Source organism: Pectobacterium carotovorum (assembly GCF_033898505.1).
In the GTDB taxonomy this organism is placed as follows: Bacteria; Pseudomonadota; Gammaproteobacteria; order Enterobacterales; family Enterobacteriaceae; genus Pectobacterium; species Pectobacterium carotovorum_J.
The window spans coordinates 518,578-576,248 of record NZ_JAXAFK010000002.1; the positions used below are offsets into that span (position 1 = coordinate 518,578).

General features: G+C 50.3%; 54 protein-coding genes and 1 other RNA gene (1 of these 55 running past the window's edge). 23 read left to right on the top strand and 32 right to left on the bottom strand.

Annotation, left to right across the window (positions count from 1 at the left end):
- The first annotated feature begins 119 nt into the window (after window positions 1–119).
- Complete coding sequence (locus R9X49_RS14325) at window positions 120–1,400, top strand: O-acetylhomoserine aminocarboxypropyltransferase/cysteine synthase family protein (RefSeq protein ID WP_319849039.1); 1,281 nt, start codon at window positions 120–122, stop codon at window positions 1,398–1,400.
- Between the two features lie 62 nt (window positions 1,401–1,462).
- On the opposite strand, the gene R9X49_RS14330 is transcribed toward R9X49_RS14325, so the two are convergent.
- From R9X49_RS14330 to nifJ, 4 genes are all read right to left on the bottom strand, one after another.
- Window positions 1,463–2,533 carry a L,D-transpeptidase family protein gene (locus R9X49_RS14330; protein ID WP_319849040.1) on the bottom strand — a complete coding sequence of 357 codons (1,071 nt, stop codon included), beginning with the start codon at window positions 2,531–2,533 and terminating at the stop codon, window positions 1,463–1,465.
- 184 nt (window positions 2,534–2,717) lie between these two features.
- Window positions 2,718–3,515 (bottom strand): deaminated glutathione amidase, encoded by a 798-nt coding sequence (locus tag R9X49_RS14335; protein WP_319849041.1) that lies wholly within the window; start codon window positions 3,513–3,515, stop codon window positions 2,718–2,720.
- A 21-nt stretch (window positions 3,516–3,536) separates the two neighbouring features.
- Window positions 3,537–4,073 (bottom strand): cytochrome b561, encoded by a 537-nt coding sequence (gene cybB / locus R9X49_RS14340; protein WP_319849042.1) that lies wholly within the window; start codon window positions 4,071–4,073, stop codon window positions 3,537–3,539.
- A 321-nt stretch (window positions 4,074–4,394) separates the two neighbouring features.
- A complete protein-coding gene (nifJ, locus tag R9X49_RS14345; RefSeq protein ID WP_319849043.1) occupies window positions 4,395–7,928 on the bottom strand; it encodes a pyruvate:ferredoxin (flavodoxin) oxidoreductase in 3,534 nt (1,177 codons plus the stop codon).
- Between the two features lie 390 nt (window positions 7,929–8,318).
- On the opposite strand from nifJ, the gene R9X49_RS14350 reads away from it, so the two are divergent.
- Window positions 8,319–8,744 (top strand): hypothetical protein, encoded by a 426-nt coding sequence (locus R9X49_RS14350; protein WP_319849044.1) that lies wholly within the window; start codon window positions 8,319–8,321, stop codon window positions 8,742–8,744.
- 94 nt (window positions 8,745–8,838) lie between these two features.
- Here the strand turns inward: R9X49_RS14350 and R9X49_RS14355 are convergent, their stop codons facing one another.
- The 3 genes from R9X49_RS14355 to R9X49_RS14365 form a co-directional block, all read right to left on the bottom strand.
- On the bottom strand, window positions 8,839–10,407 hold the full coding sequence (locus R9X49_RS14355) for a glycoside hydrolase 43 family protein (protein ID WP_319849045.1): 1,569 nt from the start codon (window positions 10,405–10,407) through the stop codon (window positions 8,839–8,841).
- A 52-nt stretch (window positions 10,408–10,459) separates the two neighbouring features.
- On the bottom strand, window positions 10,460–11,896 hold the full coding sequence (locus tag R9X49_RS14360; protein WP_319849047.1) for a glycoside-pentoside-hexuronide (GPH):cation symporter: 1,437 nt from the start codon (window positions 11,894–11,896) through the stop codon (window positions 10,460–10,462).
- Between the two features lie 357 nt (window positions 11,897–12,253).
- Window positions 12,254–13,186: a LysR substrate-binding domain-containing protein gene (locus R9X49_RS14365; protein WP_319849048.1), complete on the bottom strand. Its 933-nt coding sequence runs from the start codon at window positions 13,184–13,186 to the stop codon at window positions 12,254–12,256.
- A gap of 105 nt (window positions 13,187–13,291) precedes the next feature.
- On the opposite strand from R9X49_RS14365, the gene R9X49_RS14370 reads away from it, so the two are divergent.
- Window positions 13,292–13,774, top strand: coding sequence for a GNAT family N-acetyltransferase (locus tag R9X49_RS14370; RefSeq protein WP_319849049.1), 483 nt, complete (start codon window positions 13,292–13,294; stop codon window positions 13,772–13,774).
- Window positions 13,775–13,817: 43 nt separating this feature from the next.
- On the opposite strand, the gene R9X49_RS14375 is transcribed toward R9X49_RS14370, so the two are convergent.
- The 6 genes from R9X49_RS14375 to R9X49_RS14400 all read right to left on the bottom strand — a co-directional run bounded on the left by R9X49_RS14375 (window position 13,818) and on the right by R9X49_RS14400 (window position 19,736).
- A complete protein-coding gene (locus R9X49_RS14375) occupies window positions 13,818–14,444 on the bottom strand; it encodes a LysE family translocator (RefSeq protein WP_240584568.1) in 627 nt (208 codons plus the stop codon).
- 258 nt (window positions 14,445–14,702) lie between these two features.
- A complete protein-coding gene (locus tag R9X49_RS14380; RefSeq protein WP_319849052.1) occupies window positions 14,703–15,485 on the bottom strand; it encodes a transporter substrate-binding domain-containing protein in 783 nt (260 codons plus the stop codon).
- 348 nt (window positions 15,486–15,833) lie between these two features.
- Window positions 15,834–16,412 (bottom strand): hypothetical protein, encoded by a 579-nt coding sequence (locus R9X49_RS14385; RefSeq protein ID WP_319849053.1) that lies wholly within the window; start codon window positions 16,410–16,412, stop codon window positions 15,834–15,836.
- A 151-nt stretch (window positions 16,413–16,563) separates the two neighbouring features.
- Window positions 16,564–17,571 carry an NADP-dependent oxidoreductase gene (locus R9X49_RS14390; RefSeq protein ID WP_319849054.1) on the bottom strand — a complete coding sequence of 336 codons (1,008 nt, stop codon included), beginning with the start codon at window positions 17,569–17,571 and terminating at the stop codon, window positions 16,564–16,566.
- A 195-nt stretch (window positions 17,572–17,766) separates the two neighbouring features.
- Window positions 17,767–18,873 carry an NADH:flavin oxidoreductase gene (locus R9X49_RS14395; protein ID WP_319849055.1) on the bottom strand — a complete coding sequence of 369 codons (1,107 nt, stop codon included), beginning with the start codon at window positions 18,871–18,873 and terminating at the stop codon, window positions 17,767–17,769.
- A gap of 71 nt (window positions 18,874–18,944) precedes the next feature.
- On the bottom strand, window positions 18,945–19,736 hold the full coding sequence (locus tag R9X49_RS14400) for an SDR family oxidoreductase (protein WP_319849056.1): 792 nt from the start codon (window positions 19,734–19,736) through the stop codon (window positions 18,945–18,947).
- A gap of 113 nt (window positions 19,737–19,849) precedes the next feature.
- On the opposite strand from R9X49_RS14400, the gene R9X49_RS14405 reads away from it, so the two are divergent.
- Both R9X49_RS14405 and R9X49_RS14410 read left to right on the top strand, forming a co-directional pair.
- Window positions 19,850–20,896 carry an aldo/keto reductase gene (locus tag R9X49_RS14405; protein ID WP_319849057.1) on the top strand — a complete coding sequence of 349 codons (1,047 nt, stop codon included), beginning with the start codon at window positions 19,850–19,852 and terminating at the stop codon, window positions 20,894–20,896.
- A 66-nt stretch (window positions 20,897–20,962) separates the two neighbouring features.
- The gene (locus R9X49_RS14410; RefSeq protein WP_319849058.1) at window positions 20,963–21,535 is read left to right on the top strand and encodes a TetR/AcrR family transcriptional regulator; all 573 of its coding nucleotides are present in this window, start codon (window positions 20,963–20,965) and stop codon (window positions 21,533–21,535) included.
- Window positions 21,536–21,924: 389 nt separating this feature from the next.
- Here the strand turns inward: R9X49_RS14410 and ssrA are convergent.
- Window positions 21,925–22,287: a transfer-messenger RNA gene (gene ssrA, locus R9X49_RS14415) on the bottom strand.
- Between the two features lie 50 nt (window positions 22,288–22,337).
- Entirely contained in the window at window positions 22,338–22,820 is a 483-nt protein-coding gene (gene smpB, locus R9X49_RS14420; RefSeq protein ID WP_129702949.1) for an SsrA-binding protein SmpB, read from the bottom strand.
- Window positions 22,821–22,975: 155 nt separating this feature from the next.
- On the opposite strand from smpB, the gene R9X49_RS14425 reads away from it, so the two are divergent.
- A complete protein-coding gene (locus R9X49_RS14425) occupies window positions 22,976–23,422 on the top strand; it encodes a type II toxin-antitoxin system RatA family toxin (RefSeq protein ID WP_039485083.1) in 447 nt (148 codons plus the stop codon).
- Complete coding sequence (locus R9X49_RS14430; RefSeq protein WP_010282431.1) at window positions 23,412–23,693, top strand: RnfH family protein; 282 nt, start codon at window positions 23,412–23,414, stop codon at window positions 23,691–23,693. Before R9X49_RS14425 ends, R9X49_RS14430 begins: the two co-directional genes overlap by 11 nt.
- Window positions 23,694–23,931: 238 nt before the next feature.
- Here R9X49_RS14430 and bamE read toward each other — a convergent pair whose 3' ends face one another.
- The 3 genes from bamE to nadK form a co-directional block, all read right to left on the bottom strand.
- Window positions 23,932–24,267 carry an outer membrane protein assembly factor BamE gene (bamE, locus tag R9X49_RS14435; protein WP_010282437.1) on the bottom strand — a complete coding sequence of 112 codons (336 nt, stop codon included), beginning with the start codon at window positions 24,265–24,267 and terminating at the stop codon, window positions 23,932–23,934.
- A 153-nt stretch (window positions 24,268–24,420) separates the two neighbouring features.
- Window positions 24,421–26,082, bottom strand: a complete 1,662-nt coding sequence (recN, locus tag R9X49_RS14440) for a DNA repair protein RecN (RefSeq protein ID WP_319849059.1) — start codon at window positions 26,080–26,082, stop codon at window positions 24,421–24,423.
- Window positions 26,083–26,163: 81 nt separating this feature from the next.
- Complete coding sequence (gene nadK, locus R9X49_RS14445) at window positions 26,164–27,042, bottom strand: NAD(+) kinase (protein ID WP_263059654.1); 879 nt, start codon at window positions 27,040–27,042, stop codon at window positions 26,164–26,166.
- Window positions 27,043–27,191: 149 nt separating this feature from the next.
- Here nadK and grpE point away from each other — a divergent pair, with 149 nt between their 5' ends.
- Both grpE and R9X49_RS14455 read left to right on the top strand, forming a co-directional pair.
- Window positions 27,192–27,779, top strand: coding sequence for a nucleotide exchange factor GrpE (gene grpE, locus R9X49_RS14450; RefSeq protein ID WP_319849060.1), 588 nt, complete (start codon window positions 27,192–27,194; stop codon window positions 27,777–27,779).
- Window positions 27,780–28,037: 258 nt separating this feature from the next.
- On the top strand, window positions 28,038–29,276 hold the full coding sequence (locus R9X49_RS14455; protein WP_319849061.1) for an Nramp family divalent metal transporter: 1,239 nt from the start codon (window positions 28,038–28,040) through the stop codon (window positions 29,274–29,276).
- 38 nt (window positions 29,277–29,314) lie between these two features.
- Here the strand turns inward: R9X49_RS14455 and R9X49_RS14460 are convergent, their stop codons facing one another.
- The 5 genes from R9X49_RS14460 to R9X49_RS14480 form a co-directional block, all read right to left on the bottom strand.
- Window positions 29,315–29,479, bottom strand: a complete 165-nt coding sequence (locus R9X49_RS14460) for a hypothetical protein (protein WP_319849062.1) — start codon at window positions 29,477–29,479, stop codon at window positions 29,315–29,317.
- Window positions 29,480–29,597: 118 nt separating this feature from the next.
- A complete protein-coding gene (locus tag R9X49_RS14465; RefSeq protein ID WP_319849064.1) occupies window positions 29,598–29,894 on the bottom strand; it encodes an immunity 53 family protein in 297 nt (98 codons plus the stop codon).
- A gap of 21 nt (window positions 29,895–29,915) precedes the next feature.
- Window positions 29,916–30,581, bottom strand: a complete 666-nt coding sequence (locus tag R9X49_RS14470; protein ID WP_319849066.1) for a hypothetical protein — start codon at window positions 30,579–30,581, stop codon at window positions 29,916–29,918.
- Between the two features lie 104 nt (window positions 30,582–30,685).
- Entirely contained in the window at window positions 30,686–30,916 is a 231-nt protein-coding gene (locus R9X49_RS14475) for a 4-oxalocrotonate tautomerase family protein (RefSeq protein WP_319849068.1), read from the bottom strand.
- Between the two features lie 13 nt (window positions 30,917–30,929).
- On the bottom strand, window positions 30,930–32,108 hold the full coding sequence (locus tag R9X49_RS14480; protein WP_319849069.1) for an MFS transporter: 1,179 nt from the start codon (window positions 32,106–32,108) through the stop codon (window positions 30,930–30,932).
- Between the two features lie 779 nt (window positions 32,109–32,887).
- Here R9X49_RS14480 and R9X49_RS14485 point away from each other — a divergent pair.
- The 14 genes from R9X49_RS14485 to R9X49_RS14550 all read left to right on the top strand — a co-directional run bounded on the left by R9X49_RS14485 (window position 32,888) and on the right by R9X49_RS14550 (window position 47,308).
- Window positions 32,888–35,194 carry a PEP-utilizing enzyme gene (locus R9X49_RS14485; protein WP_225087012.1) on the top strand — a complete coding sequence of 769 codons (2,307 nt, stop codon included), beginning with the start codon at window positions 32,888–32,890 and terminating at the stop codon, window positions 35,192–35,194.
- Entirely contained in the window at window positions 35,191–35,805 is a 615-nt protein-coding gene (locus R9X49_RS14490) for a gamma-glutamyl-gamma-aminobutyrate hydrolase family protein (RefSeq protein ID WP_319849071.1), read from the top strand. The genes R9X49_RS14485 and R9X49_RS14490 overlap by 4 nt, the downstream gene beginning before the upstream one ends.
- The gene (locus tag R9X49_RS14495; RefSeq protein WP_319849072.1) at window positions 35,793–36,590 is read left to right on the top strand and encodes a phosphocholine cytidylyltransferase family protein; all 798 of its coding nucleotides are present in this window, start codon (window positions 35,793–35,795) and stop codon (window positions 36,588–36,590) included. The genes R9X49_RS14490 and R9X49_RS14495 overlap by 13 nt, the downstream gene beginning before the upstream one ends.
- A 114-nt stretch (window positions 36,591–36,704) precedes the next feature.
- Entirely contained in the window at window positions 36,705–37,451 is a 747-nt protein-coding gene (locus R9X49_RS14500; protein ID WP_225087015.1) for a hypothetical protein, read from the top strand.
- The gene (locus tag R9X49_RS14505; protein ID WP_319849073.1) at window positions 37,451–37,930 is read left to right on the top strand and encodes a CYTH domain-containing protein; all 480 of its coding nucleotides are present in this window, start codon (window positions 37,451–37,453) and stop codon (window positions 37,928–37,930) included. Before R9X49_RS14500 ends, R9X49_RS14505 begins: the two co-directional genes overlap by 1 nt.
- On the top strand, window positions 37,930–38,511 hold the full coding sequence (locus tag R9X49_RS14510; protein ID WP_319849074.1) for a hypothetical protein: 582 nt from the start codon (window positions 37,930–37,932) through the stop codon (window positions 38,509–38,511). Before R9X49_RS14505 ends, R9X49_RS14510 begins: the two co-directional genes overlap by 1 nt.
- On the top strand, window positions 38,512–39,315 hold the full coding sequence (locus R9X49_RS14515; RefSeq protein ID WP_319849075.1) for a sulfite exporter TauE/SafE family protein: 804 nt from the start codon (window positions 38,512–38,514) through the stop codon (window positions 39,313–39,315). It abuts the gene before it with no gap.
- Between the two features lie 38 nt (window positions 39,316–39,353).
- Entirely contained in the window at window positions 39,354–40,238 is an 885-nt protein-coding gene (locus R9X49_RS14520) for a hypothetical protein (RefSeq protein WP_319849076.1), read from the top strand.
- A gap of 220 nt (window positions 40,239–40,458) precedes the next feature.
- A complete protein-coding gene (nudK, locus tag R9X49_RS14525) occupies window positions 40,459–41,040 on the top strand; it encodes a GDP-mannose pyrophosphatase NudK (RefSeq protein WP_319849077.1) in 582 nt (193 codons plus the stop codon).
- Between the two features lie 382 nt (window positions 41,041–41,422).
- On the top strand, window positions 41,423–42,688 hold the full coding sequence (locus R9X49_RS14530; RefSeq protein ID WP_319849078.1) for an ABC transporter substrate-binding protein: 1,266 nt from the start codon (window positions 41,423–41,425) through the stop codon (window positions 42,686–42,688).
- 63 nt (window positions 42,689–42,751) lie between these two features.
- Window positions 42,752–43,633, top strand: a complete 882-nt coding sequence (locus R9X49_RS14535) for a carbohydrate ABC transporter permease (protein WP_012773434.1) — start codon at window positions 42,752–42,754, stop codon at window positions 43,631–43,633.
- Between the two features lies 1 nt (window position 43,634).
- The gene (locus R9X49_RS14540; RefSeq protein ID WP_319849079.1) at window positions 43,635–44,447 is read left to right on the top strand and encodes a carbohydrate ABC transporter permease; all 813 of its coding nucleotides are present in this window, start codon (window positions 43,635–43,637) and stop codon (window positions 44,445–44,447) included.
- 36 nt (window positions 44,448–44,483) lie between these two features.
- Complete coding sequence (locus R9X49_RS14545; protein ID WP_319849080.1) at window positions 44,484–45,569, top strand: sn-glycerol-3-phosphate ABC transporter ATP-binding protein UgpC; 1,086 nt, start codon at window positions 44,484–44,486, stop codon at window positions 45,567–45,569.
- 215 nt (window positions 45,570–45,784) lie between these two features.
- Complete coding sequence (locus tag R9X49_RS14550; RefSeq protein ID WP_319849081.1) at window positions 45,785–47,308, top strand: glycosyl hydrolase 53 family protein; 1,524 nt, start codon at window positions 45,785–45,787, stop codon at window positions 47,306–47,308.
- A gap of 79 nt (window positions 47,309–47,387) precedes the next feature.
- Here R9X49_RS14550 and R9X49_RS14555 read toward each other — a convergent pair whose 3' ends face one another.
- From R9X49_RS14555 to R9X49_RS14595, 9 genes are all read right to left on the bottom strand, one after another.
- Entirely contained in the window at window positions 47,388–48,419 is a 1,032-nt protein-coding gene (locus R9X49_RS14555; protein ID WP_319849082.1) for a LacI family DNA-binding transcriptional regulator, read from the bottom strand.
- 260 nt (window positions 48,420–48,679) lie between these two features.
- Window positions 48,680–49,528: a BglG family transcription antiterminator LicT gene (gene licT / locus R9X49_RS14560; protein WP_319849083.1), complete on the bottom strand. Its 849-nt coding sequence runs from the start codon at window positions 49,526–49,528 to the stop codon at window positions 48,680–48,682.
- A 150-nt stretch (window positions 49,529–49,678) separates the two neighbouring features.
- Window positions 49,679–51,106, bottom strand: coding sequence for a glycoside hydrolase family 1 protein (locus R9X49_RS14565; protein WP_319849084.1), 1,428 nt, complete (start codon window positions 51,104–51,106; stop codon window positions 49,679–49,681).
- Between the two features lie 58 nt (window positions 51,107–51,164).
- Window positions 51,165–53,069, bottom strand: a complete 1,905-nt coding sequence (locus R9X49_RS14570; RefSeq protein ID WP_319849105.1) for a beta-glucoside-specific PTS transporter subunit IIABC — start codon at window positions 53,067–53,069, stop codon at window positions 51,165–51,167.
- A 305-nt stretch (window positions 53,070–53,374) separates the two neighbouring features.
- Window positions 53,375–55,369, bottom strand: a complete 1,995-nt coding sequence (gene tkt, locus R9X49_RS14575; protein ID WP_319849085.1) for a transketolase — start codon at window positions 55,367–55,369, stop codon at window positions 53,375–53,377.
- A 15-nt stretch (window positions 55,370–55,384) separates the two neighbouring features.
- Window positions 55,385–56,335: a transaldolase gene (tal, locus tag R9X49_RS14580; RefSeq protein WP_319849086.1), complete on the bottom strand. Its 951-nt coding sequence runs from the start codon at window positions 56,333–56,335 to the stop codon at window positions 55,385–55,387.
- A 180-nt stretch (window positions 56,336–56,515) separates the two neighbouring features.
- Window positions 56,516–56,974, bottom strand: coding sequence for an RpiB/LacA/LacB family sugar-phosphate isomerase (locus R9X49_RS14585; protein ID WP_319849087.1), 459 nt, complete (start codon window positions 56,972–56,974; stop codon window positions 56,516–56,518).
- Between the two features lie 101 nt (window positions 56,975–57,075).
- Window positions 57,076–57,447: a PTS glucitol/sorbitol transporter subunit IIA gene (locus R9X49_RS14590; RefSeq protein WP_319849088.1), complete on the bottom strand. Its 372-nt coding sequence runs from the start codon at window positions 57,445–57,447 to the stop codon at window positions 57,076–57,078.
- A gap of 11 nt (window positions 57,448–57,458) precedes the next feature.
- On the bottom strand, window positions 57,459–57,671 hold the final stretch of the coding sequence (locus R9X49_RS14595; protein ID WP_319849089.1) for a 2-keto-3-deoxygluconate permease. Its footprint extends 813 nt past the window's final position; the window shows 213 of its 1,026 coding nt (coding positions 814–1,026); its start codon lies off the right edge, out of view; its stop codon occupies window positions 57,459–57,461.

Below are 57,671 nucleotides of genomic sequence, written 5' to 3' on the forward strand. Positions count from 1 at the left end.
CTTGTTTTTACTAACTTATCTCCATTTCTTCTACATCATCAAGTGCTTTTCCCGAGCGCAGTCTGCTATTTTGTGTCGATATTTTCCTCACTCCAACGAATAACAAAAAGGCCCGTAAGATGAAACTTGAATCCCTCGCGCTACATCATGGTTATGAATCTGAAGCGACAACGAAGTCCGCAGCCGTGCCGATTTACCAGACGACGTCTTACACATTTGACGACACGCAACACGGTGCCGATCTGTTTGATCTGAAAGTGGCAGGCAATATCTATAGCCGTATCATGAACCCGACGAATGCGGTGTTGGAGCAGCGGCTGGCGGCCATTGAGGGCGGCATTGGCGCGCTGGTGCTTTCATCCGGCATGGCAGCGATTACCTATTCGCTCCAGGCGCTCACGCAGGTTGGGGACAATATCGTCAGCACCAGCCAGCTGTACGGCGGTACCTATAACCTGTTTGCTCATACGTTGCCGCGTCAGGGCGTTGAAGTGCGGATGGCTTCTTTCGATGATTTTACGACGCTGGAGTCGCTGATTGACGAGCGCACCCGTGCCGTTTTTTGTGAATCTATCGGGAATCCGGCGGGAAATATCGTGGACATTGCCAAAATTGCGGAGATCGCCCATCGCCACGGCGTCCCAGTAATTGTTGATAATACCGTGGCGACGCCCGTGCTATGCCGACCTTTTGAGCACGGTGCAGATGTTGTCGTCCATTCGCTGACCAAGTATATCGGCGGTCACGGCACCACGATTGGCGGTGTGATTATCGATTCCGGCAAGTTTGACTGGGTCGCGAACAAAGCGCGTTTCCCGTTACTGAACGAGCCCGATCCCTCTTATCACGGCGTGGTGTATACCGACGCTTTCGGTCCGGCGGCCTATATTGGACGCTGCCGAGTAGTGCCGCTGCGTAATACTGGCGCGGCGCTTTCTCCGCACAGCACGTTCTTGCTGTTACAGGGGCTGGAAACCCTCAGCCTGCGTATCGAACGCCATTGCAGCAATGCGGAAGCGTTGGCTGGCTACCTAAATCAGCACCCGCTGGTGACCTGGGTGAACTATGGTGCGTTGCCAGATAGCCCCTATAAAGCAAACTGCGACAAAATTACCTCGGGCAAAGCCTCTGGGATTATCAGTTTTGGCATTAAAGGTGGGAAAGCGGCAGGCGGCCACTTTATTGATGCGCTGAAGATGATCTTACGGCTGGTTAATATTGGCGATGCCAAATCGCTTGCGTGCCATCCGGCAAGTACCACGCACCGCCAGTTGAATGCGGAAGAGCTAGCGAAAGCAGGCGTGAGTGAGGATTTGGTCCGAATTTCGGTCGGCATTGAGCACATTGACGACATCATCGCTGATGTGGCGCAGGCGCTGGAAGCTTCACAGAAACAGTAAACGGTAGGGGAATGAAAGAAACGCGTTGGAAACCTGAATGAGTTTCCAACGCGTCATTGCGATTACGAACGGCTAGCGTCGGTCGCTGCAGCAGTCGGCTGTGACTCCGCCGGTGCGGCATTTTGCTCCGTATTAAGGCTATCTTGCGGCTGTGCTTCTGGTGCAACAGGTGCCGCAGCAGATTCAACCGGAATGGCCGGGGTAGCTTGTTCGATCAGACCATTGATTTTGGTCGGCATACCAGAACGTCTCTGGATTGCCTGATCGACTTCGCTGGTGTTCACGCTGGCATCAGCCAGAACTTTGCTCACTTTTGGCGTCATGCTGATCGGTGCAGGAGAATCAGAATGGAATTCTTCTACCGTGCGAGACAGCGGATTGTGAACTTCAACATAGCGTGAACCATCTGGCTCAACGGTGGCTTTCACTGGCTCATTGATGAACTGAACGCGAGTACCGACCGGAACGTTGTTGAACAGATACTTGATATCATCGGCACGCAGACGAACGCAGCCGTGGCTTACGCGCAGGCCAATACCGAAGTTGGCGTTGGTGCCGTGGATCGCGTACAGGTTGCCGATGTACAGCGCGTACAGACCCATCGGGTTATCCGGGCCTGCTGGGAAAACTTTTTGCAGTGTCTCGCCGCGTGCTGCGTATTCTGCATGCATCTTCGCGGTTGGCGTCCAGGTTGGGCCCGCTTTCTTACGTTGAACGGAAGTCGTCCAATTGATCGGCGTATCTTTACCTAACTCACCAATCCCGATTGGCAGCACGACCACGGTTTTGGAGCCTTTCGGGTAGTAGTACAGACGCATTTCTGCGCTGTTGATGACAATGCCTTCACGCGGTGCATCCGGCAGAATCAACTGATGAGGAATCACCATTTTGCTGCCGGGAACAGGCAGGTAAACGTCCGCATCTGGATTGGCTTCCATCATGTTGCTCAGGCCCATTTGGAACTGTGCTGCAAAATGCTCCAACGGCTGCGTGCTATCTTCCGGTACGGTGATTTCGATATTCTCGCCTATCAGTCGGCTATTCGCCGCAGGCAGAGGATAAACAACGGCAAAAGCGGCCTGGCTGAATGCGGCGGCTGCAAGAACTAAAGTAAAGATCGCGCGAATACTCATTTTCGTTTCTTTATTTGAGTGGTAAATGCACCCCCCGAATCAGGAGGCTGGTCTGCTAAGGTCGCGTTGGCGACCGGATGCGCATTATATGTGCAGAATGGCCTCCGAGGGAAACAACATGTGTAACTAATCACACTTTTTGGCGCACGAATGAGAAAGAAAGCTGCTTAGAGTGAAACACCACTCAATTTTCCCCGTCTAACGTGGGTTTTTGAAAGCGACGATTCGCGAGTACTGGAAGAATCTGACGAGCATAGGCCAGTCGTTCTGGGTCAATGTCGGCATAGATGAGAGCCGGTGTTTCCGGTGCCTGAACCACGACAACGCCTAAAGGATCGACCACCATGCTGTTGCCGATATTCTTGACGCCGCATTCGCCAACAGCGACGAGATAAGTGGTGTTTTCCAGTGCTCTGGCCCGCACCAACAGTTCCCAGTGCGCCTCTTTCAGCGGCCCCTTAATCCAGGCGGAAGGGAGAACGAGGACATCTGCGCCGTCCAGCACCAGACGGCGGGCAAGTTCAGGGAAGCGAATGTCATAGCAGGTCATCAGCCCGACGTTTAACCCGGCGATGGTCAACAGCGGTGGAACCTCTTCGCCTGCCAGTACGTTTTCCGATTCCTGTACGGAAAACGCATCGTACAGATGCAATTTTCGGTATTGCGCGACGATCTCACCGTTGCGCAGTGCCAGCAGGGTATTCCAGACTTTCCCTTCGCCATTCGGGATATGTACACACAGCATGGTCGTCAGGTTGTTGCCTTTGCTGGCTTCCAGCAGATGCGAAATAAACGGGCCATCAAGCGGCTGAGCGGCGGTGAACACCATGTTGGGATTGGTGATATCACGGGCCAGCACGCCTTCAGGCAGCACCAGCAGATCGGCACCATTTTTCTGTGCTGCTGACATTAATTCAGCGATGGTCGTGGCGTTTTGTTGCCACTCGCGGTCAACGGCAAACTGCCCCAATGCGACTTTCATGCTTGCTCCTTGGTTGCCCGATTAATCGCGCTTGGCTGGCATCATGCGCAGCAGCGTGTTGTCTTTCATGACATAGTGGTGGAACAGTGCGGCGGCGGTATGCGCGGCAATGAGCCAGTAGCCTAACGGCGCCAGCGTTTCATGCCAGCCAATCAGCGTTTCAGCAAGGTCGAAATTCGGCGTCGCGGCTGTTGGCATGCCGATACCAAAAAGCATCCAGTCCCGACCGCTGTAATAGCGCGAGGCAACGCCCAGCACCGGCAGCGTGATAAACAGCAGGTAAATAACCGCGTGGGTGAGCGAACCCAGCGCACTTTGCCAGCGAGGAGGCTGTGGCGTAATGGCGGGCGAGGTATGCCGATGGCGTAAGAACAGACGAGCCAGCATGAGAACCAGTATGGCTACGCCGCAGCTAAAGTGCGTCACCATCATCACGGTGCGCAGCAGCGAACCGCGTTCAGCAAATCCGCGTAGCTCGATGGTGGCATAGGTCACAACGAGCAATAGAAAAACCAGCCAGTGCAATGCAATCTGCGATGGTGCGAACTTTCCTTTCATGTTTCTTCCTCTGCGACGTTGAGAGCGGTTTGACACGGTAACGAGCGAATAATCTCATAAAGTATAAGGTAACTTGCGTCTTGTCAGCCCCTCTTTACCGTGTCTGACAAACCAGACTATCGGCGCTGGGTTCTTCGGTATTCAACCTTGTTTAGACTGGGGAAAACGCAACGGCCCGTAAGGGGGGCGGCCAGGGATGGCACGCCATAAAAAGTTTCCGGGAGAAATTTTTAACGTTGCATCAGCAACGGCCCGTAAGGGTGGCGGCCAGGGATGGCACGCCATAAAAAACCGGCCGAAGCCGGTTTGGAAGATGAAGGATTATTCCTGCGGGTTTTTCTCTGCCTTGCCGGCCATCATGGTCAGGAAGTCAAAGCGGCGACGCAGATCCAGCTCCGCTTCTTCATAGAGCTGCGCGGTTTCTTCCGGCATCATGCTATTCAGGCGGCGGAAGCGTTGCTCTTTCAGCAGCGTTTCACTCAGGCTGCTTGATGGCGGACGAGAATCGGTGACCAGCGCGGCTTTCCCTTCTTCGGCACGACGTGGGTCGAAGCGGTAGAGCGGCCAGAAGCCCGTTGCCGTCAATTGGCGCATCTGGTCGTGGCTGAATGCCAGATCGTAACCGTGCTCTTCACACGGGCTGTACGCGATAATCAGCGATGGACCCGGCCAGGCTTCGGCTTCCTGAATCGCTTTCACCGTCTGGTTCAGCTGCGCGCCCAGTGAGATTTGCGCGACATACACATGACCGTACATCATGACGTTAATGCCGAGATCTTTACGTGCTTTGCGTTTGCCTTTCTCGCCAAACTTGGTCACTGCGCCCAGCGGCGTCGCTTTGGACTGCTGTCCGCCAGTATTGGAGTAACACTGGGTATCCAGAACCAGCACGTTGACGTTTTCACTCAGGCTCATGACGTGATCCAACCCGCCATAGCCGATATCGTACGCCCAGCCGTCACCGCCGATAAGCCAGATAGATTTATCGACAAAGTGGTCAGCTTCGCTCGCCAGCACCTTGGCGTCGTTATCATTGATCGTTGCCAGCAACCCACGTAGCTGTTCAATCTGCTGACGGCGCAGGTCGGGCACAATGGACTCTTCCTGCAACGCGCTAACCAGATCCGGCGGCAGCTGCGGTGCCAGCTTGTTGAGCAGACGCACGGCACGCTGACGGTGCTGATCGACGCTCAGACGGAAGCCCAAACCGAATTCGGCGTTATCCTCGAACAGCGAGTTAGCCCAGGCCGGGCCGCGACCGTTGGCATCGGTGGTCCACGGGGTGGTGGGCAGGTTACCGCCATAAATAGATGAACAGCCCGTCGCATTCGCGACCAGCAGACGATCGCCATAAAGCTGGGTCAGCAGCTTGATGTACGGCGTTTCGCCACAGCCGGAGCAGGCGCCGGAGTACTCGAACAGCGGTGAAATCAGCTGAGAAGTACGGATATCGATACGTTCCAGCGTGGATTTGTCGATTTCCGGCAATTGCAGGAAGAAATCGAAGTTCTCTTTCTCCGCCGCCAGATTATCCAGCCGGGATTCCATATTGATGGCTTTGATTTCTGGGTTCTGACGGTCTTTGGCCGGGCAGACTTCTACGCACAGGTTACAGCCGGTGCAGTCTTCTGGAGCAACCTGTAACACATATTTTTGGCCGCGCATGTCGCGTGCTTTCACATCCAGCGATTGCAGTGAAGCAGGCGCATTTTCCATCGCGTCGGGCTGAACGACTTTGGCGCGGATCGCCGAGTGCGGGCAGGCGGCGACGCAGTGGTTACACTGAGTACAAAGCTGTGGTTGCCACAGCGGAATCTCTTCCGCGATATTGCGCTTTTCCCACTTGGTGGTGCCGGTCGGCCAGGTGCCATCGGGCGGCAGGGCGGAAACGGGTAGCGTATCGCCCAGTCCTGCCAGCATGGCGGCCGTGACAGTTTTGACGAAATCGGGCGCGGCGTCGGAAACCACCGGTGGGCGCTGCGGGCTGTCTGGGTTGACGGCTTCCAGCGGCACTTCTGCCAGCGCTTCCAATGTGGCGCTCAGCGCCTGCCAGTTACGCTCAACCAGCTCCTGACCTTTACTGCCGTAGCTTTTGGCGATGGCGGTACGCAGTTTTTCCACCGCCACATCGGCTGGCAGAATCTGTGACAGATGGAAGAATGCCATCTGCATGACGGTGTTGATGCGGGCGCCCAGATGGCATTCGCGGGCAATCTTGGCGGCATTGATGCAGTACACGCGGGCATTACGTTGATTCAGCCCTGCCTGTACTTCCTGTGGCAAGCGGTGCCACAGATCGTCGTTGCTATACGGTGAGTTGATCAGGAAAACGCCGCCGGGCTTCAGGCGTTCGACCATGCTGTACTTGTCGATAAACTGCCACTGATGGCAGGCGACGAAATCCGCCTGATCGATCAGGTAGGCTGAGTTGATCGGGTGCGGGCCCACGCGCATATGGGAAACGGTCAGGCTACCGGCTTTCTTCGAATCATAGACAAAGTAGCCCTGCACAAACATCGGCGTCGTTTCGCCGACGATTTTGATCGCATTCTTGGTCGCGGAAACGGTGCCGTCACTGCCCAGGCCGTAGAACAGGGCTTCAAGCGATGCGTTGCTTGGGAAATGCTGTTCCGGCAGTGGCAGAGACAGATGGGTGACATCGTCATAAATCCCGACAGTAAAGCGCGGGCGTGGGTTAGCAAGTGCTAACTCATTAAAGATCGCCTCTACACACTGTGGGGTAAATTCTTTGGAAGACAGCCCATAACGCCCACCGATCACGCGTGGCATAAGTGAACGCTCACCTGCGGAGAACGCCTCAGCCAGCGCGGTCATCACATCGAGATACAGCGGTTCCGCCAGCGCACCTGGCTCTTTCGTGCGGTCCAGAACAGCGATGCTCTTCGCCGTTTGCGGAATGACGGCCAGCAGATGCTTGGCGGAGAACGGGCGGTACAGGCGGATTTTCACTACGCCGACTTTCTCACCGCGCATCAACAGCGTATCGATCACTTCTTCGCTGGTGCCGACGCCGGACCCCATCAGGACGACAATTTTAGTCGCCTCTGGGTGGCCGTAGTATTCAAACGGCTGATACTGGCGCCCTGTCGCTGCGGCAAAATCGTTCATCGCCTGCTCAACGTGCTCATAAGCTGCGTCGTACCAGCGGTTAGTGGCTTCGCGCGCCTGGAAGAAGGTATCCGGGTTTGAGGCAGTACCACGAATCACCGGGCGTTCCGGTGTGAGCGCTCGCTCACGGTGTGCATCAATGGCCTGCTGTGGCAGAAGCTGGCGAATCACCTCATCGCTCAGCGGCTCAATCTTATTGATTTCGTGTGAGGTGCGGAAACCGTCAAAGAAATGGATAAACGGCAGACGGCTGTTCAGGCTGGCGATTTGTGAAATCAGCGCAAAGTCCTGCGCTTCCTGCACATTGCTGGCGCACAGCATGGCGCAGCCTGTCTGGCGTACGGCCATGACGTCAGAATGATCGCAGAAGATGGAAAGCGCATGCGTCGCAACCGTACGGGCAGCGACGTGCAGGACAAACGGGGTTAGCTCACCGGCCAGCTTATACAGCGTGGGGATCATTAGCAGCAGACCCTGCGATGAGGTAAATGTGGTCGCGAGTGTACCCGTCTGCAATGCGCCGTGGACGGTAGCGATCGCGCCGCCTTCCGATTGCATTTCAACAACACGGGGCGTATCTCCCCATATATTCAGTCCGCCGTCGCTCGACCAGGCTGCAGCCTGTTCAGCCATGCTGGAACTTGGAGTGATGGGGTAGATGGCGATGACTTCATTGGTTCGCCAGGCCACGGAGGCGACTGCGTTATTAGCGTCGGTGGTGATCATGACTTCTAGCCTTTTTGCTCACTAAGCCATTCATTTTACATGGTCTTTTCAGACGATGAAAATGACTGGGCATAAACGAAAATACGATTTTTATCGGAGGATTATCGCATTTCAGGAAAAAAGAGGGTGGAACGATGTATGCGGAGTTGTATCAAACTGTGTTTTATCCCCGTCATACTTCAAGCTATCTTTCTGCGCGTGGCTTTCGTGATGAGAACGAACCCGCGTTTCTTAAAACAGGCCGTTATTATACACCTCAGTGCGGGTTGATGTCTTTTTGTACCTATTCAAGGGTACCGCCGTGTGATTTTGTTTGCTCATTACTGCCATGACAGGTAGCGTGCTTATACTAAAATAACATCTGTAATGAATGTATGAAGGAACCGAACAATGGCAAATGATGAAATAAAAAATAAACTGGTTTCCGTACTGGCTTCACAACAGGCGCAGGGAAAAACGCCGGAACAGGCTGTCGATCATATTCTTCAGGCATTGGGTGGGCGAGCGGGGGATGTGTCCCGTATTTCGGTTTTGACGTCGACATTAATCGCCGATGTGCTTTATACCGTGTATCAGGAGGCGATCACGCACCAGCAGATTGCGGTGATTTTACGCAAGTTGGGCTACGCCGCTCGGGACATTGCCGTTGCATCACACACTATCTATCCGCAACTGAGCGTTCAGGATATCGGCCAGCTTTTGCAAGACCCGGAGATTTATCCGACGATCGATCGTGCAGCGTTACTTGATGCACTTACCTACGCACACTTTTCTAAAGCGGAAAGCGAGCAGGCTGCTGACGCGCTCGGCGTGTAATGCCAGAGCAATGTGATACCAGAAAAACGTAATACCAGTACCGTACCGAAGATCAGACAGCCTGACGCGTGATTTTCCTATAGCCGCTATCGGGCTATTGATCGATAGCGGTGACTTTCACCTCTTTAACCCAAGCGTGACTCCCGCTGTTTCCTGATGCCGTCGTCAGCGCGTACAGCCCCACTTTGGCCCCTACCCATTTGCCCGGGCCTGCGGCGAAGCTATCATCAAGCACATCATATTCCCCGTTATCGCCCCGCCAGGAAAACTGGCAAATCGCGTTCTGCTGCACGGTGACACGCAGGGTGATGTTCTGTTTTTCGGGCAACACTGCCAGACGCCTCTGGTGTTGCTCCAACTGCTGTGCATCGCTCATCCAGCCGAATCCGGTTACTAATTCAAGACCTTCCGCGCTTTTCTCAATGCCGAGGAAAGCGAAGCGCTCGCCATAAATAATCAGGCCACAGCGATCGCCAACCTGTTCCAGAACGGGCATTAGGTGCGTGGTGACCTCAAATTCCTCGGCCGGAAATTTTTGCATCAGCAGATTAGGCACGTCATACCAGGAAGGCTCACCTTCACGGGTAGGCATGGGCTGACAGAACAGCTGAAGCCCCGGATGGGTAAGCGCTAGCCAGCGTTCGTCGGGGTTTGCTTGCCACTGCCACTGCCGCCCCAGCGTAGTCGAAGAGAAATCGTCGGAGGTTGATGGCTGTTGCATGATAATAGGGGTATCAACACAAGGTTTGGTTGCTTCCAGCACGGGTTGCCCTAACCCCTGCGCATTGTGCTGTTCGCCGATCAGCGGCCAGTCATCCTGCCAGCGCATTGGCTGTAGATGAACGACTCGACCATAGGCATGGCGATCCTGAAAATGTACAAACCAGCTTTCACCGTTATCTAATTCGACCCAGCCGCCCTGATGCGGGCCATTAACCGATGTGCTGCCCTGATGCAGTACAATCCGGCTCTGCCATGGCCCCTCCAGCGAACGTGCACGCAGCACCGTTTGCCAACCGGTTGGGACGCCACCCGCTGGGGCGAAAATGTAATACCAGCCGTTACGCTTATACAGCTTTGGCCCTTCGATGGTTGGCTGTGTTGCCCGCCCATCGACCACGATCCTTCCGTCATCAAGCAGGGAACGACCATCTTCTGCCATCTTGCACAGTTGCAGCAGGTGTTTCTTACCGCTACGGCTGAAGGCAAAAGCGTGGATTAACCAAGCGGTGCCGTCGTCATCCCAGAACGGGCATGGGTCGATCCAGCCTTTAGCCTGTTTCAGACAATGCGGCGTACTCCATTCGCCTTTGGGATCGTCAGCCTGCGACATAAAGATCCCGTCGTCGGGCGTGCTGAAAAACACCCAGAATTTTCCAGCATGATAGCGAATGCTGGGTGCCCACACGCCTTTTCCGGGCTGAAAGTGTTCGTATTCTGGCAGATCGAATCGGCTGAATACGTGGTTGATCAGCGTCCAGTTCACCAGATCCTGAGAATGCAGGATCGGTAGCGCGGGCATGTGGTTAAAGCTGGACGACACCATGTAAAAGTCGTCACCGACGCGCACGATGTCAGGATCGGAATAGTCGGCGCATAAAATCGGATTCTTATAACGTCCGTTACCCAAATCTGGGTTCCAGGGAGAATGTGCTGTACTCATGTCATCATCCTGATAGTAAAGGCGGGCAGCGTGCTACCCGCAGGTCTTGCGATCAGGCCGCGCCTTTTGGCGTAAGGCCTTGATCGACAGGCAGTTCGCTTTCTGGCGCGCGGTCAGCCGTGCTGTGACGTTTCGCCAAATCAGCCTGAATGTTTTCCATCGTCTTATCGTCCAGCTTGTAAAAGCGTACCAGCCAATACAGAACCAGATAGGAGAGCGATGGCCCGATGCTCAGTAGGCCGATAATACCGGCGGTGGCGAGCGGTGTTTGCGTGGGGGAACCGGCGACATAGCCGAACCAGCCGAGTGAAAAGCCGACCAGCGCACCCGCAACCGCCATACCCAATTTCAGCGCGAACAGGTTGCCGGAGAACGACAGACCGGTAATGCGGCGGCCTGTTTTCCACTCGCCGTAATCGGCGGCATTCGCCATCATGTTCCATTTGAACGGCTGGTACATCTGGTGGAAAAAGCCGATCAAAAAGTAGAGCGGGAAGACGACCGCCAGCCACTGTGGCGGCACCATAAACAGGATGACACCAACAAACACCAGCAGCAGGTTGATGTTCTTGAACAGGCTTATGCTACTGAATCGCTTGCCAAAGTAGCCCGCCATCATTGCACCAATAATGGTGCCGACGACGCTGGTGGTAATAAAGGCGGATTTCATTGCCGTTCCGGCGGCGCTGCCTTGGTCCGGCCCGACCATCAGGTAGGTTGCATAATAAAGTGTCGCCGCACCGCGCATGACGCCTGCCATGCTGGAAAAGAATGTAATGATGGCCACAATGCGCCACTGATCGTTGCTCAGCAGGTTTCTGACATCGTCCCAGACGTTCTGATTTTTATCCACCTCGGGATTAATGCGCTCCGTTGTGGTGAAAAAGCAGAAGAACAGCATCACGACGGCTAGGCAGCCCATGATCATCATCGTGCCCTGATAGCCCAATTGCTTATTGGTGCCGCCAATCCAGTCGACCAGCCACAGCGTGCCGACCGACACGACTAGCCCAGCCATTGAGGAGATGGTAAAGCGGTAAGACTGCGCGGAAATTCTGTCCTTTTCATCGCTGGTGATGACACCGCCGAGCGAGCAGTAAGGGATGTTGATAAAGGTGTAGAACAGCATCAGCAGCGTGTAGGTGATGTAGGCGTAAACCAGTTTACCCGTGCCGTTCAGTTCCGGCGTGGTGTAGGCCAGTACGGCAATCACGGCATAGGGGATGGCAAACCAGACCAGCCACGGGCGGAAATGCCCCCAGCGGGTTTTGGTGCGGTCGGCAATGATGCCAATCAGAGGATCAACGATGGCGTCCAGCACGCGTGTCACCAGGAACATGACCCCCACCGCAGCGGCGGAGATGCCATAGATATCCGTATAAAAGTAGGTAAGAAACATGGTTACGGAAGAATAGACGATGCCACAGGCGGCATCGCCCATGCCAAAGCCGATTTTCTCCGCAACGCTCAGCTTATTATTGTTGGTCATTGGAAACTCCAAAGATGATTGAGGAACTTCTTGCCAGGCTCGCGGCTATTGTTATCTCCTTGGTGGGGATTAACTATTGCGGATTTTATTAAGAAGGTTACGTTTCTTGGTATGTGTTAGACAGGTCACAAAAAAATGACAGGGAAAATAGCGTGAGGCAGACGATATGCGGAGTTATTTCCATTTTATATCAATAGATTAATTTGGTTTTTCTGTCGATTTACCTGTATGACAAGTTATCTTGCGGATCTATTTATCGGGAAAACAGCGCTCTACGGGCGTTTCTCTAGGCTCGTAATTGGGGTGATTTTGTGGTGAAAACGTGGCTATAGCCGTGTGAGATGGCAATGCATCAGGCTAGCTAATGGGATGTGTCACCAGGCTGTGTAATAGGTTTTTAATCCACTGGCTCGCTTCCGAACGGCTATTGCGGCGGTGGTTGTAAATCTTCACGCGATAGGACGGCACAGTGAAAGGCAGAGGATGAATCTGTAGCGGCAGGAGTTGTGCAAAGATTGTCGCGATATTGCGCGGTAATGCCATGATCAGCGTTGAATCGGCGATGATAAACGGTGCACTCATCATCGATGGCGTTTTCAGCGCGATATGACGTTTCTTATTGAGTTTATCCAGCGCGTAGTCAATCACCCCACGGGATTCATTCCAGGGCGTAACCACGAGATGGCGGGCGGCGAGGTAATCATCCAGCGTAAGCGTCTCGCCTGACGGATAATCAGCGGCGGTAATGATGACATAGCTGTCTTCAATCCAGTCTATCTCCTCAATTTCCCTGTTCTCCGCTTGTGTCATGTCGGTGAACCCTAAAGCAAAATCGATTTTCCCTGCCAGCAAATCCGTAATCGCGACTTTCTGCGGCGAATAGACCAGATTGAATTTGATGTGGGGCGCCAGTTTTTCCATTTGCGCCATCAGGGTAGGAAAGACTGAAAACGCGGTGTAATCGGTGATGGAGAAGGTGAAGCTTTCCGAACTGCGCGCAGGATTAAAGCGCGGACGCGGCGTTAGGCCCTGCGTGAGCAGCGCCAGACTTTCCGCGATCGGCTCCGCGATATCGTCCGCCAATACAGTAGGGTGCATGGTGTTGCCTACACGAAAAAACAGCTCATCGGAAAATGTGTTGCGCAGCCGCGTTAGCGCATGGCTGACCGCCGATGCGCTCATCGCCAGCTCTTTTGCCGCCGCAGCGACGGATCGATGCTGATACACGCTGTTAAAGACCACCAGCAAATTTAAATCGATACGCCGTAAATCCAGATGCATGATATTCATCAGTCGCTGTAGGAAATGCAGTTCATACAGTATTTTTAATCCGGTAGCATGGCAAGCCTTGGTTATTGTTGGTACTGGAAAGTTGCTTTGGAGAAAAGAAGCTTTATGAATATTGTCATCCGTCCCGCACAGAAATCTGACGCGAGCGTGATTCTGGATTTAATCATCGAACTTGCCGTGTATGAGAAGGCGCGCCACGAAGTTCTGGCTTCGCTTGAGGATATTGAGAACTCATTATTTGGTGAAGGGGCGACGGCGGAAACGCTGATTTGCGAGATTGACGGTAAGCCCGTCGGCTATGCGATTTTCTTCATGAGCTATTCAACCTGGCTGGGGAAATATGGCATTTATCTGGAAGATCTCTACATCGCCCAGGCATATCGTAATGCGGGAGCGGGCAAGGCGTTGCTGAAACAGGTTGCGTGCCTTGCGCGGGAAAGACAGTGCGGACGGCTGGAGTGGAGTGTGCTGGATTGGAACCAACCCGCAATCGATTTCTATAAAAGCATTGGCGCGAAGCCGCAGGATGAGTGGGTTCGCTATCGGATGGACGAGAAGGGCATTGCTGATTTTGTTACGGCATCGTAACGATGTGGCTCCTGCCAGCCTGAAAGCAGCAGGAGCCAGTCAATCAGCGCGTTGACGCCGCCAGCGTGGTGCCTGCCAGAATAAAGATTCCACCCGTCGAGCGGTTAAACAGCTTAATGCGGCGTGGGTTGGAGAAAAGGCCCGATAAACGGCGGCCAGTGCAGGCATAGATAAACATGATGCTGAAATCGAAGACAGCCCAGGTTACCGCCAGAATGATGAGCTGTAAGGCGTGCGGGGCGCTGGTATCGATAAAATTTGGGAAGAGCGCGGCGAAAAACAGCAGGTCTTTCGGATTACTGATCCCAACCAGAAAGCCTTTGCGGAATAACGGAAACCAGCCCGGAGCCGAGGCTTCCTGCACGTCCTGTTCCGCGGTGCTCATATCTTTGGAACGCCATGATGCGATGCCCAACCAGATGAGATAAACCGCACCAATGATTTTTAATACCATGAAGGCAGTGGTTGACGCCGCAAGGATGGCACCTAGCCCCAATGCTGAACAGGACATCAAAATCATTGCCGCGCTGACGCCGCCGAGTACGGTCGCTGTTGCGCGTGAAGCGCCGTAGCGTAAACCGTGCGACATGCTGATTAAGGCGGATGGGCCCGGAATGGCGATCAGGGCGATGATGATGCCTGTATAAGCCAGCCAGAGGTGAAGGCTCATGATTTCTCCTGCGTGTAGTTCACTGTGAAAGCGTGATTGAGAGCGGTGATGTGAAGCGAGATATACTCACATATATATCGCTATTTTCCAACGCGTGATAGTAACAGAAAAGGGGCAGATGGCGCTCTCCCTCTTTCATTAAGATTCTGTTGCTGGGGGGAACGGTAGTAAACTTCCATTTCAGCAAAATCTCCCCGACCTTCTGGTGGCTAGGGAGATCGGCTGAACATGAAAAGAACCCATTCACCATGCCTGATATTATTCCTTCACGCTTAAATCGATATCGCCAAAATAGCGTTTCTGTATTTTTGCATATAGGCCTTTTTGAACAATATCTTTCAGCCCCTGATTAATGAGCTGCTTTGTTTTCGTGTCGTCTTTGCGTATACCGTATGCGGAACCGAGGCTAAATAAATCCGCATCGGTCACTTCCGGGCCTTTTAGCTCAAAATCTTTACCCTGTGGGGTTTTTAAAAATCCAAACGCAACGGCAACCGACGGGCACAGCGCGCCTTCAACTCTTCCTGAATATAAATCCTCATAAATGGCTTCCTGATCGGGGTAGCTTTTAACAATCACCCCGGCAGGTAGCCAATATTTGTTGGCGTAGGCTTCCTGAATGGTACCTTGCTGTACCGCGATATTTTTCCCACGCAGCAGCTCAGCCTGGGGAAGAAGATTAGATGCTTTCCTTGCAACAAGTTTGGTGGGGACGTGGAAAACATAGTCACTGAAACCTATTGATTCTTTTCTCTTATTTGTCACGCCAAGCGGCGCGATGACATCTATTTTTTTGGCGAGAAGAGCGGTGATCTGGGAATCAAACGTGTTAACGATATAGTCGCATTTTGCATTTACTGACTTACAGATAGCATCGGTTACCTCGATTTCAAACCCCGATGGATTACCATTTTTATCCATGCTCTGAAAAGGAGGATACGTTAAATCGACGCCGATACGCAGTATGTCTGATTTGGCAAATGCAAAGGGTGAAATAGCAAAAATGACAACGATCTTCAGGAGAGATAATTTTCTGAACATAGCAGTAACACCTCTTTTTAGTCGTATAAAAGTGAATATCAACATTCCGGTATTTGTATTATCACCAGTGATAGGATGTAAATTGGATCGCATATCGTCATCCAATCCACATTTGAAAAACTGACATTAATTTACACTTGAAATTATAACAAATTGTTATTATTTGCTTTCGTGATGTAAAATTGCGCTATCGCTGATGTCCAGACGTGTAAGCAGGAAATACATTCCAATTGATAATGTCATTTTGGGCGGGGGACTGATGTCTATTGCATACCGAAAACTGATCTGAGCCGATTTCCGGTATTTTAATTTATTCGCCTTACTTAACGGTTCAGTAGCGATGCGGAATTACTTGTAGGTAAATCGATAATCGACAATATACGTGCCGAGTTCATTGACCCGCGCGGTGATCCATAGCTCATCCATTCCTTGCCGCCTTTTTTTAAATAATGTCTCTCTGTTGGTACATAGCTGTTTCAACTGACCAGTATGAACATCTCTAATCCATAAACCTGCTTCACAACGACTCGTTTTCCCTTTTGGTGGCCCAGGAAAAACAATCTTATAGTCGGATGTGTAACTCATCACCTCATCAGGGAACAGATAAACGTACACGTCAAAAATATTCACGATGGAAAGAAATCCCAGCACGAAGCCCCCAAAAAACATTCCGAGCGTGTGCTTGAGTTTCTTCTTTACCGATCGAGAATGTAGCGCCCGGCCAGCAAAGATAAGCCCCAGAACGAGCCCAAAGGTAAGGTAGATAGTGAGTTCTGGAAATGTTTCGATCAGTATCGTGCGACGTGACAGCTGCGAAGCCCAAAGCATGTACCAGAAAATAGATAGCATGATGGATAAAACGAGGAGAGTAACAAGAAAATCCTTTGATAATAAATAGGTTATCCATTTTTTATAAAAACGGCGCATCTATCCATGACCTTGCATTAACAGCTTATTTTGTCGGTATTTTACATGACTTCACGGCGTAAAGAATTAATAAGGTTACGTGTTATGGCTTATTGTCTTTCGATATACCACTACCTGGAATATCGGTAGCGGTAAACCGGAAAGGAAAGACTCATGATTCCCGTGGAAACGCCACGACAACTTTACCTTTGGCATGACCAGCCTTGAGATAAGAAAGCGCATTGAGCGTTTCGTCAAAGGTGAACACCCGGTCAATGACGGGTATCAGCTTTCCAGCATCAACCAGCGCGGCAATCTCTGCCAGTCGGGCTCCGTCCGGATGCATAAAGTGGAACGCATATCTGACCTGATGATGCATAGCCAGCACGTTGATTTTACAGCTCATTAACCAGAATAGGGCCTTCATGACCGGATTCATCTTTCTCTGACGCGCGAAAGGTAGGTCTACAGGGCCGACAAGGGAGACAAGCTGCCCACCGGGTCTGATAATCCTCATTGCCTTCTCAAGACTATTGCCCCGCACGGTACCGATCACCATGTCGTAACCGGAAAGCTCTTTTTCAAAATCCTGATATGTATAGTCGATGACGTGCTGTGCACCGAGAGATTTAACCAGTCCGGTGTTCCTCGTGCTTGTGGTGGTGGCGACGCTGGCACCCAGATGTCGCGCAAGCTGGATGGCAAAGGTGCCGATGCCGCCCGACCCCGCTGGGATAAACACCTTCTGTCCGGCGCACACGCCCACACGCTCAAAGGCTTGCCAGACGGTCAAGGCCACCATCGGCAGTGAGGCGGCCTCGGTGAAACTCAGGATCTCTGGCTTTAGCGCTGCTGCGTTTTCTGGTACGGCCACGTATTCCGACAGTGAGCCGTTGTCCATGTCAAAGATACTGGCATAAACCGCATCACCGGCACGAAATCGCGTTACCTTACTGCCCGTTTCCACCACCGTGCCCGCAAGATCGCTGCCGATAACTGCGGGAAGCGTAAAGCGAAGGATGGGCTTGAACGTCCCTTCAGGGATCATATAGTCAATCGGATTCAGACCGACTGCGTGGATCTTCACCAGAATTTCGTGATCTTTAATCTCCGGGCGTGGGATTGTTGCAAAATCCACGTGGGCGTCTTTGCCGTAACTTTTCAGTACCAGTGCTTTCATCTTTTATCCTGAGGTTTCAGCAAGTAAATTTCATTGGCGATTCGAAGGCGCTGAATACGACCTCTTGTGTGGTAATTCGCTGACCTGTTATTTGTCAGACAAAGTCAGAGTCCGAGGTTTTTACGGATCCCCGACTCCAGCAGCGAAGACGGCATAAAGCCGGCCTGCGCCGGCGTGTCTTAAAGATGCAGTCGCTTACTTCAGCGCCGCTAGATCTTCTGCCAGAAAACCGTGGAGCTCGTCTGTACGGCCTGAGCGAACTTTCTGCACCCACTGCGGGTCGGAGAGCAGTACGCGACCGACCGCTATCAGATCAAATTCTCCACGCTCCATTCGTGCGTGAAGGTTATCCAGCTCGGCCGTTCCAGAGCCTTGGCCGCCAAAGGCACCGAAGAAATCACCGGACAGTCCCACCGATCCTACGCTGATGGTCGCCGCGCCCGTGAGTTTTTTTGCCCAGCCAGCAAAGTTAAGTCCTTCACTGCCATCAATGTCTGGAAACTCCGGCTCCCAGAACCGGCGCTGTGAACAGTGCAGAATGTCTACGCCTGCCTCAACCAGCGGCGCAAGCCACTCCGTCATCTCCTGCGGGGTCTCCGCCAGACGCGCCGTGTAATCCTGCTGCTTCCACTGGCTGACGCGCAGAATAAGTGGGAAGTCTGGTCCCACTGATGCACGCACCGCACGCACGATCTCAGCGGCAAAGCGGGAGCGTTCGGCAATAGTTTTTCCGCCCCAGCCATCAGTACGCAGGTTGGTTCCCTGCCAGAAGAACTGGTCAATGAGATAACCGTGCGCGCCGTGCAGCTCAACGACATCAAAGCCCAGGCGTTTTGCATCCGCGGCAGCGCGGGCAAAGGCGGCAACCGTATCGGCAATATCTTCTTCTGTCATGGCCACGCCGCGTGCATCACCTGGACCGACAAGACCTGAAGGGCTTTCAACCGGCGCATCTGGTTCCCATTCCCCGCTGCGCGTCGAACCGGTGTGCCAGATTTGCGGGCCGATACGTCCGCCGGCCGCGTGCACGGCTTCTGCCACCTGTTTCCAACCCGCGAGCGCCTGCTCACCATAGAAGAAGGGAATGCCCGGCATATTGCGTGATGCAGGGCGGTTGATCACAGTTCCTTCGGTCAGAATAAGACCTGCTTCACCTTCCGCGCGGCGGCGGTAATAATCGGCGTTAGGCTGACCTGGAATACCTTCCGGTGCCATACCTCGGGTCATGGGGGCCATCACGATACGGTTCGGCAGCGTTAGGCCCTTGAAGGTGAAGGGGGAAAACAATACGTTATCGGACATCGTTACATTCCTTTTCAAATGGTTTAGGAGAAAGACGTGGCTGCTATGGCGCGACCTGCCACAGCCAGCGTTTATTTATCACTTTTCTGGTAGCGCGGGGCAGGGTGTTCCTGACTGAACTCAGGAAGCATTGCCTGGCGGGTCTTCTCGTGCAGGCTCCACAGTTCTTCACTGTGCAGAGGGGGAATAGTGACGGGTTCGCGGCGATCATATCCTGCCAGAGCCGCGTCCACCATTTCACCAGCATCCATCACGCCAGTGAGCGTATTCACATCAACGCCTGAGCGCTCCCAGATTTCAGTGCGTGTGGCAGCCGGAAGTACGGCCTGCACGTACACGCCCTGTGAGCTGAGCTCCAGGTTCAGCCCCTGCGACAGGTAAAGTACGAAGGATTTGGTGGCACCGTATACTGACATACCGAATTCTGGGGCCAGTCCGACGACGGAGCTCAGGTTGATGATATTTCCCCGGCCTTCGGCTGCAAATCCTATTGCTGCCGCATGCGCCAGTGTCAGCATCGCATTGAGATTAACGGCAGTCATGCGGCTGATGTCAGATGCGCTCTGAGTTATGAAGGTACCGGAAAGACTCATACCTGCATTGTTGACCAGCACGCTGATATTTGTATCTTCCCGCAATCGCCGGGCTACGGTTTCCACCGCCTCAGGAGCTGTCAGGTCTGCTGGCAGTACTTCAGCCTGAATGCCGTACTGCGCTCGCAGCTTTTCAGCCAACGTATGCAGTCGTGCGGCATCGCGGGCGACTAGCACCAAATTGTGCCCCCGGCGGGCAAAGCGGTCTGCGTAGACTGCGCCAATGCCCGTTGATGCTCCGGTTATCAGTACCGACGTGTTCTCAGCCATCTCGTTTTTTCCTCAGTTGCAGAATGGAATTTACATTCAGGGTCTTTTTAAATGATGTGTGACATGTATAATAAATGTCAATCATAATTTAATTGTGTACAAGGGGATGATTCATGCGTTATACCACTTTCGGCAGAAACACCGGGCTTCGTGTCTCAGAACTGGCGCTTGGAACGGGGAACTTTGGTACCGGCTGGGGCTACGGGGCGGAAAAAACGGAGGCACGAGCGGTATTCGATGTCTACGCTAATGCGGGCGGCAACTTTATTGATACGGCAGATACCTACCAGGCGGGGCAGTCCGAAGAACTGGTCGGGGAGTTCATTGCCGCAGAGCGTGATCATTTTGTGGTTGCCACCAAGTATACCCTGAGTGCGCATCCGGGGGCGGGCGCGGCGCTGACCGGTAATAGCCGACGTAACATGATACTGTCGGTCGAAAACAGTTTGAGAAGGTTAAAGACGGATCGTATAGACCTGCTCTGGACGCACTTTGATGACCAACTGACACCGTTGGAAGAAGTGGTACGCGCTTTTGACGACCTTATTTGTTCCGGCAAAGTACTGTATGGCGGCCTGTCTAATTTTCCTGCCTGGAAAGTTTCTCGTGCGGATACTCTGGCGGAACTGAGGGGTTGGTCCCGTATTGCAGGCATTCAGGTAGAGTACAGTCTTGTGGAACGCAGCGCGGAGCGCGAGCTGCTGCCGATGGCGGAGGCGCTGGGCATGGCGGCCACGATATGGTCGCCGCTTGGTGGTGGCCTGCTTACCGGCAAATATCGCAACAGTCAGGAAGGACGGCTACAGGGGTTCGGCGGCAGACTGGTACACATCGAGAAAGACCCGGCGCTGCTTGATGAAGTTCTGAACATTGCCCGCGAGCTGAACGCGCTGCCGCTTCAGGTGGCAATTGCGTGGCTGCGCCACCGCGCAGAGCGCACCTCTACCGCTCTGATACCGATTCTTGGTTCGCGTACACCGGAGCAACTGACTGACACGCTCGCGGCGCTGAATGTCAGCCTGACTGATGAGCAGGTTCAGCGGCTTGAGAATGTCAGCGCTATTGATTATGGTACGCCGCACAACCAGATCGCGGGAACCCTTTCCAGAGCGCAGGGAACTGGCGCAGAATATATCAGCATCCTGCCACCGCGGGCGTAAGAATAAGTAAATCAGTATTCACGGGCACTGAGGTGCCTGGATTGTTTCATTCAGAATGGGGGATCAATGGGGCGGGTATCTAAAGAGCAGATGGAACGCAATCGTGACAGCATTATTAAAACGTCGGCAGAGCTGTTTCGGGAACGCGGGCTGGACGGTGTCAGTGTCAATGACATCATGGCGGCCGTTGGCCTGACGCACGGCGGATTTTACGGCCATTTCAACTCCAAAGATGAGCTTGAGGCTCTGGCCTGCCAGCGGGCGTTTGACGATGTGAGCACCTCATTCTCAGCAAGCGGTATAGCGACGTTTCATGAGCTCGTGGATTACTACCTCTCATCCAGCCACAGGGACAGTGCGGGCAATGGATGTGCAGTCACCGCCCTGGCGTCAGATGTGCTGCGTAAGCCGCCGGAAAAGCCGGTACGCGAAACTTACAAAATGGGCGTCAGAAATATGGCGTCACGACTTGCCGCTATTCAGGGGGCAGAACCTGATGATGCGCCTTCAGACCAACAGTTGGCGCAGTTGGCTATGCTGACCGGTGCACTGATACTGGCCCGAGCAACTGAAGGCGATGAACTCTCTGAACGGTTCCTCAGCGCGGCAAGACGCTATCTGCACGAAACGGCGCTGTAATCTGAAAGGCGTGCGTGATGACAGTAAGATCATTCATTCATCGCTCCGCAGATAACGCCGGCTGTTGTGAATATTCTATTGCTGAATTTGATGAACAGCTAAGGCGGTCACCATCATAAAGAGCGTAGTCCGCTGCCTTTGGATGGATTCGATTTCCTTAACGGATGAGGTTTGTTTGTCTTGCCAATGCTGTATTTCCATCGTTTTAGGCACCTAAAAACAATAACGCTTTATGAAGTACCTAACAAAGTGCCTGAATGGTTTGGACTTAAGTCATTAGCTTCAGATTTCGCAGGACAAATTGAGGACACAAAAAAGCCCGCAGGGCTTGCGCCGTGCGGGCTTTTCGTACTTCATCGGACTTATCTGGTAATACCCGATGTCTAAATTGGTGGAGCTGGGGGGATTTGAACCCCCGTCCGGAACCACTCTACCGTCGGTACTACATGCTTAGTCTATCTTTACATTCGCTTGCCAGCTGCGAATAGACACGCCACTAACAAACTAGCCTGATTAGATTTAGTGCTTCAACCCCAGGCAAGGCATCCACACGATCTCTTTTGGGTTTGACCTCTCTTGATCCCCGTCCTAAGAGCGGAGGCTAGGGAGAGAGGGCTCAGAGCAGGTTATTAAGCTGCTAAAGCGTAGTTTTCGTCGTTTGCGACTATTTTTTTGCGGCTTTTTACGAGGCCAACCGCCCCTCGGCATGCACCTTGGGCTTTGCAAATCCCGTCGAATCCAGAATCAGCCCCCAAGAAACTGTCGCCAGTATACCAGAACTTACCGTTGTTAAGCCAGTGGCTTAGCGATTGGCGTTCTTCATGATACGGGCTTTGTCTAACTTCCATTCACGTTCTTTGATGTCATCACGCTTGTCGTGATCTTTTTTACCTTTCGCCACGCCGATTTTGACTTTGCTCCAGGCATTTTTCCAATACATGGACAGCGCGACGACCGTGTAGCCATCGCGACTGACGCGGCCAAATAGCGACTCCAGCTCACGTTTGTTGAGTAGGAGTTTGCGTGTGCGTATGGGATCGCACACCACGTGTGATGAAGCCACATTCAGCGGTGTGATGGTGGCGCCAAACAGGTAAGCTTCACCGTTCATGAAGGTGACATAGCTGTCGCTGAGGTTTGCTTTGCCTGCGCGCAGTGATTTGACTTCCCATCCTTGCAGCGCAAGACCAGCCTCAAATTCTTCCTCAATGAAGTATTCGTGACGGGCGCGCTTGTTCTGCGCAATGGTGGCGGAACCGGGTTTGTATGCTTTTTTCTTTGTCATAGTGCCGTCATTATACTGGATGTCATTGGGAATGAAATCCCCGCAGTGCGTCCGTGTCGTGGTTAATGATATCGTGCGATAAGCTTCGCAGAATTTTTGTCTGTCGGGCTATCAGTGCTATTATTTTGCGCGTTTTATGAATCACGGAAAATAGTATGCCAAAGATAAGTCGTTCCGCACTGGTGCCGTTCAGTGCTGAACAGATGTACAAGCTGGTGAATGATGTCGCTTCCTACCCCGCGTTTTTACCGGGCTGCACGGGGAGCCGCGTGCTCTCCTCCTCAGAAGGGGAGATGACCGCCGCAGTAGACGTTTCCAAAGCTGGTATCAGCAAGACATTTACCACACGTAATACGCTGACACACAACCAGAACATCAATATGCAGCTGGTCGATGGTCCATTCCGTCAGCTGGGTGGTGACTGGCATTTTACGCCGCTGAGCGCCGATGCCTGTAAAGTCGAGCTGCATCTGGAATTTGAATTCACCAATGCGTTGATTGAACTCGCTTTTGGCAAAGTATTCAAGGAGCTGGCGGGAAATATGGTGCAGGCTTTCACGCAGCGAGCCAAAGAGGTCTACAGTGTCCGCAATGCAGGTTGATGTGGTCTATGCGTTGCCGGAACGCCAGTATCTACGCACGGTGAAGCTGGAAGAGGGCAGTACGGTTGAGCAGGCGATTGTGGCATCGGGCCTGCTGGAACTGCGCCATGACATCGATTTACAGGTGAATAAAGTCGGTATCTACAGCCGTGCGGCGAAGCTGGCCGATGTGGTACAGGAGGGTGACCGCGTGGAAATTTATCGTCCGCTGATTGCCGATCCTAAAGAGCTGCGTCGCCAGCGTGCAGAGCGTGCTAAGAGCAAATCCTGATCGGTAACGCTAAACGAAAAACGGCGTTTTCCTGAGCATCCTTATCGAAATGCCCATATAAAAAAACACAGGCAAACCTGACGTGTTCAGATTTGCCTGCTGTTGTACCTACCATACGTCAAACCGCGTGCGTGACTGTTTCCCTTAAGTACTCTGCCCATTGTGGGCCTCGTCTTAAAGCACCGCCTCTGGCTGCGAGGATCACCTATCCTGATTCAGCCGAACGGCATTGAAAGCATTAATCCAGCGCAGGTTTGTTGTTGATGTTGGTTAACACGCCACTGCCGCTGAAGGTCAGCGTCAGCGTCTGTTGTTTTACCGATTCATGACCAGGCTGCTGGCGGAAGATATAAAACCAGGTATCGCTGCCAAACGGATCCTGCATCATAGGAGTACCCAGCGTATAAGCGACCTGTTGTTTGGTCATGCCGGTGTGAATTTTTGCAACGTCAGCCGGTGCCAGATAGTTTCCCTGATTGATGTCCGGCCGATAGACCACCTTTTCCAGTGTGGAACAACCGGCAGTCAGCATAACAACCACCGCGGCGACGACAGTCAGCGTTTTACAGCGCATAGTGATTACATTCCTTAAGGGCATAGGTTGCCGATGATAATAGACCTTGCAGGACTTGGAAACCTGCAAGGCGATTGTATGACCTCAGGAAGGTAAAAAAGTTGAGCTTTTTTACCGGTGATGCACCTTTCTCGCCTTTGTCGGTAGCAGATTTTAGGCTGCCAGCAGTTCTTTGGCATTTGCCAGCGTATTTTTGGTGACGGCGCTACCGCCCAAGAGGCGTGCCAGTTCTTGTAGCCGAGCACGTTTATCCAACGGTTGCATCAGGGTTTCCGTTTCTGCGCCGTCAGTTTGTTTACTCACGAAGAAGTGCTGATGACCGCAGCCCGCGACCTGTGGCAGGTGCGTCACGCACATCACCTGCGTGGATTCACCGAGCTGGCGCAGCATTCTGCCGACAATTGCGGCGGTTGGCCCGCTAATACCGACATCGACTTCATCGAAGATCATCGCGGGGGTGTCCATCTTCTGCGCAGTGATCACCTGAATAATCAGTGCGATACGCGACAGTTCGCCGCCCGATGCCACTTTCGCCAACGTCTGGTGTGGCTGGCCGGGGTTGGTGGTCACGCGGAATTCGATACTGTCGGCACCGGTGGCCGTCAGGCTGTCCGGCGTAAACTTCACATCAATGGTGAAGTGGCCGTGTGGCATCGCCAGTTCACGCATATTGGTGGTAATGAGCTGAGCCAGTTCGCTGGCGTGGTGCTGACGGCGCACGTGCAGCTGTTCTGCAAGGTGCAACGCCTGCTGATGATATTCGCCGACGGAGGCGCTGAGCGCGTCGTGGTCACTTTCCTGCTGTTCCAACTGTTGCTGTTCTTCCAGTAGTTGCTGATGGAACGCTGGCAGAGTCTCTGGCGCAACATGGTGCTTGCGTGCCAGCGCGAGCTGACGTGACAGACGTTGTTCCAGCTCATACAGCCGAATCGGGTCGAGATCCATTTGTTCGCTGTAGTGGCGCAGTTCATCGCTGGCTTCGCTGAGCTGAATGCCCGCTTCTTCGAGCATGGACAGCACGCCAGACAGTTTGTCATCCATACTGATGAGTTCGCCAAGCTGGTGTTTTACGCTGTGCAGCATGCTGATGATGTTCTGCTCTTCGTCTTCGCTCAGCAACTGCATGGCCTGTTGGCTCATCGTCAGTAGCTGGCCGCTATTCGCCAGACGCTTGTATTCAACGTCAATCTGTTCGTATTCGCCGGGCTGTGGCGCGAACTCGTTCAGCTCTTTTAATTGATATTGCAGCAGTTCCCGGCGGGCCTCACGCTCAATCGCCGCCTGCTGCAACTGCGCCAGCGCGCGGCAGCTTTGGTGCCACTGATGCCAAACCTGTTGCATAGCCACCAACAGCTTCGGTTCATCGGCATAGGCATCAAGCAGGTGTTTTTGGTGGTCGGGGCGCAGCAGTAGCTGATGTGCATGCTGGCCGTGTACCTGAATCAGGTGCTGGCCGAGTTCACGCAGTTGAGACAGCGGCACGGCGGTACCGTTAATAAAGCCACGCGAGCGGCCATCGGCGCTAATGACGCGGCGTAGCAGGCACTCGTTGCTGTCATCCAGCTGGTTTTCTTCCAGCCACTGACGTGCCGTTGGAGTATCCGCCAGCGCAAAGCGGGCGCAAATGTCGGCGCGGGCAGCGCCCGGCCTGACCATGCTGGCGTCAGAACGATTTCCCAGACATAAACCGAGGGCATCAATCGCAATCGATTTCCCCGCACCGGTTTCCCCGGTGATAACGCTCATTCCTGACTGAAAATCGATTTCTAATTCGCGCACGATGGCGAAGTTACTGATAGTGAGTTGCGCCAGCATGATAAACCCCTGTATGTAATCACATGTGATTACATACAGTATAAACTGGTTTTATATACAGTAAAGTGGCTGGGTGAAATTTTAGAATAATTTTTTTGACCAGCCGAGTTTTGAGCTTAGTGTATTGAAATAGCTGTAATTTTTTGGATGAATTAGATTGAGGTGGTGCTCGCTGCGGCGAATGAGCACTTCTTCGCCTTCCTGTACCGGTAATGCAATCTGGCTGTCGCAGCTGATTTCCAGGTCATTGGTAATGCAGGAAAATTTCAGCCGAATCGTGCTGCTGCTGTTGATGACCAGCGGGCGTGCAGACAACGTATGTGGGAACATGGGCACTAGCGCAATGGCATCCAGCGACGGCGTCAGAATTGGGCCGCCAGCGGAAAGGGAATAGGCGGTTGAGCCTGTAGGCGTGGCGATGATCAGGCCGTCTGAACGCTGTGAGAAGGCGAATTTGTCGTCAATATAGACTTCAAATTCAATCATATGGGCGACTTTTCCCGGGTGAAGCACCACTTCGTTAATGGCGGTACTGATGCTGTCGGGCTGGTTTGCTCGGCAAACGTGCGCTTCCAGCATGAAGCGTTGTTCGCTCAGATAATGGCCGTCGAGAACGTCAGAAAGCTGCTGCTGCGCATGGTCAGGATCGAGGTCGGTCAGAAAACCGAGGTTGCCACGGTTCACACCGATCACCTTGATGTCATAGCGCGACAGCACGCGCGCCGCGCCGAGCATATTGCCGTCACCGCCGACGACAACCGCCAGATCCGCCTGCTGGCCGATGTCGGCAAGACTACCCGTCGGCACGTCTTTCAGATTCAGTTCGCGGGCGATCTGCTGCTCGATCAGAACCGAGTAACCTTTGTCGGTGAGCCAGTGGTAAAGCATCTCATGCGTTGCCAGCGCCGTTGGGTGGCGCGGATGGCCGACAATGCCAATACAATTAAACGGCCTGTTCATTGTAAGCGGTGTGTTCATTGCTGTTTTTGTCCTCAGCGTGGTGTATCGGCAGCGGCTGGAACCAATATATGACTGGTTCCCTTGAATCCCCGATTTTGATCCCCATAATAAGCAACTAGCGAGATTAATGCTAAACCGCGGAGAATTTCATGAGTAGTAAAGAACAGAAAACGCCTGACGAGCAAGTGCTGGATCAAAAGGAAGCAGCAAAAGGGCAGCAAGCGGATGCCGCGCCAGAGACGGCAGACGTAGCTGACCCGCGTGATGCGCGCATCGCCGAGCTGGAAGCCCAGTTAAGCGAACTGCAACAGCGTGAACGTGACAATATGCTTCGCGTCCGTGCTGAAGCCGATAACATTCGCCGCCGTGCGGAAATGGATGTTGAGAAAGCGCATAAATTTGCGGTAGAAAAATTTGCCAGCGAAATGCTGCCAGTTATCGACAATCTGGAACGTGCGCTGGACACGGCGGATAAAGCCAATGAATCACTGGCTGCGATGATTGAAGGGGTTGAACTGACGCTGAAATCATTGCTGGATGCAGTCCGCAAATTTGGTATTGAGGTTGTCGGTGATGTAAACGTACCGTTTAACCCAGAAGTGCATCAGGCAATGACGATGTTACCTTCGGCCGATCACCAGCCGAACCATGTCATGATGGTCATGCAAAAAGGCTATACGCTGAACGGCCGTTTGCTGCGTCCGGCGATGGTTGCGGTATCAAAAGCACAAGACTGATACCGTCTACTTTTACGCAGTATCTGCTTTTTACGCACAGTATTTACAACGTACCGTCATACCAAACCCCGTGCCACGCATGGGGTTTTTTGTTTATATTTTGTTAAGATTTGTTTGATAAAAAAGATGTTTTTTAGGTTTTGAATGACTCATCATCTTTAACTATCAAAAGAATTGGTATCACCTCTCTAAATGCACTTGATAATCATTATCGTTTCTGTGAGAGTAGTAAAACACCAGTGTTAGAAGGGTCATACTATGCCGGGTAGCCGTGTTATTGAGTCAACAAGCCGTACATCAAGGAAGATAAAACTCTCTTTGATGGGCCCGGCGTTTATCGCGGCGATTGGTTATATCGATCCGGGTAACTTCGCCACGAACATCCAGTCTGGCGCAGCCTATGGCTATACGCTGCTGTGGGTGGTGGTGTGGGCGAACCTGATGGCGATGCTGATCCAACTGCTGTCCGCCAAATTGGGGATCGCAACGGGTAAGAATCTGGCGGAGCATATCCGCGATCGCTTTCCGCGTCCGGCCGTTTGGGCCTATTGGGTGCAGGCCGAAATTATTGCGATGGCGACCGATCTGGCCGAATTTATCGGTGCGGCGATTGGTTTCAAGCTGCTCTTGGGTGTGTCGTTGCTGGAAGGCGCGATTCTCACTGCTATTGCAACTTTCCTGATTTTAATGCTGCAACAGCGCGGTCAGAAGCCGTTAGAGATGGTCATCGGCGGCCTGCTGCTGTTTGTGGCGGCGGCGTATATTGTCGAATTGGTCTTCTCTCAGCCTGAGTTGTCTGCGTTAGCCAAAGGTATGGCAATCCCTAGTCTGCCGACCTCCGATGCCGTGCTGCTGGCGGCGGGCGTACTGGGGGCGACCATTATGCCGCATGTGATTTACCTTCACTCTTCTCTGACGCAGCACGAAGGCAGCCATACCCGTGCCGAGCGCTATTCTGCCACGAAAGTCGATGTCGCGATTGCGATGACCATCGCCGGGTTCGTCAATCTGGCGATGATGGCGACGGCAGCGGCGGCGTTCCATTTCAGCGGCAATCAGGATATTGCCGATCTGGATAAAGCCTACCTGACGCTGGAGCCGCTGCTGGGTAAAGCCGCTGCGATCATTTTTGGTCTGAGCCTGGTTGCCGCTGGCCTGTCCTCTACCGTCGTTGGTACGCTGGCGGGTCAAGTGGTGATGCAGGGATTCGTGCGCTTCCACATCCCGCTTTGGGTGCGCCGCACTGTGACGATGCTGCCGTCGTTTATCGTGATTCTGTCCGGTATGGATCCGACGCGAGTGCTGGTATTGAGTCAGGTGGTGCTGAGCTTCGGGATTGCGCTGGCGCTGGTTCCGCTGCTGTCCTTCACTGGCAACCGTGAACTGATGGGGCCGATGGTCAACGGCAAATGGGTACAGCGCATCGGGCAACTCATTGTCGTGCTCGTCGTTTCCCTGAATATGTATCTGCTCATTGATACGATGTTGGGGATATAGATCTGAGGCGCATTCCTCTCAACCGGAACTGCGCTACATTATCGATCCAGCATGACTTTACCAACGTAGTGTGGCCCTTCCCATAGCGTCCATTCACCAATGCGAGAGAGTGTTTCAAGCTGTTCCAGAGACGCGATAACGGTAACTTTGGCTGAGATCGTTTCTCCCGGGGCGACTTCACCGTCAAAATGGAATTGCCCCATAAAGTATGCTCCGCTGACCGGATCTTTATGGTTAGGTCGATAGCCAGAGCGGCAGGGAGTACGTCTCGCTGATTCGGCTCTTAAACATAGTCGTACCTGAAATACAGCAGTTTCATGTTCATTCATTACGACACCAGTTCAGAAAAATCGTTAACAGCTCAGCCAGATTACCGGCGCCACAAAAGCCAATAAATTGCAGCTTTTCCGTTTTACAGAATATCCAGTCACTGCCTTCTGGATGTGCACCACGACTTGTAGCTGTAAAAGGCTTGTCAGCAAGTGAGGTTTCAGCTAGATCGATTTTTACTCTCCAGCCTGGGTTGTCCAGTGTATCGATGCTAATGCCGAATGCGTGCTCCCACTTCCCGTTACACTGCGCCTGATACCACCGTTGAATCTCCTGTAACTCGTTCATTAATCATTGTCTCATGAGTATTCAATCTGGGGTTTCTTCGTGGTTTGCTGGTGTTTCAGCATCGGGAAAGATTTCCTGTAATTCCACTCGCTTGCAGATGACAAATCCAGAATCAAACAGCAATGTTTTAACGTCACTTTTCATTTCAACGGATGGAACGAAGCGGGTTTTAAGTACGCTGGATAACGCTTCTTGATAAGCATCCAGTAAGGGTTTAGGCCCTTGCGCGAGTAATCCATTGCCATTATTGCCGAATGTCGGCTCGCCCTGATGCCGATAAGCGTTGATATAGCGGCTCATCGGGCGCCAGTCGTTGAGAATACGTGTGTGAACACTCCAGACTCGCCCAAGTAGTTCGTAGCTTGATGCTGTTGCTGTGGTGGAATAGTACAAGCCACCTCTCGGCGCGTTGTAGTCCCACAATAGTGGATGCTGATCGGTAAAGGTCAGCTCGCCTGAACTAGCAGGTTGAATGTCATGTTCGACAACGCCATAACAGCAAATAGTGAAATGGCGCAGATAAGATTCATGTGGCTCACAGTATACGGAGCAATTGTGTTGCTCGTCATAACGCCAGTTATCACAGCAAAAATGAATCATTAGCGTGTTTGCGTTGGTGTACTGCACGCTGGAAATATAGCCGTTTAAATCGTCGTATAGCGCATCGGCTAGCTGTTCAATATCCATATTTTTTATCCTTTAAGCTGCGGACTCCCAGAAGAAGTGCAGGTATTCCTGTTTATATTCGGCAAATACGGATACCAGCATAAACGTATTGCGGTTAAACATGGTTAATCCGTATCAGATTTCTCGGAAGATTTCCCTGCGGCCTTCCTCAGCTCCGTCACCGGCACGCCGCCGATTCCCCAGTTGTCCGTTTCGACTTCATCAATCACGACGACGGTGGTTTTTGGGTTCTTGTTTAGCACATCGACCAGCAGTTGGGTTACGCCCTCAATCAACTGACGTTTTTGCTCAGCGGTAGCGCCTTCATTGGTGATTTTGATGTTGACGTATGGCATGTGTTCTCCTGAATTATGGTTGTGGTCGACGGTAAGGGAAACAGAGTCCTGCCGCGATGAAAAGTGCTGCTGCGCTGCACAGTATCGCAGGTGCGATAGCGTTGGTATTCGTCAGGGCGCTGGTGAGCAGTGGGCCAAGAATTTGGCCAATGCCGTAAGTGAGCGTCACCAGACCAAGCAGGTTGATGCCGTGCGGCGCGCGTAGCCGTTTGGCTAAGGGCATCACCAGCGAGGTCGTTCCCATAAAGGTAGCACCAAAGCCGACACAGCTGAGTATCAACGCCGTGGGCGAGTGACTTAATAGCGTCAATAGGACGCATACGCCCTGAATGATCAGGTTTGCCGTCAGGCAGGGCAAGGTTCCCCAGCAGTTGGCGGCCCACAGCCAGAAAAAGCAGCCGGGAATGATAGCCAGCCCAACCAGCGACCAGAGATGAAGGGATAAACGCGGCATGTCCAGTGCCGTCACCATCAACGGCAGATAGGTGGCGATGATGATGTACCCGAATCCTGCAAGGCCATACAGCAGCGCAAGTCGCCTCCAGCTAAGCTGAGGCGACTCATCGGTATTCGTCAGCGGTTGCGGCACGACGCTGGATTTAGGCGGAGAAAGGATGAGTAAGGCAAACAGAAGTAGCGCGGAGAGCAGGGCGGCTCCCCACCATAATAGCTCGGCGGTGAGGGCGTAATGCCGTCCGATGATAATGTATTCATTGCCCAATACGATCCCCACGCCGACTCCGGCGTAGAGCGAGGCGATAACGTGAGTCTGCCTACTGTGATGCTGGGTGTGGTGCAAAATGGTCAACGAACCGAAGATCATCATCGCCGCGCTGGCGATCCCGGCGAGGAAACGAATGAGCATGGCCAGTGTCGTGCTGGTGGTCAGGGCCATCGCGAAGAGCAAAACGGCGGTCGCGGCGGCTGCGCTAAACAGCAGGAACATCGGTTGAGAGGTTGAGGCGCGACGACTGAAAGAGAAAAACAGGCTACCGAACAGATAGCCAGCGTAGTTCGCGCTGGCAATGTAGGAAAGCTGGTTGAAGGTGAAACGGCCTTCTTCCAGCATCACGGGCAGCATCGGCGTATACAAAAAGCGCCCAAGCCCCATTCCTAACGCCAGCACGATTGTCCCGAAAAGGGCAAGAGTCAGCGTATCCGAGAGGGGGATAAGGCGAGGACGATCCATCATGCGACAACCCAAAGTGCAGAGAATATGTCGTTATCCTGCCCGTTTTCTTATCAAATAAAAGTGAATAGTAATGAGCAGGTTGATGACGCAACGAGAACGTTTTGTGGCCGCTCTATTCGTTTGCAAATGAAAATCCAACATCAAGGCGTTGTGTTTCTATGCTCTCTCATTTCAAGGATATCGGACAATACATATTAGCTAGTGTCAGTCAGGGACTTGCAACGAGTCATCACTTTTCTCTGTTGTTAAATATTCGCTTACCCATAATAACTGTTAATACTGTCCTCAAGGATTTGGTATCCATTTTATTGATGAGTATAAGTTCTATTAATAATAGTTTCAAATGTTGACTATTAAATTAATTAATTCTTAGAAGGAATATTATTATCTAATGATGATTAGAACATGACGTGGTTTTTTAATATCGTTTATTGAATGTTGAAGATGTTGGGTTTTCTAAAAATATGAATGATTGCTCATTCTTATCTACCTTGGTTTTTTTCGGTCAGCACCAAGTTTTTTTTCTTCTGTAATGAAAATGAAATATAAACATACAATAATTTACACGCTTAGGGAAACAAGTGCGTTTCCATCTATATGGCTGAATTAGTGAGTGTTAGAAGCTAAACATAGCTAGAACTCCAGTCGCCTACGTTATGACTCATATTTATCATTCAAGTTGATAGATTTTCCTTTCAGGTAAATCCTGCCAATAACTGATTGTATGGTACGTCATGTCTATGTAGAACGTGATAATATAATTGCTGTCTGGACTAAACATGAAATTGGAATTTAAAACTAAATCTGACACACTTGCTGCCCTTTATCGTAATCTTAAATTTGCAAATATTTTGCCTAGTTATTCTTTCACCGTTCATGAATGGATATCTAACCGACATAAAGTAGTTGAACATGTACTTGAAGATGATAGCCTCACCTCTGATATTATTGTTCGTTCAAGTTGCACTCTCGAAGACGCTTGTTCCGGAAGCAGTGCTGGTGCTTTTCATTCAGCAAGAAGTTTACGCAAAGAGAATTCAATAACGAAGACGGTTAATGCCGTAATTGATTCTTATGGCCGAATTGATGCGTCTGATAAGGTTCTTGTTCAACCTTTTCTGAAAGGGACTAAAATGAGTGGGGTTGCGTTTAATCGCGATCCTCGAACTGGTTCACATTATGATGTCATAAATTATACTTTTAATGATGACACGTCTCTGGTGACATCTGGACGTGGAACCGATTTGCGGACATATATTTCATCGTGTAATTCTGAGGTTGAGCATGGTGAATTAAAAGGTGTCATTCTTCTCCTCCGAGAATTGGAATCCATTTATGGCGATCGGCCTCTTGATATAGAGTTTGCTGTCGATTCCGATCATCAGTTGATTTTATTACAAGTCAGACCATTTGTGGGCGTTCCTATTGCCAATGTGGAGGTTTGCAGACATCAGCAGCTTTTGCGTGAAATACAGGATGCGACTTCGGAGTTCCTGGCTCCAGATTCGCGCCTCTCTGGACAGAAAGGGTTGTTGGGGATTATGCCAGACTGGAATCCTGCCGAGATTCTTGGTGTCCGGCCCCGTCGATTGGCGTTATCTCTATATCGATTTCTTATAACGGATACCGTGTGGGCAACTGAGAGAAGGAAATACGGTTACAGGGATACACGATATATTCCATTGATTGTGAGTTTACACGGTATTCCGTATGTGGATGTTCGTGCGAGTTTCAATTCACTCGTGCCTGCGGATTTGCCTCAATCTATTTGTGATCGCTTTGTCTCATCTTGTTTACAAAGGCTTATTGATAATCCTCAATTGCATGACAAGGTAGAATTTGAGGTTATTCCTACGTGTTATACTTTTGATATTGATGCCAAACTCGACAAACTCTCGGATATTAATTCAGAAGATAAATTATCTATCAAACGTTCGCTGTTGAACCTTACGCAAAGCTATTTTTCGGGTAATGGTCGCAAAAGGATTGCATCCGATCAGGCGAAGCTCAACAAACTTGTTCAACTTCAGAGAGCGGGCGAGCAATCCAGCATTTCTGATGTAGCACGGATCTATCAAACATTGGTTGAATGTAGAAAATATGGGACGGCTCCCTTTGCTGGATTAGCTCGTGCTGCATTCATTGGTATGGATATTCTAAGGTCGGCCGTGAATCAGGGCATTATTTCCGAACAGACATATTCCCATTTTTTGGCTTCACTCAGAGCCCCTGCTTCCAGGCTTCTTGAAGACATGCCTCGCCTTGAACGGGATGATTTTTTGAGAATTTACGGCCATTTGCGCCCTGGAACCTATGACATAAGGGTTCCCTCCTATTCTCAGGACCCTGATCGGTATCTCTCATTTGATATGCCATTTAATAAAAATCGTATTAATTGGCAGCTTGATCCAGAAGAGGAAAGAGCACTGGAATCCGCTCTAGCGAAAGAAGGGCTGATAATCAGCGCGTATTCTCTGATGGAGTTTATACAGCAGGCCGTTGTCGCGAGAGAAGAAGCCAAATTTATCTTTAGCCGATCGGTATCACGTGTGTTGGATATTATTCGTAATCTTGGGCTGAAACTTGGATTTAACGAGGATGCCCTTTCAAACTCTGACATCATGGATATCATTGAATCACGAACAAACAGCAGTGGTCTGAAGAGAACATTGGAAGCGTCTATTTGCCGAGGAAGAGAGCATGACATAGAGACACATTCACTTACGCTTCCTCCACTTATCACTGCTCAGGGAGATGTTTCAGCCTTTCATATTCCCACTGCTCGACCAAATTTCATAACGAGAAAGGTTGCGGAAGGTTGTATTAGGTCTGCCGACAGTGAGGATTTGAAAAATGCAATTGTCATGATTCCTAACGCCGATCCTGGTTTTGATTGGTTATTCGGGAAAGGTATCCTGGCTCTCATTACCGCCTATGGTGGCTCTAATTCACACATGGCTATCAGGGCTGCTGAACTTGAGGTTCCCGCGATTATTGGGGCGGGAGAGTCGCTGTTTAATTCATGGTTATCTGCCAGAAAACTTCGTATTGATTGTTCCGTCGAACGTGTGGAGGTCATCGAATGAAATTCGCAGCTATCACCATGCGTAGTGACATGATTATTAGTCGAAATGAGCGGCGGGATAGCCTAGATGTACGATGGTATCCATTCCTTAATGCGTTAGGTGCTCAGCCTATTATCGTACCGAATGATCGCTTTATTGCCGAACAGATCCTAGTTAATAGCAATATTGATTTTATCGTTTTGAGCGGTGGAGGGGATGTTTCTTCTGTATCAGGAAGAAGAACGGAAAGAGATCAGGTTGAAGAAATTTTCCTGGCGTATTCAAGAGAAAAAAATATCCCAGTCATTGGTGTGTGTCGTGGGATGCAGAAAATGGTTGAGCATTGTGGTGGGAAATTACGAAAAGTCGAGCGGCATACCAATATAAGGCATCGGGTAACGGGTATTCATTATTCACAGGTTAATTCTTTTCATAATTATGGTATTGAAGAAATGCCTGAAAAGTTAATTCCTTTTGTATTGGCTGATGATGGCACTGTTGAGGCATTTTTTAGCAAAGAATTAAACTGGCTTGGAGTGATGTGGCACCCTGAGCGAGAAGAACCTTTTTCGAAAATTGATTTGATTACTATTATGAATTTTTTAAAAGGAGTTATACCATGCACGGTTTAATACTTGCTGCGGGGCGTGGTTCACGCTTGGGGGCATTAACCGACTCTGCGCCAAAGTGTACTATAAAAGTACATGGGGTTAGCCTGTTGGATAGACAGATCAATGCAATGAACCTTGCGGGCGTGAGAGATATTGCTGGTGTGACAGGATATTGTTCAGAATTAATTAATTGTTATTTTTCTGATAGCTTTAAAAACAAAGACTGGTCGCAAACGAATATTGCAGGATCATTATATTGCGCAGAGCCTTGGCTTAATGAAGGTACTACTATCGTTAGTTATGGGGATATTTTTTATCCTTCCAGCGCTGTTGCTTCTTTGATCGACGCCCACGGTGATATCGTTTTAGCTTATGATCCTAATTGGTTATCTTTATGGGAATCGAGATTCATTGATCCATTTTCTGATGCGGAAAATTTTCAGTTCATTGACGAACATGTCTCTGAAATATGCGGCCAAATTATATCCGAAAGTGGAAAGGACTCCATAGCAACAAGCAGGCGGAAGATGACAAAGATCGGTGGCCGTGCTGAGAGAAAATCCAGAGTAGATGGTCAGTATATGGGGCTTTTTAAAATTACGCCGAGCGGTTGGAAAGCACTTAAAGAATGTACAAGCGATCCTGATGATGGTGTGAATTTTTCTCAGTTAGATATGACATCGCTATTTTCCTTCGCGATCGATAAAGGTATTAGTATCTATTCTGTACCGATAAGCGGTCCATGGGGTGAGGTTGACCATCCAAGTGATATCTTACTTTATGAAAGAATGTACCCAACTATATAAAGTATTGTTCTAGAGTGGCTGTATTAATGATTTTTTTACTTTTATTACGATCTTACTGAGAGGAAGTAAATCCTATTCAATCGCGGGATATTCATCGCGAGGTAATAATTTCTATTGAAAATAGATAAAAAGGAAAATACCACCAGAACGGTGTCGATTCCATACGCATATCAACATAACCATATTAAAAAGGTAGAAAGACCAATGAAAATTCCTTCGCGCCAAAAATGCTACGAAATCTTTGATAATTATTCTGTTCCAAGCCCAATTCGCAGACATTGCGAAAAAGTTACCGATGTTGGGGTACTATTGGGACGTCATCTGCAGGTGGCTGGCGTTGAAATCGATATGAATTTATTGGAAGCCGGCTGCTTACTTCATGATGCTTTCAAGGCTGCATCTCTTAAATCACTGGAACCGCGTCCAGAATGGGGTTATGCACCCTCTGAGCGTGAAATTGAAATTTGGTCGGAACTGCGTGAACGTTATGAAGGTATGCATGAAACGTTGATCGTTGCCGAAATTTTTAAGAATGAATATCCAGAATTTTCCAACTTCCTGAAGATGATTGGTTCTACCGGTAACCCTTCGTATCTTCTTGGTGGCGTTGAACTTAAAGTGCTTCATTATGCTGACTGGCGCGTTCAACTGGTTGATATTGTTTCTTTCGACGATCGCCTTGCTTATCTTCGCGAAACATACCGGGAAAGTTGGGAAAAACACGGGGTCTCGTGGGATGAACGATATGATCAGGAAAAGCGTCTTGAAAAAGAAATTTTCATTCATCTGGATTTTGGACCTGATGATTTAAATATCGAGCTTGAGAATGCATCCCAAGTGACCGTCGAAGGAAAAGACTGATGGTTGAGATTGAACGCAAATTTCTTATCGCTTCGGATGAATGGCGTGAACGGGTTGTTGATCAGATTCGAATACGACAGGGCTATTTGACGTCTGATAACACGGTTAACTCAATTCGGGTAAGAACGGTAGGAAAAGAAGCCTGGATTACCATTAAAAGCGTTGGTTACTTAAAGCGTCAGGAGTTTGAATATAAGATTCCTTTCGACGATGCTCTGCAGATGCTTGACAATCTATGTCCTGGTTATATTACCGAAAAGATACGATATCGAGTCCTTGAAAAAGAAATTATGTATGAGGTGAATATATTTGAAGGTGTGAATGCAGGTTTAAGCATGGTTGAGGTTGAACTTTCAAGAGAAGATGAAGTTATTCAAATGCCATCTTGGGTCGGTCAGGAGGTTACACATGATAACCGATATTATGGTGCCTTTATTGGCGATAATCCCTATACATTATGGACGGTTGAAAAATGCTGATGAATGGAATTGTTAGTGATAATCGCGTAATAAAAGGGATTATTATTGAAGGAGTGGAGTGTAGTGGAAAGACCACACTCATTCAGCGTATTCGCTCTGATGTTATTTCTTATGACTGCATCATGCTTGGGCACCAAAGCGGTTCGCAATTTGACCGTTACATGCGAGATTACATGGTTAACGAGCGGGTAATATTCAATAGGTCTCATTACAGTGAATTTATATATAGTCGTTTATGGGAGCGGGGAGTTCCTTTCTCTACGTCAGAACTGGATGTATTGAATGATTATATTCATCGGAATTTTATTACCATTCTGTGTACCGCTGATGTCTGTTCCTTGGCTGAACGCTATGCCAAAAGACAGTACAAGCAGAAGGTAAATCTGAATGAATTGTCTGAAGTGAAATCTCTATTTGATGATGTACTTACTCCAAAAGCAGACTATATCTACAGCAGTAATGATGTACTGGAATTAGATAAAGTATTGGATTATGTAAAGACCAGATTAGATGTTCGGTCTAAGGGGCAAGTAGAGCGACTCCCTGATGTTTCAATGACTGCTTCTGCTGAGAAAGGGTAAATGATAATTACATGGGGTTTGGGCGCATCGCTTGCGCTACTGGCAGCCTGCACCTCGGCGATTGCTGCGACGACTGGCGTTGGCGGTGTACTCTTGCTGAGTGCGCTTTACATGCTTTTGCCCGACCCACGTCTTGTGATTCCAATGCATGCATGCGTCAGTCTTGTCAGCAATGCGACCAGATTAATTGCTTACTGGCGTTTTATCGATGTGGGTATTTGGGCGCGGTATATGATTGGCGCAATGCCTGGCGTGGCTGTCTCGACATTCATCCTGTATCGCTTATTCAGTGACTATGATGCAATATCACCTTACTTCATGATTATAATAGGAATTGTTGTTTGGTGGAGTACGTATTCTGGTTCAAAGAGGAGTGAGGTAGATCGTAGTCCAGCGGTGAATTTTTATGCGGTTGGAGCCTTTTCTGCACCTGTGAGTATGCTTTTTGGCGCGAATGGTGCTGTCTTAGCCCCCTATTTTCTTAAAACAGATATAGGGCGACAAAGGATTGTTGCTACATCCACTGCATGCCAATTTAGCCTCCATCTAATTAAAATTCCAGCAATCTACACGATTATTTATGGGCTGCTTTCAGGTGAAAATAGCAGTGTAGAATATGACTCAGTGGTATTGTCCGTATTTTCCATGGTTACCGCATCAATATTAGGGACGCTGCTTGGTGGGAAGTTACTAGAAAATATGAATGAAACAAAATTTAACATCATATATAGGACGGCTATGTATTTAATTTCATCAAAAATATTCATTTTTGATGGGTTGTTAAAAACACCGTTTTTTCACTAAAAAACTAATAATTAAATATATCAGAAAGGATAAGTATCATGCTATTTGAGAAAAATATTAGCCGTTGGAAACCAATGAAAGAAGTTAATTCACGTGAGTTTAAGGCATTGTTACGTCCTGATTTCTTTGAGGGATCTCGGGAAGAAGGGTACAAAATAGTTTGGGAAAGAATTAAACAGGCGAGTTTAGCTCATGGTTTTGGCGTAGAAGATGTATCGGATCCATTCAGTGAAACACACAAAATAAAAGAGTATTTTGATACTGAAGATCTTGCTTTGCGAAAAAGAGGCCTTCTTATCAGGCAAAATTCAAAAGTGATCGATGGTTCAGTGGTTTACCCTGCATCCTTAACAGCAAAAGAGCTAGGAAGAAATACTTACCGTGTTCTTGGCACAAGACTGGATTTCGCCGAAGGGATTACAGGGAAAAGTGAGGTTGAGGAAAAAATCGCATTGAATGATGAAGGTACACTTGATGGGTATGTTGAGATTAAAAGAAAGATCTATCTGAGCCAACCTCGTGAAGCAACTACACTCAGGTACTTTTCGGATATATTCCCGGAGCTTAAACATGTCAGAATGGATATTGACACCGAGCTGACATCTTACCGGATGCACAGCCATCGAATTTACCCTGGGGCTATTATTCTTACGGATAAGCGACGTATAACATTTGATATTGAAGCATGTTTATATGAGGGAGAAACCTCGCCATTTGTTGTGGGGTGCTCATATACCCTTGATACTCCAAAATATCATGATATGAACAAGTCACATAAAAAAGCAGAGGATTTTCTTTGCTCAGTTATTGAGGGGGCGTGTAAGGACTTAATTTACCCTGGTGCCGGGCGATGGTTGGGGTCGAAACTGTCAATGATGCTTGAGAAAAATACAAACCAAATTTTAGGTTTTGAGAATGTGTAAAATACACCTTTCTTCACGGTGCTATGGCTGAAGATACAAAGGCGTAGCGTTGTTCCGAAATATGACATTCTGATTAGTCGCGGAAAATGGCGTATCATCATTACAGTTTTAAAAGCCCTGACCTTGTGTCAGGGTAGGAATCTCTTCTTTGTTCTGTTATTCGGGTTAGGTAATAGAACGTTGGGGAGTCCTTCCAGCCATCGATCGCCGAGGTGTTTGCATGTCGTCTCCCATTGATATCGTCGAAAAGAAGCTGCTGTCCGACCACTGGTTTATTCTGCATAAATATGTTTTTGATTTAAAAAGAAAGAATGGCGGTGTAGTGCGCCAAATTCGTGAGGTTTACGACCGTGGTGATGGCGCGACGATTCTGTTGTACAACCGGGCGAAAGGCACGGTGATCCTGACGCGGCAGTTCCGTATTCCTACTTACGTCAACGGTAACGAAAGCGGCATGCTGCTGGAAGCATGCGCGGGTTTACTGGACGATCATTCGCCCGAAGAGTGCATCCGCAACGAGGCGATAGAAGAAACCGGTTATGCGGTCGGCAACGTTGAGAAGCTGTTTGATGCCTATATGTCGCCCGGTGGTGTCACAGAACGGCTGCACTTCTTTGCTGCCGAATACGATGAATCGCTACGGGATAACTCGGGCGGCGGTGTAGAAGATGAAGATATCGAAGTGTTGGAATTGCCGTTCAGCGAAGCCGTCGCGATGATGAACGATGGTCGGATTAAAGACGGTAAAACCATCATGCTGCTACAGCACGCGATCATCTGCGGCTGGTTTGCCAAGGCGTAGGCATGTTTTGCGGCACACGGGTATCCCCATGTGCCGCTTGATTTAGTGTGGTAACGCTTTCATTTTTGCGTAATTCCATGGTAAAGGTGTGATTATGGTTAATATTAGCTGAGTAGCCTTTTTATACTTTCATTTTTTGTTTTATTTTCAATGGTGTGTGATATTTTTTGTTTTTATTTTAATCGTTTTTATCGGCTGGCATGGGCTTTATGGGAGGAAAATTTTCCTGAATTTTTTGTATTTAGATCGAATATTTAGTCATTTCTCTCCCTGTTGTGTGACCCGTATCACCGGATGAAAGAATGTAAGCGGTGTAACTCGTTGCTTCATTATGCAGTAACTCATATTCTCTCTTTACAAAAAGTAAAGAAGGACTGCTCTGATGAAGATCAAGAATAAAGTATCTACCCTATTTGCAGTTTCATTCCTCACGCTGGGTTTATCGAGTCATAGCCTGGCTGCTGAAGTCACCGTGTGGGCCTGGGATCCTAACTTCAATGTCGCGGCAATGCATGAGGCATCGTCGATATATAAAAAATCCGATCCCAGTTTTAGTCTGAAAGTGATCGACTCAGGTAAAGAGGATATTGAGCAGAAATTAAATACCATGTTGGCTTCAGGGGTTAAAAACTCTCTTCCCGATATTGTGCTTATTGAAGATTATAATGCTCAGAAATACCTTCAGGCTTATCCTGATTCGTTTATCCCATTGCAGGATGCTATCGATTATAGCCAGTTTGCCCCTTATAAAACGAAAGTGATGACGGTAGGGAATAAGGTATACGGTGTTCCTTTTGATTCCGGCGTGGCGGGAATGTTCTATCGACTCGATTATCTGGAAGCTGCCGGATATAAAGAGAGTGATATGGTGAATATTACCTGGGATAAATATATTGAGATCGGCAAGCAGGTAAAAGCGAAAACCGGTGTTGATATGCTGACCTACGATATGAACGATGTGGTGCTTCCTCATATTATGATGCAGTCCGGTGGAGAATGGTTCTTCGATAATCAAGGACAACTCAATCTCACCAAAAACAATGCACTGAAAGAAACATTAAAAACGATTAAAGCGATTAATGACGCGAAAATTGCCCGTCCTATCTCTGGTTGGTCGAGTTTTGTGGGGAGTTTTAATGCCGGAAAATCGGCGAGTGTAGTTTCTGGTGTATGGGTGATTGGTTCAATTAAAAGCGCTGAAGATCAGAAAGGAAAATGGCGTGTCGCACCGATTCCACGGTTGAACCTCGACAACGCGGTACATGCCTCCAATCAGGGGGGATCGAGCTGGTATGTCTTAAAAGGGGGCAAAAACACCAAACAGGCGATTGAGTTTTTGCAGAAAACCTTCGCGGCGGATAGCAATATGTATCAAACCCTTTTGGTCGATCGTGGGGCGCTCGCCACCTTCCTTCCAGCCACTTCCGGCCCTGCTTACGCGGTACACGATCCGTTCTTTGGCGGGCAAGCCGTGTTCGCTGATTTTTCTAAATGGGTGACTGAAATCCCACAGGTTTCCTACGGTATGTATACCCAGGAAGTTGATAACGCCATTGCTGCTGAAATACCTGCATTACTGAAAGGCGATTCTGTCGATGACGTGTTAAAACGCGCTGAAACGACATTAAAAAATCAGATTATGCAGTAGCGAGTGTGAGCTTGAGGGCGGGAAGCCCTCAAGCATTTCTCTCCAGAAATCGATGGTGTGATAATGATGTATAAACCTAAAATGAATAGGCTTTATAACATTAACGGCTGGGCTTTTGTCGCTACCGCTGTTGGGTTAATTGCCTTAATGACGATATACCCTATTTTCAAATCACTTTGGCTCTCTTTTCAGTCTGGCCGTGGTGTGGTGACTCAATTTGTTGGCCTGGGAAATATCATTCGTTTATTCAATGATCCTATGTTCAAAACGGCACTTTGGAATACGCTGACCTTTCTGGTAATCCAAGTCCCGATTATGATTTTATTATCATTGGCTATTTCTTCTTGTTTGAATTCGTCTCAGCTTAAATATCGCCAGTGGTTTAGAATAGCGATCTTCTTACCCTGTGTGACTTCACTGGTTGCTTACTCAATTCTTTTCAAAAGTATGTTTGAACTGGACGGCGTAATTAATTCATTCTTGCTGTTTATTCATGTTATTGACGATCCGATCCCGTGGCTATCCGATCCTTTCTGGGCGAAGGTGACCATCATTATTGCCATTACATGGCGTTGGACAGGATATAACATGATATTCTACCTTTCCGCAATGCAGAATATTGATAAGTCGATTTATGAGGCCGCCCGAGTTGATGGCGTCAGCCCAATTAAGCAATTTTTCTTCATTACGATACCTTTATTGAAACCGGTTATTCTTTTTACCAGCGTGACATCAACTATTGGTACATTACAGTTGTTTGATGAAGCGATGAATATTACGAATGGCGGCCCGGCAAATGCGACGCTGACGTTATCGCTTTATATTTATAACCTGTCATTCAAGTTTGTGCCTAACTTTGGCTATGCGGCAACGGTTTCCTACGTCATTGTTGTTTTTTCAGCAATATTGGCACTGATTCAGTTTAAAGCGGCGCGGAAGGGATGATATGAGAAAAAGTAAAGTTAACAGCATACTCATGCATGTTTTTCTCGTGTTGATGAGCATTTTTTCGCTTTTCCCTTTCTATTGGATGGTGGTGTCGAGCACGAATAGTACTAGCCAAATCAACATGGGGAAATTCACGTTTGGCGATCAATTACTGGTCAATTTTACCAATCTGACGAGTCAGGTGGATCTGGCGCTGGTGTTCTGGAACACGTCAAAAATTGCGTTGATCAGTACGGTGTCAACGCTTGTCGTGTGCTCTGTCGCAGGCTATGCGTTTGAAATTTATGCCAGCAAGAATCGTGAACGTGTCTATGTGGCGCTATTAACGACGATGATGATTCCGTTCGCGGCATTAATGATCCCGCTTTTCACCATGTTTGGTAAGGCGGGGTTACTGGATACGCATTTTGCTGTGATCATGCCGACAGTGGCCGGTGCATTTATTATTTTCTACTTTAGGCAGTGTACTAAAACGTTTCCGAGAGAGTTGATCGATGCTGCGCGGGTGGAAAGCGTCGCTGAGTGGAAAATTTTCCTGTATGTCTACGTGCCGATTATGCGAGCCAGTTATTCCGCTGCTTTTATTATTGTTTTCATGACGTCATGGAATGCCTTTCTCTGGCCGCTTATTGTCCTTCAATCTAATGAATTAAAAACGATTAATCTGGTGCTATCGAGTTTTGCTTCCGCTTACTCTCCAGACTTCGGATTGATTATGGTTGGAACGGTTATTTCTACACTTCCCAGTTTACTTATCTTCTTTGCCATGCAGAAGCAATTTATCGCCAGCATGACGGGAGCGGTAAAGTAATACGCTCTCAATGGAAAATTAAAGTTTGAGGTTCACATGGCTGATATTTTACTAAAAAATATAGTGAAACGTTACGATAAGACGGAGACGATCCATCGTATCAATCTTGAAATTAATTCTGGCGAGTTTGTGGTATTCGTTGGTCCATCGGGATGCGGTAAATCGACGTTGCTGAGAATGATCGCTGGACTGGAAGAGATCACGGATGGCGAAATTCATATTGATAACCGTTTAGTTAACCATTTTGATCCCGCAGAGCGAGGGATTGCGATGGTTTTTCAATCCTATGCGCTGTACCCGCATATGACAGTGGCTGAAAACATGGGATTTGGGTTAAGAATGAATGGACACCCCAAAGCCGAAGTCGAAAAAATGGTGCGAAAGGCGGCGATGACGCTTCAGCTAGAAGGATTGTTGGATCGTACACCGAAACAACTGTCTGGTGGCCAACGCCAGCGCGTTGCGATTGGACGGGCCATTGTACGCGACCCTAAAGTGTTCTTATTCGATGAGCCTCTATCGAACCTCGACGCCGAATTACGTGTGGAAATGCGTTTGCAGATTGCCCGGCTGCACCAGGAAATGCGTAATACCATGATATATGTGACGCACGACCAGGTGGAAGCAATGACGCTGGCGGATAAAATCGTGGTGTTAAACAAAGGATATATTGAGCAGGTTGGCACACCGATGGAGTTATACCATAAGCCGGAGAATCTTTTTGTTGCCGGTTTTATCGGTTCGCCGAATATGAATTTTCTACCAGGTGAAGTGCTACAGGTGGAAGGGAATAACGTGAGTATCTTGATTAATCAGCTCAATACACTTTCCATTAATCTTGCTAACCACGGATTATACACCGATCAGAAAATTACCGTGGGTATTCGCCCTGAACACCTGAGCATTGACCCGAATGGCGGAGACGTCAGCTTGTCGATCAATAGTGAGGTCACTGAAAGGCTGGGTAATGCCACGTATATTTTTGGTGCTTACTCTGGTGTGAGTCATTTCAAGGTGCATTTGTCGGGTGACAACAGTATTGCGCCTTACTCAACGATTCCGCTGACATGTCGTAGTGAGAATCTACATTTTTTTGATGAAAATGGAAAAAGAATTAATTAAAAAATAAATGCTTGTCATGGCGAGAATAACGCCATAGCAAGCGTCATGTAGAATAAGTGAAAAACTCAGGAAATTAGCTAAGCAGCCATTAATATTGGCTGCTTGGCTTCTTATGTGAGATTTATTTTTATAAATCTCGCGCGCTATTCTTGAATCTGTACCTGGGTATTTATGTCATAAATACCATTTAAGAGTGTTACCTCAAGGAGAAATGAATGAAAAAGAATAATTATTCAGGAATGATCTCTGTATTGTTAATGCTATTTATAGGGTTCATGGCGACCAGTCTGGCTAAAGCGGCGCAGCCGTTTGCTTATGGCGCAGATATTGGTTGGGTAAAGCAATTGGAAGATCGGGGAGTAACCTGGCGTGACGATACCGGAACCCAGCGTGATGTATTACAGATCTTGCGCGATCACGGCATAAACGCTGTGCGGTTGCGTATTTTTGTTAACCCCGATCCTAGTGCGCTATGGCATAAAGATAATACAACCTGGACGATGCTCGGCTATACGGATAAAACCCGTGTGGTGAATGCCGCACAGCGTGCCAAAGCGATGGGAATGCGCGTCATGGTGGATTTTCACTACAGCGATGTTTTCGCGGATCCGGGTCATCAAATCAAGCCGGCAGCGTGGGCTAACTACAATCTTAGCCAGTTAACGACGGCCGTTTATAATCACACTCATGAGGTGATGAGTGCGTTGATATCCGCAGGCGTGACGCCTGAGTGGGTGCAGGTCGGCAACGAAATGAACCCGGGAATTTTACTACCGGAAGGCAGTACAAGTCGGTTTGCCAACTTAACGCAGCTACTGAATGCGGGCTATGATGCGGTTAAAGCGGTCAGCCCTTCCTCTAAGGTCATCAGCCACTTGGCGCATGGGAATAATAATTCAAACGCTCGCTGGTTTTTTGACAATTTCCTCACCACGCACGGTGGGAAAACCGATGTGATTGGCTTTTCATTCTACCCCTATTGGGAGGGGAAAAATTATTGGGAGCTCACTGGCGCACTGGCTAGCAACCTCAACGATATGGCGAGCCGCTATGGTAAGGAAGTCATGGTCGTTGAAGTTGGCGGCTTGGAAACTAACCCGACAGACAGTTACTGGACGATTAGGGATACGATTAATCTTGTTAAAGCGGTGCCGGGAAATAAAGGAATTGGGGTTTTTTATTGGGAACCTGCGGGTAATGCCAGCGTGTTGCCGGATGGCTATGCATTAGGTGCGACGACGCGAGTTTCAAACAATGTATTGCAATTTACCCGGGCATTGGACGCATTTGCCGAATCGCAAATCAATTTCATCAATGGAACACGTTATAAGATCGCTAATCGGCATAGTGGTAAATCGCTCAATGTCGTGGGTGGTTCACATGAAGATAACGCATGGCTTGAGCAATACAGCGATGGTAACTGGGACAGCCAGCGTTTTTATTTTAACGCGGTTGGTAATGGTTATTTTAATCTGGTGAATGTTAATAGTGGCAAGTACATCGATATTGCCTCCAGTGCCAATGACGAGGGAGCGCAAATTATCCAAATGTATAACACCGGCCATTTTAGCCAGCAATGGCTGATTTTAGATGCGGGTGATGGCTACTATAAAATCATGAATAGAAATAGCAGAAAGCTTTTGGATATCAGTAGTCGTTCGACAGAGAATGGCGCATCCGGTATTCAATGGAATGATAACGGAGGATGGAATCAGCTGTGGAAAATAACCGCTAATTGATGCTCTCTGGCCGCGTAGCTTGTTTACGTGGCCATTCTATGAGTAACGGCAGAAAGGGAAATATTATAAAAGGACATCGTTACATCGTGCTGAGAGTGAAGCTTTCACGCCAGACCATCTCATAACCAACCTGTACGTGTTTCTTATAATAGCGTCCCGCTACCAGCTCTAAAAACAGATCGACGGCGGCTTCGCCCATTTCAGTCGGGTAGAGCCGCATTGTCGTCAAGCTAGGGCTGAGATGCTGTGCCGTGGGGATATCATTCATCCCGATCACTTTTATTTGTCTGGGAATGGCAATACCTTTCTCTTGAATCGCCCGGTACACGCCAATAGCGATAATGTCTGTTGCGGCGAACACGACATCAGGCCACTCTTTTTGTTGCAGCAACTCATTCATCGCCTGATAGCCGGACTCAATACAGAATAGCTGGCTGACCTTGCATCGCGACTCGTGGTAGATACCGTATTTTTGGGTTATCTCTTGAAATACATGCAGTCGGCTTTCATTGTTCCCTATAAATGCGGGGCGCTGAGCGCCGCTCTTAACAATGTAATGTAATACTTCACGTGCAGCCGCTTCTCGATCAAAAAGCACTGCGTCACATTTTTTATCGAGGGGGGCAGAATCGATAAAGATCAGGTTTTTATTTAATGAATAGATCAAGGCGATGTCGCTATCGCTAAAGTGACCTACGCAAATGATCGCCTGCGCCTGCACTAAAGTATGGCTGTTGGAGGATAAATTTGTGGTGAATAGATTGCGTAACGAAATATTAAAATGGTGGCAGCGGTTTTCAATACCAATGCGCATTGCGGTGAAATAAGGGTCGTTGAGTTCTTCTGAGGGCGTAAGAAAGTGGACGACGGCGAGATTTAATACATTGTCGTTATCCATTTTGAAATGAGAGCGTACAACAAGCGAATTCTCTAACCTTTTTTTCTGCTGCTTACGTTGTGTCGGCGATAAATAGGCCAACTCTTGGGCAATTTTTTTGATGAGTTGACGCTTTTCTTTGGTTATGGACAGGCTGGGATCGTTATTCAGTACGCGAGAAACGGTTGAGGCTGCCACTCCGGCTTTTTGAGCGATATCGGTAATCGTTGCCACAAAAAATTTTCCGTCATTTGCCTATGAGGCTGATAGTAGCCAATGCCTTATTGATTGAACATGCCCAGTAACCAAAAATGCGATGAAACCTTCAGTAATCGCCGTGTCACCCGCGCGGGCTGTATCCTGTCCCTATGGGGCTATCAGGGATGGGTTCTTGTGCGTGGGGTCTTGCGCGTATTGTGCTTGTGAGGTCATCAGAACGAGGAACAGCAGCGGCAGGAAAACCTCTTACCAACCTATCGCCTATTGGGAGCGCTTTATTGTTCCGGTGTGATGCGGACGATATGAATAATCAGGTACAGCATTTCATCGTTAGAGATGTCGATGTTGAGCAGGTTGTGAATATAGTCTTTGATCAGTCGGCTACATTTGTACGCATCAGGGTACTCTTTGGTCACCTGTTCAAAAATAAAGTCATCATTGGAATGAATCAGGCTATTTTCTAACAGACGCTGAATAAAGAATTGCATATGCGTCAGGAAACGAGAGTAGTTAATGGATTCTTTATCAATCACGATATGGAAGTTGTACTGAATGATATTGAAGATATCTTTCAGCATTTTGACCGACTGGAGCGTGTTCTCCATATTCTGGACGTCGGTTTGGGCGTTGACCAAATGGAAAGCGATATTGCCTGCTTCTTCTTCGGGTAATTCCAGGTTCATTTGCCGGTTAATGTCGTTGAGCGCCCGTGAGGCAATCGCAAACTCCTGGGGATAAAACCGTTTCACTTCATAAAGCAGACGGTTTTGTATACTGATGCCTTTGCGGTAGCGCTCAATCGCAAAGCTGATATGGTCAATCAATGTAAAAAAGACCTGTTCGCTCAGGCGGCCATGAAGCTGCCGGTTTGCATCATCAATAATCTTATTCACGATATGAACATATTCTTCCCCGACGTGCTCAATCAGGCGGGCGAATTCGCGCGGTGATGTACCATTCTTGAGAATAAAGGTCTTCTCAATTTTGGCTGGATCGAGAATATCGCCGGTTTTGCTGTTAAAGCCGATCCCTTTCCCCATGACAATGATTTCGTTGTTATCTGCATCAGAAGATAACACCAGGCTATTGTTCAGTATTTTTATTGCTTTTATCGGTTCAGCCATTATGCGTTTCTTGAGTGATATCAGTGGGTACGTCAATGAAGGAAAAGCCCCTTCCTTATTTTTCACGTTGCGGAGCATTGGCATTCCGCAGCGTGAATGATTCAGAGTCTGGCTTATCCCTGTGTTAAAACGGCGTGCCGGGCCTCGGTATCACGGGGCGCGAGGAAATAAGCGCCCTCCATTTGATTCTATGACACCTTGATACCAGTAAAAACTTTTCTTTTTGATGCGGCGCAGATCTTTCAGATCGAATTCATCGCGGTTCACATAGATAAATCCGTAGCGTTTACCGTAGCCCTGATGGGTGCTGACCACATCGATCGCCGACCACGGACAATAGCCAATAAGATCAACACCATCGCTGATGGCGAGCTGCATCTGTTCAATATGACGGGCAATAAAATCGATGCGGTATTGATCGTCGATCGTACCGTCGGCTTCCAGTTTATCCGGTGCACCCATGCCATTTTCCGTAATCAGGATCGGCAGATGATAGCGCTCGTAGGTTTTACGCAGCGTTAAGCGCAAGCCAACGGGGTCGATCACCCAGCCGTAAGGCGTTTTATCGACGTGCGGATTGTCTGCCGCGCGATAAACGCCGGGTTCGCCCAGCATGATTTGCTGATCGCCCGCGCGGGCGCTGACATCCGATGCATCGCCTTTGCTGGCGGCAATGGTCGCGGTGGAGTAGTAGTTAATCGCCACGTAGTCGGGCTTTCCTGATTGCAGGATGTCGTCATCGCCGGGCAATGTCTCCGGCGCGAGACCGCGATCTTCCAGATAACGCCAGGCCAGCGCGTTGTAGCGGCCGTGCACCGCGACATCCAGAAAGCTCCAGCAGCGCAGCGTTTCCCAGTTGTGCGCGGCGATGGCATCTTCCGGCTTGCTGGTGGCCTGATACATAGAAGTGGTATTGATTGCCGGACCGATCAGGCCGTTGGGCGCGAGTTCGTGGCACAGCGCCATAACCTGCGCCTGCGCTAACAGCATGTGATGGTTCTGCTGGTACAGCGCTTTTTTGGATGGCAAAACGCCGCCTTCCGGTAGACCAATCGCACCGGGGTGCAGAATCATGGTGTTCTGCTCGTTAATCGTCAGCCAGTATTTCACCTTGTCGCCGAAATGGGTAAACAGCGTGCGGGCGTAGTGAACAAAGGCGTCAATCGTCGCGCGGTTCTGCCAGCCGCCCTGGGCTTCCAGACAATAAGGCAAATCGAAATGATAGAGCGTGACGACCGGTTCAATATTGTGTGCGTTCAGCTCATCAATCAGGCTGTTGTAAAACGCGATGCCCAGCGGATTGATGGCACCGGTACCGTCGGGAAGAATGCGTGTCCAGGCGATAGAGAAGCGATAGGCCTTTAAGCCCAGTTCCGCAAATAGTTGCACGTCTTCTTTAAAGCGGTGGTAGTGGTCGCTGGCGACGGTGAAATCGGCGGTGTTGTCCGGGTGCTGGCATTTATCAATGATCGACGGGCTTTTTCCATCGGCCTGCCAGCCTCCTTCGACCTGATAAGCCGAGGTTGAGGCTCCCCATAGAAAGCCCGCAGGGAAATGTTTTTGCTGTTGGTAATGCATATTTTTTCTCACATCTGGGAAGAGGCATCGGGCAGGGCACCCAATGCCTCTATGGGGATTAGGCGTTCACTTTAATGATTGTGTCCAGTGGTGCGATCGGCTGTGGTTCGGTACAGACGACGCTGGCGTAGTCATCGCTGTTGATGATCACGACGGGCGTAATCGGGTCGTAGCCCAGACGCGTGATTTCATTGAGATCGAAACTGATCAACCTGTCTCCCGCGCTAACCCGGTCGCCCGGTTTGACATAGCCGGTAAAGTGCTTGCCGTTGAGATTCACCGTATCAAGGCCGACATGAATCAGTAATTCCAGACCGCTGTCAGCGCGGATACCGACGGCATGTTTAGACTCAAGGAACGTGATGATTTCGCCACTAATCGGCGCGACTACTTCGCCGCTGTCAGGAATAATCGCCACGCCTTGTCCCAGTAGTCCCTGTGAGAACACGTCATCGTTGATGTCATTCAGCGCGACCAGCTTGCCGGACAGGGGACTCATAATCGCTTGTGGTTCAGTATGGCTTTCCGTCGCCAGCGGCTTTTGGGTGGCTTCTTTTTCCGGTGTTGACGGGTTATTGGTGGTTGGTGTGGTGTCAGTTTCATCCACCGGATCGTCGAATCCCATGATCCAGGTGAGGGCAAACGTGACGACAATCGCGATGGCGCAGGTGATCAAGGCATGGACGATGTTCATCGGGTTTTCGCCAATAAAAGCAGGCAGCGCCGCGAGACCTGGTGAGACGAAGGCGTAGCGAACCAGCCCGGCCAGCCCGGCATAGATACCCGCACAGCCCCCGCCAATCATGGCGGCAATCAGCGGTTTTTTCAGCTTCAGCGTTACCCCGTACAGGGAAGGTTCGGTGATACCCAGCAGTGCAGTAAAGCCCGCCGAAGAAGCCAGCTGTTTCAGATTCTTGTTCTTGGTTTTAAACGCCACGCACAGCGTAGCGGCACCCTGTGCAATGTTGGAGGCCAGCATGCCAGGCCCGTTGATCATCTCGAAGCCATTGCGGGTAAGCTGCGAGGTGGCAATCGGCGTCATTGCCCAGGCGGTACCAGTGATGACCAAAAACGGTTGCAGGCCGCCCATCAGCATCGGAATGAGCCAGCTCGCCTTTCCGTCGATGATCGCCGCGCCGCTGGCGACCAGATCGTTGAGGAAAATCCCGAAAGGCCCAATCACTACCAGCGCGAGCGGTGCGGTAAACAGCAGCACGATCATCGGCTTGGTGAAGAAGGTGATCATCGATGGCGAGACTTTTTCAGCGAATCTCTCGATGTAGGACATGATCCACACGGTGAGAATGATCGGCAATACCGATCCGGCATAGTCCGCCAGCCGTACCGGAATGCCGATAAAGCTGATCGGGCCGCCGGAGGCCAGTAGCTGAGCCAGATTCGGGTGCAGCAATGCGCCAGCAATCGTCATCGCCAGAATCGGGTTACAGGCGAACTTGATGGAGGCACCGTAGGCCAGCAGAACAGGCAGGAAGAAGAAGGCCGCATCGGAGATGGTGTCCAGCAGGCGATAGGTCGTGCTGTCGGCGGAAATTAACCCAGCCAGCTTGAGGATCGCCAGCAGCGCTTTAATCATCCCTGCGCCGGTAATCGCCGGGATAACGGGTGTGAAGGTGGTGGAGATCACGCTGATGATTTGCGAGAAAATGCCGCCTTTCTTCTGTGGTTCCTTACTGCCGGCGCTACGCTGGCTGTTCATCTCGCCAACCTCGTTCAAAATCGCGCGGTAGGTGATCTGGACATCGTTGCCGATCACCACCTGAAACTGGCCGCCGCGATCGACGACGCTGATGACGCCGGGGAGTTTGGCAATCGCCTCGGCCTGTACGGCATGGCTGTCGTTAAACTCAAAGCGTAAGCGGGTGGCGCAGTGGGTCAGCTTGCTGACGTTCTGCTTGCCGCCGCTTAACGCGAGGATGTCGACCCCAAGTTTTTGATAATTCATTTTTTGATGATCCATAGTTTTACCCTGTGTTGGCGCCAATTAGGCCAAAAAAAAAGACCAAAATAAAAATGCACCTCTTAAAAAGAGGAAATGCATTTTTACTTTGGTCTTGCCTGCCGTAGCAGTAGCACGCCGCGATAAAAATAGGCTGGTGCAACTTATGGTGTTGCGCCGCAATATCAGCATGCGGCGCTGGCGTTATGCAATGTACTCAGGTGAATTAATTGATCTGGATCACAAAAAATGTTGCCGTTTGCGATCCTTTTGCGTACAACATCGCAGTCTTATCGTGTTGCCGCAGAGCGTTACTTCAGCAATGCCTGCGCTTTTTCCACCACGTTATCGACGGTGAAACCGAACACGTCAAACAGCTGCTCAGCTGGCGCCGATTCGCCGAAGCTAGTCATGCCGACAATTGCGCCGTTCAGGCCAACATACTTGAACCAGTAGTCCGCGATACCCGCTTCGATCGCCACGCGCGCCGATACCGCTTTCGGCAGCACGGCTTCACGGTAGGCTGCATCCTGCTTGTCAAACGCATCCGTAGACGGCATCGACACCACGCGTACCTTGCGGCCTGCGGCAGTCAGCTTGTCATACGCGCCGACAGCCAGTTCGACTTCAGAACCGGTGGCAATCAGGATCAGCTCAGGCTGGCCGTCGCTGTCTTTCAGCACGTAGCCGCCTTTCGCCACGTTCGCCAACTGTTCAGCAGTACGTGACTGCTGCGCCAGGTTCTGACGGGACAGGATCAGCGACGTCGGGCCATCCTGACGCTCAATGGCGTATTTCCACGCCACCGCCGTTTCCACCTGGTCTGCCGGACGCCAGTTGCTCATGTTCGGCGTCACGCGCAGACTGGCCAGCTGTTCAACCGGCTGGTGCGTCGGGCCGTCTTCGCCCAGACCGATGGAGTCGTGGGTGTAAACGTAGATGCTGCGGATTTTCATCAGCGCGGCCATACGCACGGCGTTACGCGCGTATTCCACGAACATCAGGAAGGTCGCGGTGTACGGCACAAAGCCACCGTGCAGCGCAATCCCGTTGGCAATCGCCGTCATGCCGAATTCGCGCACGCCGTAGTGGATGTAGTTGCCCGCGTGGTCTTTATCCAGCGATACCGAGCCGGACCAGATGGTCAGGTTACTCGGTGCCAGGTCGGCAGAGCCGCCCAGGAATTCTGGCAGCAGCTTGCCGTAGGCTTCCAGCGCGTTCTGTGAGGCTTTGCGGCTGGCGATTTTCGCCGGATTGGCCTGCAAATCGTCGATAAATTTCTGTGCGTCCGCCTGCCAGTTGGCCGGCAGTTCACCGCCGGTGCGACGTTTGAACTCGGCAGCCAGTTCCGGGTACGCGCTGGCGTAGGCGGCAAACGCCTCGTCCCAGGCCGCTTCCTTACGCTGACCGGCTGGTTTGGCGTCCCAGGCGGCATAAATGTCAGCCGGGATCTCAAACGGTGCATACGCCCAGCCCAGCTGTTCGCGGGAGGCCGCCACTTCTGCATCGCCCAGCGGCGCGCCGTGGGAATCGTGCGTGCCAGCCTTGTTCGGTGAACCGAAGCCAATCACGGTTTTGCACATCAGCAGCGACGGCTTGTCGGTTACCAGCTGAGCTTCGCCGATGGCGCGTTTGATGGCGTCCGCATCGTGGCCGTCCACGCCGCGCACAACGTGCCAGCCGTAGGCTTCAAAGCGGGCCGCGGTATCGTCGGTAAACCAGCCTTCAACGTGGCCGTCGATGGAGATGCCGTTGTCATCATAAAACGCGGTCAGTTTGCCGAGCTTCATGGTGCCGGCCAGCGAGCAGACTTCGTGGGAAATCCCTTCCATCATGCAGCCATCGCCCAGGAAGGCGTAGGTGTGATGGTCGACAATCTCGTGGCCCGGACGGTTGAACTGCGCCGCCAGCGTGCGCTCGGCAATCGCCATACCGACCGCGTTGGCGATACCCTGACCCAGCGGGCCGGTGGTGGTTTCGACGCCCGCGGTGTAGCCGTATTCGGGGTGACCCGGCGTTTTGGAGTGCAGCTGGCGGAAGTTCTTCAGTTCTTCAATCGGCAGGTCGTAGCCGGAGAGATGCAGCAGGCTGTAAATCAGCATGGACGCGTGGCCGTTGGACAGCACGAAGCGGTCGCGGTTGGCCCAGTTGGGGTTGGCCGGATTATGGTTGAGGTAATCGCGCCACAGCACTTCGGCGATATCGGCCATGCCCATCGGTGCGCCCGGGTGACCGGATTTGGCTTTCTGCACCCCATCCATGCTCAGCGCGCGGATAGCATTGGCAAGTTCTTTACGAGAGGACATGCTTGACTCCTGAAATTACAGCTTGGCTGCCAGCAGCGCTTCCAGCTTTTGTTGATCGGCTGCGAACAGACGAATGCCTTCCGCCAGTTTATCGACGGCCATCGGATCCTGATGATGCTCCCAGCGGAATTCAGCTTCAGAGAGCGGAGAGGGATGATGGAACGCTTCAGTTGATGGCGTCAGCTGGCGTTCAACGGGCGCATCGCTGTTTTTCAACTGCTCCAGCAGCGCAGGGGAGATCGTCAGGCGATCGCATCCCGCCAGCGCCAAAATCTGCTCCACTTTGCGGAAACTGGCGCCCATGATCACGGTTTGGTAGCGGTGGCGTTTGTAGTAGTCATAGATATTACGTACGGAGATGACGCCGGGATCGTTTTCTGCCTGATAGTCGCTGGTGGGCTGCCTTTCCTGATACCAGTCATAAATCCGGCCCACAAACGGGGAGATCAGAAAGACGCCTGCTTCGGCACAGGCGCGCGCCTGCGCGAATGAGAACAGCAGCGTCAGGTTACAGTTGATCCCTTCTTTTTCCAGCTCTTCAGCCGCGCGAATCCCTTCCCAGGTGGCGGCGAGCTTGATCAGAATGCGTGAGCGCGGAATCTCTTTTTCCTGATACATTCCAATGAGCTTGCGTGCTTTCGCCACGCACATACCGCGATCGAATGAGAGGCGGGCATCCACTTCGGTGGAGATACGTCCCGGAATGCTTTTCAGCACTTCCGCCCCGATGTTTACCGCCAGTCGGTCGCTGGCGTTGATGAGCTGAGTCTCTTTGCTACCGCCTTGCTGGTGCGCGTAAGCAATCGCGTCATCAAACAGCGGCTGATACTGCGGCAGCGTCGCAGCCTTGAGAATCAGTGAGGGATTCGTGGTGGCATCTTGCGGTGAAAATTGACGAATGGAGTCGATATCGCCGCTATCAGCGACCACCACGGTAAATTGTTTAAGGGCTTCGAGTTGGTTCATGAGTGAGCTCCTTGGCATATCAAAAAAGACAATGAGCGGAATCGTGTCCGCCGCGCCATGCCACACTGCACCATTAGTGGGCAGAATGACATGCGCTTTTTCTGATTACTGTCATTGGAAAAGACGTTGCGAAGAGGGACATGCGCGGCGTGGTTGTGCGAACGCCGCCGCCAGCGGTGCTTAACGGGCGCTTTCCTGATGCTCGTAATAGCCGATTTTTTCAACCTTCGATGCGGAGCCGCCGCCTTCAAACTCGGCATCCAGCCAGGCGCCCACAATCTCTTTTGCCAGTTCGGGGCCAATGACCCGCGCGCCGAGCGCGATAATTTGCGCATTGTTGCTTTTTCTGGCCCGTTGAGCGGAATAGGTGTCATGGCACTGTGCTGCACGTACGCCGGTGACCTTATTTGCCACAATGCTCATACCGATGCCGGTGCCGCACAGCAGGATCCCACGTTCGTACGTTCCTGCTTTAATCGACACCGCGACCGCATGTGCGACGTCGGGGTAGATGGTGTTGTCCTGATTTTTGTCGCTGCTAAAGTCGACCCAGGGAATAGTGAGCGAGTCCAGATAGCGAGTGAGAATATCGCGTAAACTCCAGGCGGCATCATCTGCGCCAATAGCGATTGGTTTCATGGCGATTGTCCTTATTTCGTTAAAAATAAATGCTTGTTAAAAGTAAATACGTATTAAATATAAAGGTTGATTAAAATAGTCGAGTCTTCCTGTCTGGCGCGTTATGACTCTTCGAAAATCGTCATATTCCCCTGTGCCGATAAGGCTGTGGGCACTGGCCCCATCAGATGAAGGGTGCCGGGCAACTCCGCCTTTTCTGCTCCATCAAATAACAACGTGATGTGCCCTAGTTCTTTCAGGTTTTGGCTGGCGACGTCACCTATTGCGCTGATCGAATAGATGACGCCGAATAATTCCATTTTCTGATGAACGGAAAGCGGCTGAATTAACGTTCCATCACGATGGGTGATGCAATAATCTCTAATGTCTTTAGGTGCATTATCGCTGAAAAGAATAAGGCGTTTCTCTGCCAGAAATAATGCCGCATTGTCTCCCACCGTACTTATTTTCGCCTGCCAGATAATCCGTCTCATTCTTTCTGACCTTATTTGGGTTTATCGGCTTGCGTATTCAGCGACGGAGGTTGTTCAGCCGGTAATGCATTATTTTCTTCGCCCGATGGAATGATGCCCTTTTTCTTTAGCCGATTATCAAACCAGGCGACGAGCACGGGCGCGGTGAGCATGGTAATAATGCTGGCCGTTGCTAACTGCGCCGTGGCGGAATCAACAAAAACCTGAAGGCTGGGGTCGGCCTG

Coding starts and splice junctions, on each gene's coding strand:
- R9X49_RS14325 (WP_319849039.1), top strand. CDS start 120: ATGAAACTTGAATCCCTCGCGCTACATCATGGTTATGAATCTGAAGCG.
- R9X49_RS14330 (WP_319849040.1), bottom strand. CDS start 2,533: ATGAGTATTCGCGCGATCTTTACTTTAGTTCTTGCAGCCGCCGCATTC.
- R9X49_RS14335 (WP_319849041.1), bottom strand. CDS start 3,515: ATGAAAGTCGCATTGGGGCAGTTTGCCGTTGACCGCGAGTGGCAACAA.
- cybB (WP_319849042.1), bottom strand. CDS start 4,073: ATGAAAGGAAAGTTCGCACCATCGCAGATTGCATTGCACTGGCTGGTT.
- nifJ (WP_319849043.1), bottom strand. CDS start 7,928: ATGATCACCACCGACGCTAATAACGCAGTCGCCTCCGTGGCCTGGCGA.
- R9X49_RS14350 (WP_319849044.1), top strand. CDS start 8,319: ATGGCAAATGATGAAATAAAAAATAAACTGGTTTCCGTACTGGCTTCA.
- R9X49_RS14355 (WP_319849045.1), bottom strand. CDS start 10,407: ATGAGTACAGCACATTCTCCCTGGAACCCAGATTTGGGTAACGGACGT.
- R9X49_RS14360 (WP_319849047.1), bottom strand. CDS start 11,896: ATGACCAACAATAATAAGCTGAGCGTTGCGGAGAAAATCGGCTTTGGC.
- R9X49_RS14365 (WP_319849048.1), bottom strand. CDS start 13,186: ATGAATATCATGCATCTGGATTTACGGCGTATCGATTTAAATTTGCTG.
- R9X49_RS14370 (WP_319849049.1), top strand. CDS start 13,292: ATGAATATTGTCATCCGTCCCGCACAGAAATCTGACGCGAGCGTGATT.
- R9X49_RS14375 (WP_240584568.1), bottom strand. CDS start 14,444: ATGAGCCTTCACCTCTGGCTGGCTTATACAGGCATCATCATCGCCCTG.
- R9X49_RS14380 (WP_319849052.1), bottom strand. CDS start 15,485: ATGTTCAGAAAATTATCTCTCCTGAAGATCGTTGTCATTTTTGCTATT.
- R9X49_RS14385 (WP_319849053.1), bottom strand. CDS start 16,412: ATGCGCCGTTTTTATAAAAAATGGATAACCTATTTATTATCAAAGGAT.
- R9X49_RS14390 (WP_319849054.1), bottom strand. CDS start 17,571: ATGAAAGCACTGGTACTGAAAAGTTACGGCAAAGACGCCCACGTGGAT.
- R9X49_RS14395 (WP_319849055.1), bottom strand. CDS start 18,873: ATGTCCGATAACGTATTGTTTTCCCCCTTCACCTTCAAGGGCCTAACG.
- R9X49_RS14400 (WP_319849056.1), bottom strand. CDS start 19,736: ATGGCTGAGAACACGTCGGTACTGATAACCGGAGCATCAACGGGCATT.
- R9X49_RS14405 (WP_319849057.1), top strand. CDS start 19,850: ATGCGTTATACCACTTTCGGCAGAAACACCGGGCTTCGTGTCTCAGAA.
- R9X49_RS14410 (WP_319849058.1), top strand. CDS start 20,963: ATGGGGCGGGTATCTAAAGAGCAGATGGAACGCAATCGTGACAGCATT.
- smpB (WP_129702949.1), bottom strand. CDS start 22,820: ATGACAAAGAAAAAAGCATACAAACCCGGTTCCGCCACCATTGCGCAG.
- R9X49_RS14425 (WP_039485083.1), top strand. CDS start 22,976: ATGCCAAAGATAAGTCGTTCCGCACTGGTGCCGTTCAGTGCTGAACAG.
- R9X49_RS14430 (WP_010282431.1), top strand. CDS start 23,412: ATGCAGGTTGATGTGGTCTATGCGTTGCCGGAACGCCAGTATCTACGC.
- bamE (WP_010282437.1), bottom strand. CDS start 24,267: ATGCGCTGTAAAACGCTGACTGTCGTCGCCGCGGTGGTTGTTATGCTG.
- recN (WP_319849059.1), bottom strand. CDS start 26,082: ATGCTGGCGCAACTCACTATCAGTAACTTCGCCATCGTGCGCGAATTA.
- nadK (WP_263059654.1), bottom strand. CDS start 27,042: ATGAACAGGCCGTTTAATTGTATTGGCATTGTCGGCCATCCGCGCCAC.
- grpE (WP_319849060.1), top strand. CDS start 27,192: ATGAGTAGTAAAGAACAGAAAACGCCTGACGAGCAAGTGCTGGATCAA.
- R9X49_RS14455 (WP_319849061.1), top strand. CDS start 28,038: ATGCCGGGTAGCCGTGTTATTGAGTCAACAAGCCGTACATCAAGGAAG.
- R9X49_RS14460 (WP_319849062.1), bottom strand. CDS start 29,479: ATGGGGCAATTCCATTTTGACGGTGAAGTCGCCCCGGGAGAAACGATC.
- R9X49_RS14465 (WP_319849064.1), bottom strand. CDS start 29,894: ATGAACGAGTTACAGGAGATTCAACGGTGGTATCAGGCGCAGTGTAAC.
- R9X49_RS14470 (WP_319849066.1), bottom strand. CDS start 30,581: ATGGATATTGAACAGCTAGCCGATGCGCTATACGACGATTTAAACGGC.
- R9X49_RS14475 (WP_319849068.1), bottom strand. CDS start 30,916: ATGCCATACGTCAACATCAAAATCACCAATGAAGGCGCTACCGCTGAG.
- R9X49_RS14480 (WP_319849069.1), bottom strand. CDS start 32,108: ATGATGGATCGTCCTCGCCTTATCCCCCTCTCGGATACGCTGACTCTT.
- R9X49_RS14485 (WP_225087012.1), top strand. CDS start 32,888: ATGAAATTGGAATTTAAAACTAAATCTGACACACTTGCTGCCCTTTAT.
- R9X49_RS14490 (WP_319849071.1), top strand. CDS start 35,191: ATGAAATTCGCAGCTATCACCATGCGTAGTGACATGATTATTAGTCGA.
- R9X49_RS14495 (WP_319849072.1), top strand. CDS start 35,793: ATGCACGGTTTAATACTTGCTGCGGGGCGTGGTTCACGCTTGGGGGCA.
- R9X49_RS14505 (WP_319849073.1), top strand. CDS start 37,451: ATGGTTGAGATTGAACGCAAATTTCTTATCGCTTCGGATGAATGGCGT.
- R9X49_RS14510 (WP_319849074.1), top strand. CDS start 37,930: ATGAATGGAATTGTTAGTGATAATCGCGTAATAAAAGGGATTATTATT.
- R9X49_RS14515 (WP_319849075.1), top strand. CDS start 38,512: ATGATAATTACATGGGGTTTGGGCGCATCGCTTGCGCTACTGGCAGCC.
- R9X49_RS14520 (WP_319849076.1), top strand. CDS start 39,354: ATGCTATTTGAGAAAAATATTAGCCGTTGGAAACCAATGAAAGAAGTT.
- nudK (WP_319849077.1), top strand. CDS start 40,459: ATGTCGTCTCCCATTGATATCGTCGAAAAGAAGCTGCTGTCCGACCAC.
- R9X49_RS14530 (WP_319849078.1), top strand. CDS start 41,423: ATGAAGATCAAGAATAAAGTATCTACCCTATTTGCAGTTTCATTCCTC.
- R9X49_RS14535 (WP_012773434.1), top strand. CDS start 42,752: ATGATGTATAAACCTAAAATGAATAGGCTTTATAACATTAACGGCTGG.
- R9X49_RS14540 (WP_319849079.1), top strand. CDS start 43,635: ATGAGAAAAAGTAAAGTTAACAGCATACTCATGCATGTTTTTCTCGTG.
- R9X49_RS14545 (WP_319849080.1), top strand. CDS start 44,484: ATGGCTGATATTTTACTAAAAAATATAGTGAAACGTTACGATAAGACG.
- R9X49_RS14550 (WP_319849081.1), top strand. CDS start 45,785: ATGAAAAAGAATAATTATTCAGGAATGATCTCTGTATTGTTAATGCTA.
- licT (WP_319849083.1), bottom strand. CDS start 49,528: ATGGCTGAACCGATAAAAGCAATAAAAATACTGAACAATAGCCTGGTG.
- R9X49_RS14565 (WP_319849084.1), bottom strand. CDS start 51,106: ATGCATTACCAACAGCAAAAACATTTCCCTGCGGGCTTTCTATGGGGA.
- R9X49_RS14570 (WP_319849105.1), bottom strand. CDS start 53,069: ATGAATTATCAAAAACTTGGGGTCGACATCCTCGCGTTAAGCGGCGGC.
- tkt (WP_319849085.1), bottom strand. CDS start 55,369: ATGTCCTCTCGTAAAGAACTTGCCAATGCTATCCGCGCGCTGAGCATG.
- tal (WP_319849086.1), bottom strand. CDS start 56,335: ATGAACCAACTCGAAGCCCTTAAACAATTTACCGTGGTGGTCGCTGAT.
- R9X49_RS14585 (WP_319849087.1), bottom strand. CDS start 56,974: ATGAAACCAATCGCTATTGGCGCAGATGATGCCGCCTGGAGTTTACGC.
- R9X49_RS14590 (WP_319849088.1), bottom strand. CDS start 57,447: ATGAGACGGATTATCTGGCAGGCGAAAATAAGTACGGTGGGAGACAAT.